This is a genomic window from Burkholderia ubonensis (assembly GCF_001718695.1).
GTDB lineage: Bacteria > Pseudomonadota > Gammaproteobacteria > Burkholderiales > Burkholderiaceae > Burkholderia > Burkholderia ubonensis_B.
The window spans coordinates 227,297-284,027 of sequence record NZ_CP013422.1; the positions used below are offsets into that span (position 1 = coordinate 227,297).

53 protein-coding genes and 2 pseudogenes (2 of these 55 cut by a window edge) are annotated in these 56,731 nt (G+C 65.1%); 44 read left to right on the forward strand and 11 right to left on the reverse strand.

Annotated features, from left to right (window positions below):
• From WJ35_RS21015 to WJ35_RS21065, 12 genes and pseudogenes are all read left to right on the forward strand, one after another.
• Positions 1-1,343, forward strand: partial view of a hemagglutinin repeat-containing protein gene (locus WJ35_RS21015; RefSeq protein ID WP_230459745.1) — the 3' end only. The gene continues 9,166 nt to the left of window position 1, outside the view; the window shows 1,343 of its 10,509 coding nt (coding positions 9,167-10,509); the start codon falls outside the window, past its left edge; the stop codon is at positions 1,341-1,343.
• Positions 1,340-1,588: a hypothetical protein gene (locus tag WJ35_RS31485; protein ID WP_059623052.1), complete on the forward strand. Its 249-nt coding sequence runs from the start codon at positions 1,340-1,342 to the stop codon at positions 1,586-1,588. The genes WJ35_RS21015 and WJ35_RS31485 overlap by 4 nt, the downstream gene beginning before the upstream one ends.
• A gap of 224 nt (positions 1,589-1,812) precedes the next feature.
• The gene (locus WJ35_RS21020) at positions 1,813-4,071 is read left to right on the forward strand and encodes a toprim domain-containing protein (RefSeq protein WP_196773732.1); all 2,259 of its coding nucleotides are present in this window, start codon (positions 1,813-1,815) and stop codon (positions 4,069-4,071) included.
• 228 nt (positions 4,072-4,299) lie between these two features.
• Positions 4,300-6,183 (forward strand): annotated as a pseudogene (locus tag WJ35_RS31490) (DUF6883 domain-containing protein); the annotation flags it as partial.
• A 5-nt stretch (positions 6,184-6,188) separates the two neighbouring features.
• The gene (locus tag WJ35_RS21030) at positions 6,189-6,401 is read left to right on the forward strand and encodes a hypothetical protein (RefSeq protein WP_224020121.1); all 213 of its coding nucleotides are present in this window, start codon (positions 6,189-6,191) and stop codon (positions 6,399-6,401) included.
• Positions 6,402-7,464: 1,063 nt separating this feature from the next.
• Positions 7,465-7,863 carry a hypothetical protein gene (locus WJ35_RS21035; RefSeq protein WP_034194866.1) on the forward strand — a complete coding sequence of 133 codons (399 nt, stop codon included), beginning with the start codon at positions 7,465-7,467 and terminating at the stop codon, positions 7,861-7,863.
• A 560-nt stretch (positions 7,864-8,423) separates the two neighbouring features.
• Positions 8,424-8,693, forward strand: coding sequence for a hypothetical protein (locus WJ35_RS21040; protein ID WP_011881335.1), 270 nt, complete (start codon positions 8,424-8,426; stop codon positions 8,691-8,693).
• A 425-nt stretch (positions 8,694-9,118) separates the two neighbouring features.
• Positions 9,119-10,873 carry a ShlB/FhaC/HecB family hemolysin secretion/activation protein gene (locus WJ35_RS21045; protein WP_069239917.1) on the forward strand — a complete coding sequence of 585 codons (1,755 nt, stop codon included), beginning with the start codon at positions 9,119-9,121 and terminating at the stop codon, positions 10,871-10,873.
• A 273-nt stretch (positions 10,874-11,146) separates the two neighbouring features.
• A complete protein-coding gene (locus tag WJ35_RS21050) occupies positions 11,147-11,731 on the forward strand; it encodes a hypothetical protein (RefSeq protein WP_059890522.1) in 585 nt (194 codons plus the stop codon).
• A 531-nt stretch (positions 11,732-12,262) separates the two neighbouring features.
• Complete coding sequence (locus tag WJ35_RS21055; protein WP_124259906.1) at positions 12,263-13,378, forward strand: hypothetical protein; 1,116 nt, start codon at positions 12,263-12,265, stop codon at positions 13,376-13,378.
• Positions 13,379-13,531: 153 nt separating this feature from the next.
• The gene (locus WJ35_RS21060) at positions 13,532-13,996 is read left to right on the forward strand and encodes a DUF2846 domain-containing protein (protein ID WP_014724421.1); all 465 of its coding nucleotides are present in this window, start codon (positions 13,532-13,534) and stop codon (positions 13,994-13,996) included.
• A gap of 70 nt (positions 13,997-14,066) precedes the next feature.
• Entirely contained in the window at positions 14,067-14,303 is a 237-nt protein-coding gene (locus WJ35_RS21065) for a hypothetical protein (protein WP_034194870.1), read from the forward strand.
• Positions 14,304-14,412: 109 nt separating this feature from the next.
• On the opposite strand, the gene WJ35_RS21070 is transcribed toward WJ35_RS21065, so the two are convergent.
• The gene (locus WJ35_RS21070; protein WP_069239918.1) at positions 14,413-16,041 is read right to left on the reverse strand and encodes an NADP-dependent glyceraldehyde-3-phosphate dehydrogenase; all 1,629 of its coding nucleotides are present in this window, start codon (positions 16,039-16,041) and stop codon (positions 14,413-14,415) included.
• Positions 16,042-16,504: 463 nt separating this feature from the next.
• Positions 16,505-17,449 carry a LysR family transcriptional regulator gene (locus WJ35_RS21075; protein WP_069239919.1) on the reverse strand — a complete coding sequence of 315 codons (945 nt, stop codon included), beginning with the start codon at positions 17,447-17,449 and terminating at the stop codon, positions 16,505-16,507.
• Positions 17,450-17,673: 224 nt separating this feature from the next.
• Between WJ35_RS21075 and WJ35_RS21080 the strand changes: the two genes are divergently transcribed.
• Positions 17,674-18,708, forward strand: coding sequence for a DUF1338 domain-containing protein (locus WJ35_RS21080; protein WP_069239920.1), 1,035 nt, complete (start codon positions 17,674-17,676; stop codon positions 18,706-18,708).
• A gap of 226 nt (positions 18,709-18,934) precedes the next feature.
• Here the strand turns inward: WJ35_RS21080 and WJ35_RS21085 are convergent, their stop codons facing one another.
• The 3 genes from WJ35_RS21085 to WJ35_RS31865 form a co-directional block, all read right to left on the reverse strand.
• A complete protein-coding gene (locus tag WJ35_RS21085) occupies positions 18,935-19,132 on the reverse strand; it encodes a CsbD family protein (protein ID WP_014724426.1) in 198 nt (65 codons plus the stop codon).
• A 53-nt stretch (positions 19,133-19,185) separates the two neighbouring features.
• Complete coding sequence (locus tag WJ35_RS21090) at positions 19,186-19,536, reverse strand: BON domain-containing protein (RefSeq protein WP_041494066.1); 351 nt, start codon at positions 19,534-19,536, stop codon at positions 19,186-19,188.
• Between the two features lie 101 nt (positions 19,537-19,637).
• Entirely contained in the window at positions 19,638-19,802 is a 165-nt protein-coding gene (locus tag WJ35_RS31865) for a hypothetical protein (RefSeq protein WP_006484627.1), read from the reverse strand.
• 389 nt (positions 19,803-20,191) lie between these two features.
• Here WJ35_RS31865 and WJ35_RS21095 point away from each other — a divergent pair, with 389 nt between their 5' ends.
• From WJ35_RS21095 to WJ35_RS21110, 4 genes are all read left to right on the forward strand, one after another.
• Positions 20,192-21,712, forward strand: coding sequence for a helix-turn-helix transcriptional regulator (locus WJ35_RS21095; protein WP_014724427.1), 1,521 nt, complete (start codon positions 20,192-20,194; stop codon positions 21,710-21,712).
• A gap of 153 nt (positions 21,713-21,865) precedes the next feature.
• A complete protein-coding gene (locus WJ35_RS21100; protein ID WP_059739703.1) occupies positions 21,866-22,069 on the forward strand; it encodes a CsbD family protein in 204 nt (67 codons plus the stop codon).
• A 311-nt stretch (positions 22,070-22,380) separates the two neighbouring features.
• On the forward strand, positions 22,381-23,532 hold the full coding sequence (locus WJ35_RS21105) for a branched-chain amino acid ABC transporter substrate-binding protein (protein ID WP_069239921.1): 1,152 nt from the start codon (positions 22,381-22,383) through the stop codon (positions 23,530-23,532).
• A 118-nt stretch (positions 23,533-23,650) separates the two neighbouring features.
• A complete protein-coding gene (locus WJ35_RS21110; protein ID WP_069239922.1) occupies positions 23,651-24,823 on the forward strand; it encodes an NAD(P)/FAD-dependent oxidoreductase in 1,173 nt (390 codons plus the stop codon).
• Positions 24,824-24,952: 129 nt separating this feature from the next.
• Here the strand turns inward: WJ35_RS21110 and WJ35_RS21115 are convergent, their stop codons facing one another.
• The 4 genes from WJ35_RS21115 to WJ35_RS31495 all read right to left on the reverse strand — a co-directional run bounded on the left by WJ35_RS21115 (position 24,953) and on the right by WJ35_RS31495 (position 28,124).
• Positions 24,953-25,525, reverse strand: coding sequence for a PAS and helix-turn-helix domain-containing protein (locus WJ35_RS21115; protein WP_034194877.1), 573 nt, complete (start codon positions 25,523-25,525; stop codon positions 24,953-24,955).
• A gap of 88 nt (positions 25,526-25,613) precedes the next feature.
• Entirely contained in the window at positions 25,614-26,960 is a 1,347-nt protein-coding gene (locus tag WJ35_RS21120; RefSeq protein ID WP_034194878.1) for an MFS transporter, read from the reverse strand.
• A 194-nt stretch (positions 26,961-27,154) separates the two neighbouring features.
• Positions 27,155-27,898 (reverse strand): helix-turn-helix transcriptional regulator, encoded by a 744-nt coding sequence (locus tag WJ35_RS21125; protein WP_224022544.1) that lies wholly within the window; start codon positions 27,896-27,898, stop codon positions 27,155-27,157.
• 7 nt (positions 27,899-27,905) lie between these two features.
• Positions 27,906-28,124 (reverse strand): hypothetical protein, encoded by a 219-nt coding sequence (locus tag WJ35_RS31495; protein ID WP_124259904.1) that lies wholly within the window; start codon positions 28,122-28,124, stop codon positions 27,906-27,908.
• A gap of 171 nt (positions 28,125-28,295) precedes the next feature.
• Between WJ35_RS31495 and WJ35_RS21130 the strand changes: the two genes are divergently transcribed.
• From WJ35_RS21130 to WJ35_RS21250, 25 genes and pseudogenes are all read left to right on the forward strand, one after another.
• A complete protein-coding gene (locus WJ35_RS21130) occupies positions 28,296-28,679 on the forward strand; it encodes a DUF4902 domain-containing protein (protein WP_034194879.1) in 384 nt (127 codons plus the stop codon).
• 394 nt (positions 28,680-29,073) lie between these two features.
• Positions 29,074-29,733 carry an acyl-homoserine-lactone synthase gene (locus WJ35_RS21135; RefSeq protein WP_011881339.1) on the forward strand — a complete coding sequence of 220 codons (660 nt, stop codon included), beginning with the start codon at positions 29,074-29,076 and terminating at the stop codon, positions 29,731-29,733.
• A gap of 155 nt (positions 29,734-29,888) precedes the next feature.
• Positions 29,889-31,181: a beta-ketoacyl-ACP synthase II gene (gene fabF, locus WJ35_RS21140; RefSeq protein WP_011881340.1), complete on the forward strand. Its 1,293-nt coding sequence runs from the start codon at positions 29,889-29,891 to the stop codon at positions 31,179-31,181.
• A 172-nt stretch (positions 31,182-31,353) separates the two neighbouring features.
• Complete coding sequence (locus tag WJ35_RS21145; protein ID WP_059739699.1) at positions 31,354-32,739, forward strand: NAD(P)/FAD-dependent oxidoreductase; 1,386 nt, start codon at positions 31,354-31,356, stop codon at positions 32,737-32,739.
• Between the two features lie 108 nt (positions 32,740-32,847).
• Entirely contained in the window at positions 32,848-33,930 is a 1,083-nt protein-coding gene (locus WJ35_RS21150; protein WP_011881342.1) for a fatty acid desaturase family protein, read from the forward strand.
• 80 nt (positions 33,931-34,010) lie between these two features.
• Positions 34,011-35,015 carry an aromatic ring-hydroxylating dioxygenase subunit alpha gene (locus WJ35_RS21155; RefSeq protein WP_045578272.1) on the forward strand — a complete coding sequence of 335 codons (1,005 nt, stop codon included), beginning with the start codon at positions 34,011-34,013 and terminating at the stop codon, positions 35,013-35,015.
• Complete coding sequence (locus tag WJ35_RS21160) at positions 35,012-35,929, forward strand: hypothetical protein (RefSeq protein WP_069239923.1); 918 nt, start codon at positions 35,012-35,014, stop codon at positions 35,927-35,929. Before WJ35_RS21155 ends, WJ35_RS21160 begins: the two co-directional genes overlap by 4 nt.
• Positions 35,930-35,933: 4 nt before the next feature.
• Positions 35,934-37,352 carry an MFS transporter gene (locus WJ35_RS21165; protein ID WP_046425884.1) on the forward strand — a complete coding sequence of 473 codons (1,419 nt, stop codon included), beginning with the start codon at positions 35,934-35,936 and terminating at the stop codon, positions 37,350-37,352.
• Between the two features lie 78 nt (positions 37,353-37,430).
• Complete coding sequence (locus tag WJ35_RS21170; RefSeq protein ID WP_230459746.1) at positions 37,431-39,230, forward strand: fatty acyl-AMP ligase; 1,800 nt, start codon at positions 37,431-37,433, stop codon at positions 39,228-39,230.
• A 60-nt stretch (positions 39,231-39,290) separates the two neighbouring features.
• The gene (locus WJ35_RS21175) at positions 39,291-40,250 is read left to right on the forward strand and encodes an acyl-CoA desaturase (RefSeq protein WP_034194882.1); all 960 of its coding nucleotides are present in this window, start codon (positions 39,291-39,293) and stop codon (positions 40,248-40,250) included.
• Between the two features lie 25 nt (positions 40,251-40,275).
• The gene (locus WJ35_RS21180) at positions 40,276-41,259 is read left to right on the forward strand and encodes an acyl-CoA desaturase (RefSeq protein ID WP_069239924.1); all 984 of its coding nucleotides are present in this window, start codon (positions 40,276-40,278) and stop codon (positions 41,257-41,259) included.
• 55 nt (positions 41,260-41,314) lie between these two features.
• A complete protein-coding gene (locus WJ35_RS21185; RefSeq protein WP_011881349.1) occupies positions 41,315-41,635 on the forward strand; it encodes an acyl carrier protein in 321 nt (106 codons plus the stop codon).
• 13 nt (positions 41,636-41,648) lie between these two features.
• Entirely contained in the window at positions 41,649-42,746 is a 1,098-nt protein-coding gene (locus WJ35_RS21190) for a fatty acid desaturase (RefSeq protein ID WP_011881350.1), read from the forward strand.
• Positions 42,746-43,669: an alpha/beta hydrolase gene (locus WJ35_RS21195; protein WP_011881351.1), complete on the forward strand. Its 924-nt coding sequence runs from the start codon at positions 42,746-42,748 to the stop codon at positions 43,667-43,669. Before WJ35_RS21190 ends, WJ35_RS21195 begins: the two co-directional genes overlap by 1 nt.
• Entirely contained in the window at positions 43,666-43,851 is a 186-nt protein-coding gene (locus tag WJ35_RS21200) for a rubredoxin (RefSeq protein WP_011881352.1), read from the forward strand. Before WJ35_RS21195 ends, WJ35_RS21200 begins: the two co-directional genes overlap by 4 nt.
• A 169-nt stretch (positions 43,852-44,020) precedes the next feature.
• Positions 44,021-45,205 (forward strand): thiolase family protein, encoded by a 1,185-nt coding sequence (locus WJ35_RS21205; protein WP_011881353.1) that lies wholly within the window; start codon positions 44,021-44,023, stop codon positions 45,203-45,205.
• 60 nt (positions 45,206-45,265) lie between these two features.
• Positions 45,266-45,454 (forward strand): hypothetical protein, encoded by a 189-nt coding sequence (locus tag WJ35_RS21210; RefSeq protein WP_014724447.1) that lies wholly within the window; start codon positions 45,266-45,268, stop codon positions 45,452-45,454.
• Between the two features lie 371 nt (positions 45,455-45,825).
• Entirely contained in the window at positions 45,826-47,025 is a 1,200-nt protein-coding gene (locus WJ35_RS21215; protein ID WP_060235629.1) for a PLP-dependent aminotransferase family protein, read from the forward strand.
• Between the two features lie 10 nt (positions 47,026-47,035).
• A complete protein-coding gene (locus WJ35_RS21220; RefSeq protein WP_069224512.1) occupies positions 47,036-47,221 on the forward strand; it encodes a hypothetical protein in 186 nt (61 codons plus the stop codon).
• A 90-nt stretch (positions 47,222-47,311) separates the two neighbouring features.
• Positions 47,312-47,908, forward strand: a complete 597-nt coding sequence (locus tag WJ35_RS21225; RefSeq protein WP_069239925.1) for a pyridoxamine 5'-phosphate oxidase family protein — start codon at positions 47,312-47,314, stop codon at positions 47,906-47,908.
• A gap of 180 nt (positions 47,909-48,088) precedes the next feature.
• Positions 48,089-49,366 carry an epoxide hydrolase family protein gene (locus WJ35_RS21230; protein WP_069239926.1) on the forward strand — a complete coding sequence of 426 codons (1,278 nt, stop codon included), beginning with the start codon at positions 48,089-48,091 and terminating at the stop codon, positions 49,364-49,366.
• A 227-nt stretch (positions 49,367-49,593) separates the two neighbouring features.
• Positions 49,594-50,639 (forward strand): annotated as a pseudogene (locus tag WJ35_RS21235) (alpha/beta fold hydrolase).
• The gene (locus WJ35_RS21240) at positions 50,639-51,175 is read left to right on the forward strand and encodes a cytochrome P460 family protein (protein WP_060235619.1); all 537 of its coding nucleotides are present in this window, start codon (positions 50,639-50,641) and stop codon (positions 51,173-51,175) included. Before WJ35_RS21235 ends, WJ35_RS21240 begins: the two are co-directional and overlap by 1 nt.
• A gap of 255 nt (positions 51,176-51,430) precedes the next feature.
• Positions 51,431-51,769, forward strand: coding sequence for a DUF4148 domain-containing protein (locus tag WJ35_RS21245; RefSeq protein ID WP_060235618.1), 339 nt, complete (start codon positions 51,431-51,433; stop codon positions 51,767-51,769).
• Between the two features lie 23 nt (positions 51,770-51,792).
• Complete coding sequence (locus WJ35_RS21250) at positions 51,793-52,584, forward strand: alpha/beta fold hydrolase (protein WP_069239927.1); 792 nt, start codon at positions 51,793-51,795, stop codon at positions 52,582-52,584.
• 43 nt (positions 52,585-52,627) lie between these two features.
• On the opposite strand, the gene WJ35_RS21255 is transcribed toward WJ35_RS21250, so the two are convergent.
• Entirely contained in the window at positions 52,628-53,242 is a 615-nt protein-coding gene (locus WJ35_RS21255) for a LysE family transporter (protein ID WP_059890507.1), read from the reverse strand.
• 208 nt (positions 53,243-53,450) lie between these two features.
• Here WJ35_RS21255 and WJ35_RS21260 point away from each other — a divergent pair, with 208 nt between their 5' ends.
• Positions 53,451-54,599: a porin gene (locus WJ35_RS21260; protein WP_069239928.1), complete on the forward strand. Its 1,149-nt coding sequence runs from the start codon at positions 53,451-53,453 to the stop codon at positions 54,597-54,599.
• Between the two features lie 150 nt (positions 54,600-54,749).
• Here WJ35_RS21260 and WJ35_RS21265 read toward each other — a convergent pair whose 3' ends face one another.
• Entirely contained in the window at positions 54,750-55,769 is a 1,020-nt protein-coding gene (locus WJ35_RS21265) for a zinc-dependent alcohol dehydrogenase family protein (protein ID WP_069239929.1), read from the reverse strand.
• 126 nt (positions 55,770-55,895) lie between these two features.
• Here WJ35_RS21265 and WJ35_RS21270 point away from each other — a divergent pair, with 126 nt between their 5' ends.
• On the forward strand, positions 55,896-56,731 hold the 5' portion of the coding sequence (locus WJ35_RS21270; RefSeq protein WP_069239930.1) for a LysR family transcriptional regulator. 118 nt of this gene lie beyond the right edge of the window; only the first 836 of its 954 coding nucleotides appear in the window; its start codon is at positions 55,896-55,898; its stop codon lies off the right edge, out of view.

A 56,731-nucleotide genomic window follows, 5' to 3' on the forward strand; every position in this document is an offset into this window, starting at 1 on the left:
CGGTCGGACAGGTCGGCATGCAGGTGGTCGGTGACGTGGCGGATGCGCTTCAAAACCGCGCGAAGGCCAACGCACGCGATGCTCAGCAACGACTGGATCAAGCAAATGCGATTCACGATGACGCGGCGGCTCAGCAAGCTCAGGCAGATTTGACTGCCGCGAATGCACAGGTGGCGATGTGGGGGCCAGATGGGGCTGCGCGCATCGCTTCGCATGCAGGAGTTGCTGGAATCGGTGCAGCGATGGGCGGGGGCAATGTGGCGGGCGCAATCGGCGGCACGGTGGCGGGTGACATGGTGGGCAATGCTGCGAGTGGCGCGCTGGGTGATACGCTTGGTGGCACGGTGCTGGGGAACGTCGCATCGGGATTGGCTGGTGCGGCGGTAGGTGGCGCGATCGGCGGGGCGGCTGGCGCACTGAGTGGTGCGAATGGTGCGTTGAGCGCCGATCTCTATAACCGGCAGTTGCATCCGAATGAAAAGCAGAAGCTGGCGCAGTTGCAAAAGGGACAACCGAAAGACGAACAGGACCGACTCGCCGATGCGGCGTGCTATCTGGTGCAGTGTGCGGCGCAGTTGTCGAGCAACGACCCGGCGTATGCGGCAGCGTTGGCGTCGCAACAGCGTGGTGCCGGCTATATAAGCGAACAGCAGGACCTGAAGGCGACAGGATTGTTCGTGTATAGTCTGTCTGATGTGCTGAACGATCCGCTTAACGCGATGGGCGACTGGGCCCTCCAGCAGGCGAAGTCGGCAGGGCGCGGAGCAGCGAATCTCGGTAATGCGCTGCTGAAGAAGATCGCGCAAAATGGTCCGCAGGGCCCATATGTCAATCCGGACGATCTGAACGGGCCGAGCGGCGGGGGTAACGGGACGCCCCCCACTGCGACGGCTGTTGTTACGCCGATTCCATGTCCGGCGGGCCCAGGTGCTTGCGGCATGGCGATAACGCCAGTGGTAACGCCGGGGGCACCTACAATGTCTGCGGGCGGGGGCGATGGACAGCCGTCCGTGAACGACAGCACCGGCGATCTTGCAAGTGCAGCAAACCAACCATTCAAGGATGGGCAAGCAATAACAAATGCTGGTCGCTCCGTTACCAAACATCCCGAATACTTCGGTTTCGACTCTACACAAGATCTCAGACAGGTTTACCGAAGTGACGCGCAATTGAATGAATTGGCTGCGAATGCGGTACAAGATATCCTGCAAAATGGCACAAAGACCACCGGCGCAGGTGGAAGGTATCCGAATGGATGGGTTACATACACACTTCCTGACGGTCGGGCGGCTAGCTGGACAACATCGGGTGAGTTCATCGGATTTAGAGGGTTGCAGAAATGAGCTATGGTTTGATCTTTGAAAAAGTTGGCGACATCAATAGCTTGTATCCGTACATCTGTGTCTATATGCAGGGTGAAAGCAATCCCTTTATGGAAGTAGGTGTTACCGAAGAAAAGCAGCTTGCATTCACCTTTTATGTGAATGATAAGAACGTTGCGTTATCTGTTGAACAGTGGGATGAGATCGCAAAGCGTGGTCGTGAATTCTTGCCTAGGGCAATAGCTGACGAAGACGCATCTATGTAAACACAAAGGCAAACTTGGGCGCGCGCCGGGTTCGTGCTTTATGGCTTCGCGATCGCGCTGATGATCCTATTGAGGGCAAAGCGATTTTGAATGTTCAAAATTCCTGCCCTACGGCAGGATAGGCGTACGCCGGTTATTGCCCGGACAGCGAGCAGTACAATGGGGTATGCGAACTCGACGCTGACGTACCGGCTGCCTAAAAGCACACTGTGGCGGGCCGTGCGGTGCGCGAGCAGTTGCAGCGGCTGGGGGTGATGCGGGCGACGGGCTACGAGCAGATGGGCGGGTGCGTGGTGGTGCCGGTGCTGGGCGAGGAGGAAGAAGGCGACGATCGCGGCCGGGTGTGGCAGATGTACGGGTGGCGCACGGCGGACGCGAAGATGGGCCGCGATGGGGTGCGACACCTGTACCTGGGCGTACCGCTGCGTGGGGTGTGGAACGTGTCGGCGCTGATGGCGGATCGCGAGATTATCGTGTGCGAATCGCTGATCGATGCGATGACGTTCTGGTGCGCGGGCTATCGCAATGTGATCGCGGCGTACGGCGTGAACGGCTTTACGGACGACCACTGGGCCGCACTGAAGCGGTACGGTACGCGGCGGGTGCTGATCGCATATGACCGCGACGATGCGGGCGATGCGGCAGCGGCCACGCTTGCGACGGAACTGCTGGAAACCGGCATCGAGTGTTTCCGGGTGCTGTTCCCGAAGGGGATGGATGCGAACGAGTATGCGCGCAAGGTGCAGCCTGCGCAAAAGGGCCTGGGGCTGCTGCTGCAACAGTCCGAATGGCTGGGCAAGGGGAAGCGGTCCGGCGTGAGCACGGCGGTCATGGGGGCGCCGCACCTGTCGGCTAGAAAGGAAGCGTCTTCTGGTGCGCAGACCTCGCCGGTTCTGGCAACGCCTGCCGTTGCGCCCACGCCCGAACATCCCGAACCTGCTTCCTCTTTAGCCGCGATGGCCGCACCGGATAAACCGCTGTTGCCTGAATTGCCGCGCGCGTTGCCACCTGTGCCGGCCACTGCGCCGGCGACGGAGCCTGAACCGGTCGAGGCCGAAGGCGCGGCGGGCGAACTGCTGCTGACGTTTGGCGAACGGCACTGGCGGCTGCGGGGCTGGCAGAAGAATCTCGGCCCCGAGCAGATGCGGGTGAATGCGCAGGTGCGCAACGAAAACGGGTATCACATTGATACGCTGGATGTGTACAGCGCGAAGCAGCGTGCGGCGTATATCAAGGTGGCGTCAATCGAACTGGGTTGCCAGGAAGAGACGGTCAAGCGGGGTCTTGGGCGGGTGTTGCTGAAGCTGGAGGCGTTGCAGGATGCGGCGATTCAGGCGGCGCTCGCGCCGAAGGACGCCGCGCCGGTGCTCGATGATGAAGCGCAGCGCGCGGCGCTCGAGCTGCTGAAGTCGCCGGAGCTGGTTGAGCGCATCGTGGCCGACATGGACCGCTGCGGGATCGTCGGGGAGTCGGCGAACCTGCTGGCGGGCTATCTCGCGGCGGTGTCGCGCAAGCTCGATGCGCCGCTGGCGATCCTGATCCAGTCGACCAGCGCGGCGGGCAAGACGTCGCTGATGGACGCGGTGCTGAACCTGATGCCCGACGAGGAGCGCATCCAGTACAGCGCGATGACGGGGCAAAGCCTGTTCTATCTGGGCGAGACGGATTTGCAGCACAAGATTCTGGCGATCGCGGAAGAGGAAGGGGTGCGGCAGGCGGCGTATGCATTGAAGCTGTTGCAGTCCGATGGCGAACTGACGATTGCCTCGACGGGCAAGGACGAAGCGACCGGCAACCTGGTGACGAAGCAGTACCGGGTGAAGGGTCCGGTGATGCTGATGCTGACGACGACGGCGATCGACGTCGATGAAGAGCTGCTGAACCGGTGTCTGGTGCTGACGATCAACGAGACGCGCGAGCAGACGCGGGCGATTCACGTGCGCCAGCGGGCGGCGCAGACGCTTGAAGGGCTGCTGGCCGCAACGGATCGCGAGGCGGTCACGGCGCTGCACCGCAACGCGCAGCGGCTATTGAAACCGGTGCACGTGGTCAATCCGTTCGCCCACCTGCTGACGTTCCTGGACGACAAGACGAGAACGCGTCGTGACCACGTGAAATACCTGACGCTGATCCGCTCGATTGCACTGCTGCACCAGCACCAGCGCGAAGTGAAGCGGGTTGAGCATCGCGGCCAGACGCTCGACTACATTGAGGTGACGCGCGACGATATTGCGCTGGCCAACCGCATCGCGCACGACGTACTGGGGCGCACGCTCGATGAACTGCCGCCGCAGACGCGGCGGCTGCTGACGTTGCTGTCCGACTGGGTGATGGCGCAGTGCGCGGCCCGCGACGAGACGCGTGAGGCGTTCCGGTTCACGCGGCGCGAGGTGCGCGCGGCGAGGCTACGACTCCGTCTCTGGGTACCACCGACAGTATTGCGGGCGGCGTACCTAGCCGAGTACAGTCGCGAATCAACGTGACCAACGACGGCATGGATCACATAGGTGATCGACACCTCGACCCTACGGTGAATGCGAGCCAGTTTTCGATTAATGAAAGCGACCTTAAAACGTTGTTGCAAAGCCCGGCCACGGTTTCTACACCAGTGAGCCGAACCATTCAGAGCGGTGGGGACATCAACTACGTCCGGGAGGTTAATGCTGGACAAGTGATCGGGCCAGCAGAACATCAACGCGAACTACCAGTCGGTGAACCAGCAAAGCGGGATCTATGCAGGCACGGGCGGGTACGACGTGAATGTCGGAAACCATACGCAGCTTGACGGCGGTGTGATCGCGAGCACGGCGACGCCGGACAAGAACAGTTTGTCGACCCAGACGCTGGGCTTCACGAATCTGGAAAATCACGCGAGCTATTCGGGCGATACGGTCGGCTTCAGTGCGAGTGGCGGTTTTGGTTGGAGCGGGCCGGGCGGAGCCATGTTGAAGACACCGGTCACCTCGATCGCGAACAAGTTGCCTGGGCCGCAGAACTCGCAAGGTTTGGGACCGAGCGGATTCTCGGCGGCGGGCACGAGCAGCGACGCGTCGGGGACGACGTATGCGGCGGTGAGTCCGGGCGCGATCACGGTGCGGGGCGACGCGGGTACCGGGCACGACAGCACCGTCGGTTTGAGCCGCGACACGGCGAATGCGAATGGTGCGGTACAGAACACGTTCAATGCGCAGAACGTGCAGAACGACATTGCGGTTCAGCAGTCGGTCGGACAGGTCGGCATGCAGGTGGTCGGTGACGTGGCGGATGCGCTTCAAAACCGCGCGAAGGCCAACGCACGCGATGCTCAGCAACGACTGGATCAAGCAAATGCGATTCACGATGACGCGGCGGCTCAGCAAGCTCAGGCAGATTTGACTGCCGCGAATGCACAGGTGGCGATGTGGGGGCCAGATGGGGCTGCGCGCATCGCTTCGCATGCAGGAGTTGCTGGAATCGGTGCAGCGATGGGCGGGGGCAATGTGGCGGGCGCAATCGGCGGCACGGTGGCGGGTGACATGGTGGGCAATGCTGCGAGTGGCGCGCTGGGTGATACGCTTGGTGGCACGGTGCTGGGGAACGTCGCATCGGGATTGGCTGGTGCGGCGGTAGGTGGCGCGATCGGCGGGGCGGCTGGCGCACTGAGTGGTGCGAATGGTGCGTTGAGCGCCGATCTCTATAACCGGCAGTTGCATCCGAATGAAAAGCAGAAGCTGGCGCAGTTGCAAAAGGGACAACCGAAAGACGAACAGGACCGACTCGCCGATGCGGCGTGCTATCTGGTGCAGTGTGCGGCGCAGTTGTCGAGCAACGACCCGGCGTATGCGGCAGCGTTGGCGTCGCAACAGCGTGGTGCCGGCTATATAAGCGAACAGCAGGACCTGAAGGCGACAGGATTGTTCGTGTATAGCCTGTCTGATGAGCTGAACGATCCGCTTAACGCGATGGGCGACTGGGCCCTCCAGCAGGCGAAGTCGGCAGGGCGCGGAGCCACGAATCTCGGTAATGCGTTGCTGAAGAAGATCGCGCAAAATGGTCCGCAGGGCCCATATGTCAATCCGGACGATCTGAACGGGCCGAGCGGCGGGGGTAACGGGACGCCCCCGACTGCGACGGCTGTTGTTACGCCGATTCCATGTCCGGCGGGCCCCGGTGCTTGCGGCATGGCGGTAACGCCAGTGGTAACGCCGGGGGCGCCTACAATGTCCGCGGGCGGGAGCGATGATTCGAGCGGCGGCGGTTCGGCTTCGTCGTCAGGGCCTCAGGCCACGAACAACGTTGGTTTCGATACGTCAAACCTCGAAAGCAAGTTGAGCGGTTATTTGCTGGACCCGGCGCATCCACAGAACCAAACTAAGGCTAATTGGTTTAGTCAAGCATTGGGCTTCGACCAGAGGAACTGGCAGGATTTGGCAAGTCAACTATATTTTGACCCCGCCACTGCTGTTCCGACGAAGACCACGCAGTACGGACAAACCTACGAACAGGTTATTCCAATCACCGGGGCGAATGGAAAGACTATTGACACGTCGTTTGTCTTCATGAAGGACAACTCCGGTACAGTTCGATTGGTAACAGGTATCCCAGCAAAAAAATGAACGCGATGAAAGAGAACGACACCTTTGCATTGTCGAAATCGTTGGAAGCAACCGTGATCGGGGAGCATCGAACCGTAGTGCTGCCAGCTGGAACATTGGTCACAGTGGTGTTGGTATTCGGTGACCCAGCAGCGCCGGTCGCATATGAAGTAGAGGCGTTCTTGGCAGCGGACGATGCGTACGCGCTTGCGACCGTGGAGGCTAGCGACGTAGGCTAATTCTTTGCCACATGGACAACAGTGACGTCCGAAGGTACGGCCAACGCTGCAACCCTTCAAGATTTGGAGGGCAACTCCTGAATGAGAACTTAGCCAATATTGCTGCTCAGGACCCTAGGCTCGCAGCTGCGGTGAATGGTAGCGGCACAAACAACATCAACGATTCTATTGGTATCGGGACGACGGCTGAGGCTAACCGACTTGGGAAAATTTGGGTTGGTGACGAGGCAACCATGATGAGCGACGGCTCGTACGTCGTTGTGAACAAAGAATGGCGCGGTGGTGCAGGTCTCTAACCGGAACAATCCGAATTGGAAGGCGCCATGGGCAAAGTGAGCGTAGTAAACATAGACGATCTGTTGAGCCGAAGCGGACTGCGGCCGACCGCACGTTCCGCTGGTGTTTCATTGTTCGATTCTCCAGATAGTATGCGGCTGTTGGAGCTATGCGAACGTTTGGGAATCGGGGTGCTAGGTATCGAGGGGTTCACGTTGTCGAATGACGATTTGTTCCCCGAGATGGACTATATAGGGGACTTCTCAGTGCTTTTAGGCCGCGACGATTTCGAGGTTGAGTCGGTCAAGGCGGCCCGGAGGTTTGTGCAGTTGGCAATGGAAGTCCCTCATCTGCTGTTCGAATACGTGCTAGCAAACCGTGATACTTCAGCGGCAGCAGCGGGATACCCATATGAGCAGCGACGCCCCGAACGCTGGGAAGTCTCTGATAGTTGGAACTGCGGCCACCGCCTTAACACCACTTGGACTTCCGCTGGATACGCTTGGAAGCGGTATCGGCGCGAAGATCGCTGTCGGAACCTACAACGGGCTTGTAAGCGCGACGGGAGCGTTCGCAGGGGCAGGAATGGTCAATCCATCGAGCGATCCATCCGCTTCCGCAGCGACTTCGGCAACCGCGTATGGCGTTGGCACCGCAGCGCAAATTTGGCTTCCCGGACACGCGGGGAATATTGCAAACCACGCTGTCCAAATTCTCTCGGGGCCAGCGCAAACGAAGGTCCAGAACAGCCTGAACAATCCGAGTTCCTCAAAATGAGATCGCTCTCATGAATCGCTTGCTAGTTTTCCCGTTCGAACTGATCAATCAAGGCGGGCTAAGCGCGGTTGTCGGGTGCTTATTTTTCGCCATTGGATTATTGCTAATTTTCATCGTTTTCAAAATATCACTTGGCTTACTTAACTTCAGTGTCATGAGTTCGACAACAAAGAAGGGCCGGATAACACGGAAATTCGTCGTGCCGGAACACACCGAGCAGCAAGGTCGGTTGTTGGTCAAAGTGCCTGCTAGAAATATGCTGGAGGTGGACGTGGAGGGTGAATTGTTTGTGATTGGGCCGCCAGATTGGAAATACGAAAGAGTAAGCGAAGGTGATGAAGTTGAGGTTCTGTTGCGCATCGGTCGCCTAACCCGAGCTGAAGTACTCGACGACATCGGGCCGTTCTAACACCGCCGCTGAACGGGGCGTTCCGGCGGGGCGCTAGACAGGAGTGCCGGCGGTTGCAAAAGGGGACACTCGATAACGGTATTGCCCCCGCTTTTCTGGATCCAAGCAGTCGGTTCGGCCCAGCATTCTACGTTGCGGAACAGCCTGTAACATCGTTGGATCAGAATGCGGTAAAAGTGTTGGACGCGATCTGATTTTTGTATTGTGCGAAGCTGATTCTATGGTAAAAGATCGAGCCTATTTCGCTGGAATTGGCCGCGAGTGTATCTAAAGGCATTGCGAATGGGCAGGGCGTGAAAATCGTGACACGCAAATTACCGCGGGCTCCGATTTGTTCGGATTGTTCCGAATGCCGTCATTGATCTTACGCGAAGTCAATTCGAACAGAATCTCGTGGATAATGGATTGGCCGCGACGCCAAAGGGTGGTGCGAACGATGTAACCGTCTACCCAAACGGGAACATTCAGTATACGGTCCGGAACAACGCCAGTTCGGCTGGTGCTGGATTCAATCGCCATTGGTGCTGCCGCGCGGGCGGAAACGCCGTAGGGAAAAATCAATGAAGATCAGATTCATCGAAGATGGAAATCTTACTTCGTGGGTGCGTCTCCTCCTTATCCTTACGGGAATCGGTTTCGCTGCAATCGCAATTGGGTTTGACCTTCCCGTTGTGTGGGCCCGCATTCTCCTGCTTGTTGGATTCGCAATCGCGCTTGTTGGGGGTATGACGAGTCGCGCAAAGATTCTGCACATCAAACCCTTCGGCAACAGTTACAAGAGGGCGCGCAGAAGCTACGAAGTGAAGGGCGATGAGCAGGACAAGTCCTGAAAGCAGCAGATCGTTGCTATACAGTCGGCAGCCTCACCAGAGCGGATACGATTGTGCGGTGAGATACGCGAAAACGGTTTTGAAGGAGCTGAGTATTGGCAAACGGGGGCCGAAGGCCGAATTGTCGCAGGGGACCTGCGTAAGTCGGATCATCGGACGGAAAGCACGATTATGAAATTAGCAGCATCGTGGGTTATCAGGATCTGAACTGCGATGGTTTCAAGAACGACCCTCAATATGCGAATCACGATAAGAATAGCCAGTACATCAAGCCGAATCGAGACGCGTACAACGCGGGACAGCAGCAGTTTGGAACCGGGCGACGGATACAGAATTGCGTAACGAGAATCTCGCGTATGAGCTGACCGGAAAGGCGGTTATTGCGAGGCTAGCAGGCCACTGGCAGAATCAGGGATTAAATTAAAATGAAGATAGCTAAACGGTTGACGGCCCTCCCAATCACGGCCTTGGTGTCGCTCGCGGTACATGCACAGCAGGCCCCCACGCCTGCTGACCAAGCGGCTGCCGCGAAGGCGAACGCCGAACAGGATCGGCAGGCGCAGCAGCAATGGGAAGCACAGCAGCGCGCCGTAACCGTGCGTGCGCCTTCCGTGCGTTCGGAAGTGCCGAAGGTCGAAGCATATCCGGCGCTTCCAACCGAAACACCGTGTTTCCGCATCGACCGCTTCACACTTGACGTTCCTGCCTCGTTGCCTGATGCGGCGAAGGCCCAAGGGGCATCAGCCTTGCCGATGGATCGATTTTCCTTCGCCCGCGAATGGTTGGAGCACTATGCCGGCCAGTGCGTCGGCAAGCAAGGTATCGATGTGCTGGTCAAAGGTCTATCGCAAGCCATCCTGGCGCGCGGCTACGTGACGACACGCGTGCTCATCCCCGAGCAAGACCTATCGACCGGCACGCTCAAACTCTCGCTGATTCCCGGCGTGATCCGCCATGTGCGCTTCACCGACGAAAAGCTCCGCGGTACCTGGAAAACCGCCTTCCCGACGCGTGACGGCGAACTGCTGAACCTGCGCGACCTGGAACAGGGCCTCGAGCAGATGAAGCGCGTGACGAGCCAGGACGTGTCGATGCAGATTGTGCCGGCCGACGTGCCCGGCGAGAGCGACGTCGTGCTCGATGTGAAGCGCGGCAAGCCCTGGACGGTTGTTGCATCGATCGACAACTCGGGTACCCGCGCGACCGGCAAGGTGCAAGGCAACCTGTCGCTCGGCATCGACAATCCGCTCGGGCTGAACGACATTTTCAACATCGGCGTAAGCCAAGACCTTGAATTCGGAGACAAGCGCCTCGGCTCGCACGGTTGGAACGGTTTCTATTCGATCCCGTGGGGCTACTGGACCGCGACGCTGTCCGCGTACACGAACACCTACTACCAGCAGATCGCCGGCGTGAACCAAACATTCGTGGCAAGCGGCAATTCAAAGACGGTCGATTTCAAGCTGGCCCGAGTGCTTGCGCGCAGCCAGAATGATGTGTTCGGTGCGTACGCTCGCCTGTCGCGTCGTTTCGGACAAAGCTTTATCGAAGACACCGAGATTTCGCAGCAGCGCCGCAACAACACGATGATCGAACTCGGCCTGACCGATCGGCACTATTTCGGCGGCGCGCAGTTCGACGGCTCGACCGCCTATCGGCAGGGCATCGGCGGTTTCGGCGCGCAGGATGACATGCTCGCAGCTGGCCCAACGTATCGGTTCAAGATGGCCGTGCTCGACGCGAACCTGTCGGTGCCGTTCGCGATTGCGCAGCAGCCGTTCCGCTACGTCACAACGTTCCACGGCCAGTACACCGGCAACACGCTGTACTACATCGACGACATGACCATCGGAAGCCGCTACACCGTGCGCGGCTTCGACGGCGAAACGATGCTGGCCGCGGCGCGCGGCTTCTACTGGCGCAACGAATTGCAGATGCCGATCGGGCAGACGGGGCAAGCAGTTTACGCCGGCATTGACTACGGCCGCGTATGGGGGCCGCAGCCGGTCGCGCTCGTCGGCACGCAGCTCGCCGGCGCGGTGATCGGCGTGAAGGGCAGCGTCGCGACACGCTTCGGTGCCTACGGCTACGACCTGTTCGCCGGCACGCCGATCTATAAACCCTCGGGCTTTCCCACTGCGCGCGTCACGTTTGGATTCCAGCTGACTTCGCAGTTTTGAGCGGGCAGCCCTTGCAGGTCACAGTCGAGCGTATGCACGTACTTTGCGTCGAATCGAGAATTACCGTGAAGCAAGAGCGACACACGGTATTTGATTGACGTTTCGCCGCTGATTGGTTGCGTCTGCGCGCTCATTTTGAGCCTGGGCGCCTTGCGTGGCATCAACATCGCCACGCGCTTTTTATGCGTGAATCACGCTGTGCGAGTTAGGGAAAATCGGACAGGTGAAGTGTAGGTGTTGTATTTAGAACTGTTTAACAATTGCGGAGAGGCGATGAATAACAAGTCAGAATTGATTGGTCTTATGAGCACCGTGGTCGTGCTTGCTGCATGTGGTGGCGGTGGCGACGGTGGCGGCAGCGCGGCGTCGGGAAATTCGGCCGGCTCGACGTCGCAAACTACGACAACGACGACCGCGGCGTTTTCCTGCCCGGCGACCTACAAGAAACTCAGTTTGTCGAACAACAGCGTCATCGCGAACGCCAACCTCAACCTGACGACCGATGACGGCATTGCGACGCTGACGGTCAAGACACCTGCGAGTGGCCAGACCGGAGACCTGACCATCTGTCTGGGCAAGCCTGATCCGGCGCCGGCCGGCGTAACCGCAAACTACATCTACGAGGTGAAATCTTCGGGCGATCTCCACGCGATGGCATCGTCGACACTGACGCTGAATTTCACGACCAATACCGTTCCGAATCCGAATCCGCCGGTTGTCGAGTTCGCCGACGTGTCCGGCTCGACCGTAGTCTATAAGCAGCTGACCCAGGGCGCATCGTACGCGACTGCACCGAACTACAGTCTGAGCGCGAATGCGCAGGATTCCGGTTTGTACGTCGTTCGACTGACGAAGTGACAACACGTTTCTGATGACCTGACGGTCGAGGTATTGGCTTGCGTGGTGGCGCTCCGCCATCACGCAAGTTTGAAAATCGCCAACGCAACTCGGACATCAACCGAGGTGCCGCTTGTCGTCGCAAATCGCGTGATGAGGATATTGGCGAACTTTGATACGATTCGACTCGCACATTGGGTGAATCGAAATTCAGACATAAATCACCAAACCAAACTCATGCGAACGACCAAAACAACCTTGACGCGATCCGTTTGCGCGGCATTAGCGTCAATTCTCTTGATCACGGGGTGTGCGACCAAGCACGCAGCATCACGCAGGACCGCGGTGCAGGAAGGCAGAAATACTTCTATACCGACGAACCTCGCCGTTGACGCTCCGAAGGATGGTGCAAGAATCGTCTTTACGACGAGCGGCATGCCCATGGCGGTGGGCTTTTCGACAAGCACGTCGGATCAGGCATGCACCGGATTCCAATCGGTCGGAGCCGTCTTCGATAGCGGGCGGGGAGCACTACTGCCGTCGATTGCGAGCTTGACCGAGAAGCTCAACAAGGCTGTCCTCAGAACCGAGACGTCGCGCGCAGTAAACGTGAAGCCCGGCGTACAAATCCAGGTCAAGGGTCTCTACGGCGACGATATGGACCGCCGTTCGGATTCGTGCGGACCGTTCGTCACCGCTTTGGTGCCGGAAAAGGGGCACGTGTATCACGTCAATTTTGCGTTCGATGGCACGCAGAGCTGTTCGCAGAGCATGACGGATATTACGGTCCGCGACCATCCGGTTTCCGTGGGGCGTCCGCTTCATTGCTCACTGCGAGATCTCAGAGCTTCGATGGGCGGTAATCCGCTCCGGGCGAAGCACGAGCAGGCGCTTGCGGCTGCACGGATACACGAGGCGGCTGCAAATTCGGCATTCGACAAGGCGTTGGCGTTGCAGGACGAGGCCGCCGCGCTCGATTCCCTCGGCGAATCCGACGCAGCACTTGCGCGAATCAACGAGGCGTTGCAATTGGCCGATCCCGCCAAAAGCAAGGATTTGATCGCCACGAAAGCCGGCATATTGTTCTCGCTGAACGATCCGCAGCAGGCGCTCTCGATTCTGGCTCCGGAAATGGAAAAGACGCGCGAGTTCGCGGCGCGCAACCCACAACTTGCACGCGTCGGTGTACTGGGTACCTATACCGAAGGATTCGTCACGGCCACTTTCGCGCGTATTCAGTTGCAGCAATGGAAGGCGGCAATCGATACATTGGCCGATGCCGAGGCTCCGCTGGAAGGGCCGAGCTTCTATGCGTACCGTGCGCTGGTCTACCGCTACATCATGGCTCGTGCCCACGATCCCGCGTTGGCGAATCCGCGGCTCGAACGGGACGCGACTTACTACGCCGCGAACGACAAGAACCAATACGGAGTCTTGTTGCGCATATGGCAGGGCGAGGACGCGCTGAAGGCGCTTTCGATCGTCAATGCCGGGTTGTCCGGCGAGGAGCGGCAGGAGGCGGAAGCCGAAGAGCAGTTCTATCTCGGCGCTTATGCGAAGTTCGTCAAAGGCGATGCCGACGCCGCGCGCAGCAGGCTGCGTATCCTCGATGGGATTGCGCCTTACGGCAGTATCGAATGGGTGTACGGCAAACGCGTCCTTCAATAAGGCGCGGTGGACGTAAAGACGGCTTTAAAAAGATGTCGTGCATAATGCGTCGCAAACGCCAACAGGCACTGAGCGGTAGCCGGCATACGCATGGATCGACCAGCGCATAAAAATGATTCGGGGTTAGCTGTTAAAAAACGAGGACCATTAAAAATGAAATTGAAGAAATTGTTCGCGATCGGCGTTTCACTGTCGATTCTGGCCGGTTGTGCGTCGGTACCGATGGGGGATCCGCAGCGCGATGCCGAGCTGAAGACCTTCAACGCTCCGCACGATAAGGCCGCGATTTACGTGTATCGAAACGAGAGCATGGGCGGGGCCGTCAAGATGCCGGTGACGCTCGACGGGAAGATTCTCGGCACGACGGGCGCGAGGACTTACCTGTATAGCGAGGTCGACCCCGGTCACCATCAATTGGTGTCGATGGCTGAAAACGACTCGACGCTGGACGTGGATACGGTCGCAGGGAAGATTTATTACGTATGGCAGGAGGTCAAGATGGGCGTCATGTACGCCCGCAACAAGCTCCAACTCGTCGACGACGTCACCGGACAAACCGGCGTGAAAGAATCGAAGCTGACGGTTCTGAAGTCCGATCAGCCTGATACTGCCAAGTGACCGCGTATTGCTGCTAGTGCTTGCAACCACGCCCGCGCAAGCGGGCGTTCTTCACTGGAGAAGACGTGCGATGACGCATTCACTGGGATCGATTCTGATCATTGTCGGCTTGGCGTCGATCATTCTTTCGCAGATCGGAATCGGGATTCATGTTTTTCTCACCAACCCTGTCAAGGGAATCGTGGGAATGTTCGTGCCGTTCTATCTGTGGGCGTACGCGCGGCGCGAGCGTGCGGGGCGCGTGTTGATTCAATGTTGGTACGCGGGGCTTGCCGCGCTGACTACGGGCGTCGTGCTGGCTTCGTAGACCGGCAACCCTGGCAGGCGTACTCCAGCGCCCGACGGGCATCTCGCGGTAGCGCTCGCGCCGCGCACGTCCCACGCGCGAGCGCCCGCCGCACCACTCCAACCGCGCTTCAGAAAATGAACCCGGTGTTCACGAACTTCGAATGGTGATCCGACACGATCGCGTCGAGCAGCCGCTTGCTGCCGTCGGTCTGCTTCGCGGCGACCATCGAGCGGATCGAGAACGCGCGCAGCGCATCGGTCACCGACAGCGTGCCTTCCGCCGAATCCTTGCGCCCGGCGAACGGGAACACGTCCGGGCCGCGCTGGCACTGGCAGTTGATGTTCACGCGGCACACCTGGTTCACGAGCGGATCGACGAGCGCGCCGATCTGCGCCGGGTCCGCGCCGAAGATGCTGACCTGCTGCCCGTGGTCCGACGTCGTCACGTAGTCGAGCGCGGTCTCGACGTCGTCGAACGGCGCAACCGGAATGATCGGCCCGAACTGCTCCTCGCGATACAGCTTCATCCCTTCCGACACCGGATACACGACGGCCGGATAGAACAGCGTCTTGCTGAACACGCCGCCCGATGCATTCACGACCTGCGCGCCTTTCGCCTTCGCGTCGTCGATCGCGTCGGTCATGTACGCGGTGCGGTGCATGCCCGGCAGCGGCGTGATGCCGACGCCTTTCTCCCACGGCATGCCGATCTTCATCTGCTCGAGCGCCGCGGTGAAGCGCTTCAGGAATTCGTCGACGATCGAGCGATGCACGAGCAGCATCTTCAGCGCCGTGCAACGCTGCCCGTTGAACGACAGCGCGCCGAGCAGGCATTCCTTGACCGTCAGGTCGAGGTCCGCATCGGGCAGCACGATCGCCGCGTTCTTCGCGTCGAGCCCGAGAATCGCGCGCAGCCGGTGCGACTTCGGGTGCTGCTTCTTCAGGTGATCGGCGACCTTGCTCGACCCGATCAGCGCGAGCACGTTGATCTTGCCCGACGCGAGCATGTGCGGCACGACTACCGCGCCCGGCGCGTAGATCGTGTTGATCACGCCCTTCGGGAACGCGTCGCGGAACGCTTCGAGCAGCGGTTCGAACAGCAGCGTGCCGTACTGGGGCGGCTTGAACACGACGGTGTTGCCCATCAGCAGCGCGGGGATCAGCGTCGCGAACGTTTCGTTCAGCGGATAGTTGTACGGCCCCATGCACAGCACGACGCCGAGCGGCGTGCGGCGGATCTGGCCGATCGTGCCTTCGGCGATCACGAAGCGCGAGTTCGCGTTGTCGAGCTCTTTCAGCGCATCGATCGTCTGCAGCATGTAGGTGACGGTGCGGTCGAACTCCTTCTGCGAATCGGCGAGGCTCTTGCCGATCTCCCACATGATCAGGTTCACGACCAGCTCGCGCTGCGCGACCATCCGCTTGATGAAGTCCTGCATGCACGCGATGCGCTGCTCGACCTTCATCGTCGGCCATTCGCCGCGGCCGGCGTCGTACGCGCGCACCGCGGCGTCGAGCGCCGCGTCGCTTTCCGGCTCGCCCATCACCGGGTAGCTGCCGATGTCGAGCTGCTCGACGCTGCCGTCCGGCTGCCGAACGCACACGGGCGACAGCACCGTTTTGGTTGCGCCGTCCCACGCGCGCAGTTCGCCGTCGACCAACGATACGCGCTGATGGATCGGCGCGGCGAGACGGAACTCGGCGGGAATGTCCTGATGAGCGGGGAACAGCTGCTGCAGGGCGGCGGAATCAGGCATGACGGTCTCGCTTGACAGGTGTCCGGAAGGACGGGAGCGATGCGCAATCCTGGGCCGAATGGAGGCGATCCTGAACCGCCATCATGACGCGCGCACGACGAGGCGTCATGCAGATCGACCACCGAAACGCGGATTGGAACCAGTTCCATTAAAAGCGAATGCCGCGCCGATTGCAACCAGTGCAGAACGCAGGCGTCTCGAGCGTAAGCGCTTTGTAGGAATGTTTCGGAATCCGCGGAATTGCGCGTTCGCCTCATGCGCAAACGTTTCACTTCGACCGCTTTGGGCGGATAATGGCCCGACGCGACGAAGCAAAAATGCCCGGAACCTGAGAGAAAACACAAGAAGAAGTCAACGAGCGAAGCAAGGTCCGTCGCGTTGCCGAAGCAAGATCGGCTGCCCGGAGCGCCGGGGTGGGGTTGCCCGCCCGGCGCGCACCGGGTCCTGCCGCGCCACGGCGCCGTCACGCCACGTCTTCGTCATCCTCCGCGTCGCCGAGCGCGTCGCGCCCCGGCGCCGCATACGCGCTCGCCTGCTCCAGCAGCCATGCCCTGAACAGCTCCAGCGGCTTGCTGTGGCTGAACTCTGTCGGGTAGACGAGGTAGTACGCGGAATCCTCGGCCGTCGCCGCGTCGATCGGCATGATGAGGCCGAGCTGCTGCAGCTGCCCTTCGACGAAGAACTTCGGCACGAGCGCGATGCCGAGCCCGGCCGCCGCGGCGCTGATCAGCATCGTATGCAGCTCGTAGCGCACGCCGTGCATCGTGCGGGTGTCCTCGACGCCGAGTGTCTCGAACCATTGCGCCCACGCGCCCGGGCGCGTCGTCGAGTGCAGCAGCGGGTACGCGAGCAGGTCCTGCGCGTGCTTCACCGGCCCGTCGAGCAGCGCCGGCGAGCAGATCGGCACGACTTCCTCGCCGAACAGGTAATCGGCCGACGTGCCGGGCCAGGTCGGCTTGCCGTAATGGATCGCCGCCTCGAAGTGGGTGTCCTCGAACGAGAACAGGTCGGTGCGGCTGCCCATGTTCACGCGCACGTCGGGCGTGCGGTCGTAGAAGCTCTTGATGCGCGGGATCAGCCAGTGCGACGCGAACGTCGGCAGCACTGCAAGCTCCAGATAGCCGCCGCCGCTGCCGTGCGCGATGATCGACAGCGTGTCGCGGTCGAGCGTCTCGAGCGCGCGGCGCACCTGGGTGCCGTACAGCTTGCCCGCGCGGGTCAGCACCACGCGCTGCTTCACGCGCGCGAACAGCCGCACGCCGAGGCTCGCTTCGAGCGTCGCGATCTGCCGCGACACCGCGCTTTCGGTCAGGAACAGCTCCTTCGCCGCGTGCGTGAAGCTCTCGTGGCGCGCGGCGGCCTCGAAGGCCACGAGCGCGCCCATGTTCGGAATCTTGAATTTGCGCATGAGGGTCGTTTCGTCTGACGAACGGGCCGGCATCGCACCGGGCGGGACGCCGGGCAATTGCCGCCGATTGTTCCAAAAACTCATTACGTGTCAATTTAATCTCGCTTTACGCCCGCCTGCAACCATTTGAATAATGCATCCCACGCAAGGCCGGGCGTCCATCGGGCGGCTGGCCGACGAGTCGCCGGCACCGTTGCCGGCCGGTCCCCCCGAAGAGAAACCAGATGCGCAATCCGAATATCGAGAGCTTGCTGACGAAGCTGCTGGGACAGGCGAAAACCGACGCCCTGTTCGCGACCCTGAACATGCCGGCCATCCTCGAGGAATGGGAAGACGGCGTCGTGACGCGCGCGGAAATCGCGCAGGCGATGAACATGGCGCTGTTCGAGGGGCTGCTCGAACGCTCGCCGAACGGCCGCGCATACACGGCCGACGCGATCGGCAACGGCGGCTCGGTGTATTTCGATCACGGCGCGCTGCGCACGGTGCGCTGGCCGCACACCGGCGCGCTGCCGCCGGGCGAGGCCGCATTCACGCGCATCCTGCGTCCGCTCGGCTTCCGCCTGAACGGCCGCTATCCGCTCGACAAGCTCGGCATGACGGGGCGCGCATACGCGCACGAGGATGCGCCCGACGAGATCGCGCAGTTCTTCGTCAGCGAGTTGCATCCGGAGCGCTTCTCGAAGGAATTCCAGCAGGCGGTGACGAACGTCGTGAGCTCGTCGCGCGATCCGCTGAGCCCGGCCGCCGTCGCGCTGCTGTGGGAGATCGAGCGTGAAGGCTGGCTGCCGCTCGACGCCGCGCACGCGCTGCTGCCGGAGATCGTCGGCGCGTTTGCGCGCCAGCACGACGTGCCGCGCGAGCTCGACTACGACACGCTGCTGCTCGAATCGGCGGAAATGGCGTGGATCGCGACCGAAGGCAATGCGTTCAACCATGCGACCGACCGTGTCGCCGACGTGTTCCGGCTGTCCGACGACGAGAAGGCGAAGGGCCGGCCGATGAAGCCGGAAGTCGAGCGCTCGCGTTCGGGCCGCGTGTTCCAGACCGCGTATCGCGCGGACGTCGTCGAGCGCGAGTTCAGGACGCGCGACGGCGGGCTGGTCAAGCGCAGCGTGCCCGGCTCGTTCTACGAATTCATCACGCGCAAGCGCACGTTCGACCAGGCGCAGCGCCGCTGGGTGACCGACCTGCGCTTCGATGCCGGCAACGCGCAGGGCATCTTCAAGATGACCGCGAACGCCGCGAAGCAGGCATAAGCGCGCTACTCATCGAAGAACGGGCCGGCGGCTGAGGACAGCCGCCGGCCCGTTGGCGTTGAATGGACTGCGCAATCGGTCAGAACAGGTGCATGACGAGGTAGAACAGCACCAGCACGCCCAGCGGCACGCCGAGCAGCCATGCAATCAGGTACTTGCCCATGTCGTTGTCCTCCACGTGGCCGCGACGCGCAGCGCGTCGCGGCGGGGTATGACGACCGGTTCGTTACAGCCCGCTATCGAAGTCCTTCAGTTGTCGCTCGGCTTCGTCGCGGGCGATCCCGTAACGCTCCTGGATCTTGCCGACCAGATAGTCGCGGTTGCCTTCGGCGACGGCCAGGTCGTCATCGGTCAGCTTGCCCCACTTCGCCTTGACCTTGCCAGTGAGTTGCTTCCATTGGCCCTTGATCTTGTCTTCGTTCATCATTTGCTCCTCGAGTTAGGGGAAAAAAGTGCGGCGCTCGGGCGCGCAACGGTTCACGCCTTCGGTTTCAGTCCCGCCGCGTCGACGTGCTTCACGCCCTTGATCGAACGCGTGACGGCGACGGCCTTCTTCACTGCGGTGCGGGTCGGCAGTACGCCGGTCAGCGTGACGACGCCGTCGACAGTCTTCACGCTGATGTCGGTGCTCTTCACACCGTCGGTGGCGGCGAGTTCGCTCTTCACCTTGGTGGTGATCCACGTGTCGGTCACCGGCTGATTCGACTCGCTGGTCATGCTGCTGTCGGTCGACGACGCCTGGGTCTGGGCATGCGTGAGCGGCGCAGCGCAGAGCAGGAAGGACGCGCTGATCGCGAGGACGGTCGAGAGATGCGAGGTCTTGTTCATCGATGTTCTCCTTCGATCTTATGGTTGAAAAAATGCTGCGGTCGTACGGTCGTACGGTCGTACGGTCGTACGGCCGATCGGGATCGCGCGACGGCTCGCCGTCAACGTGCGATCGGCGTGTCGTAGCCGGGCTCGCGCGGCGGCATGTCCGGCCGCGGCACGTCGGGCGGCAACGGCACCGGCGGGTCGGTGCCCGGCGCCGGTTCGGGCGGATTGTCCGGGGCCGGTTCGGGCCGCGTCGGATCGGGTGTCTGATGCAGCTTCATCAGGATGTCCTCCTCTGCGGTATTGCTGGGCAGCGCGGGAGCGCCGATGTGTTACCAGCGTACCGACGAGAACGCACGCGCACATCGCGCAAATTCACCGGATGCGCTAGTGCGTTTGCATGGGGACGGAACGGCGGGGCAGGAACGACGCGTGCTTCGTACCCTGCGCAAGTGCCCGCTGCACGCGGCGCAGCGCGGCTGCGCGCGTGGCGTGCACGCGCACGCGCACGCAGCGGCGGCGCGGCGCGAATGTACTATTGCGCGGGGTGCATCGGCGCACGTCGAGCGTAGCGACGGCGCCGGCTCCTCGCGGCATCCACCGGCCCGGCGCATGCCCGTGCGGGCGCGACGCGGCCGGCAACCATGCAGACCACGTGGACCATCATTCAATGGACGAACGAGTGAACGAACAGGCGCTCAAGTCGCATACCGATCGGCGCCAACTACATCAGATCATCGCGGGGCTCACCGAGGGCGTGATCCTCATCGAACCGGACCAGCGCATCGTGTGGGCGAACGAGGCCGCGCTCGCGATGCACGGCGTGACCGAGCTCGCCGAGCTGGGCGCGGACGTCACCGAGTATCGCGCGCGCTTCCGGCTGCGCTACCGGAACAATCGTCCGGTGCGTCACGGCCACTATCCGATGGACCGCGTGATCGCGGGCGAGCAGTTCAGCGACGTGACCGTCGAAGTCGAATCGGCCGCCGACGCGAACGTGAGCTGGGTCCACCGGATCCGCAGCCTCGTGTTGACGAATGCGGCCGGCGAGCCCGATTGCCTCGCGCTCGTGTTGCACGACGCAACCGAATGGGCGAGCGCCGAGGACCGCTTCGAGCGCACCTTCAACACGAACCCCGCGCCGGCCGCGATCTGCCGGCTCGACGATCTGCGCTATGTGAAGGTCAATCAGGGCTTTCTCGACATGACGGGCTACGCCCGCGACGAAGTGCTCGGCCGCTCCGTCTATGAAGTGGACGTGCTCGAACAGGCCGAGCGGCGCGAACTGGCGATCGAGCGGCTCGCCGAGCGCGCGACCATTCCGCAGATGGAGGCCGTGGTCAAACGCGCGGACGGCAGCCCGAATGCGGTCGTCGTTGCCGGGCAGCCGATCGACATGAACGGCGAAGCATGCATGCTGTTCACCTTCATGGACCTCGAGCCGCGCCGGCAGGCCGAGCTTGCGCTGCGGCAGAGCGAGGAGCGCTTCGCGAAGGCGTTCCGGATGGCGCCGGTGGCTACCGCGATCGTCACGGCCGACGGCTTCGTGCTGCTCGACGTGAACGACGCCTTCGTCGCGATGACCGGCCATCCGCGCGACGACCTGCTCGGCAAGTCCGCCGACGAAATTGGCCTGTGGGCCGAGCGCGGCGCGCGCGAGCAGCTCGACGGCCAGCTCGCGCGCGACGGCGGCGTGCGCAACGCGGACGTGCAGATCCGCACGCGCGAAGGCGACCTGCGCGATTGCGTGGTGTCGGCCGACCCGGTCGCGATTCACGGCCAGGACTGCGTGCTGATCGCGCTGCTCGACATCAGCGACCGCAAGCGCACCGAGATGGAGCTCGTCTATGCGATCGAGACGGCGATGCAGGATGCGTCGTGGTTCAGCCGCACACTGATCGAGAAGCTCGCGAACGTGCGGCGCGCGAATGCGCCGGACGCGGGGCCGCAGCTGTCGGATCTCACCGCGCGCGAGCGCGACGTGTTCGATCTGCTGTGTCAGGGCCTCGCCGACAAGGAGATCGCCGGCCGCCTCGGCCTCGCGCCGAACACGGTCCGCAATCACGTCGCGACGATCTACGCGAAACTCGACGTGCACAGCCGCGGCGAGGCCATCGTATGGGCGCGCGAGCGCGGCGTCGTCGGCGCGGCCGATCCGAACGTCGCGCGCACCGACAAGGGCGGCGACTGACGCCGTCCCGTATGCGATCGGTGCGAATGCACCAGCCACGATGATGCATCCGCATCTGCCGCGCATTGCGCGCGGCTGCGATCCTGTCCCCTCGGCGGCACGGCGCGCTGGCCGTGCGGCCGACTCTCCCTCAACTCATCGCAGGAGACGACCATGGATAGAAATCGCATCGAAGGCAAGCTCAAACAGGTGAAGGGTTCGGTCAAGGAAGCGCTCGGCAAGGTGACCGGCGACCGCGAGACGGAAGCGGAGGGCGTCGCCGAACAGCAGGCCGGGAAGCTCCAGGAGCAAGCCGGCGAGGCGGCCGACGCGGTGCGCAGGCATACGGGCATCGATACGCATATCGACCGGCAATGAGCGCTGCGCCGGCGGCAGCGTCGCGGCGCGCCTCATCGCCCCCCGGCCGGTGATGATTCTTCCACGGCATCACCGCGCGCCGCGGCTTGCCACCGTACCGGCGCGCGTTCGACCCGACGTACTTCGTTGCCGGCCCGTCCATGCGCGGGCCGGCGCGTCGTCGGCCATACCGTCGGGTGATGACAATTCCTCACAACATAGTTCCGATAATTCGTTTGCTGCGCGGGTATTGGCTACCCACAATCGGCTCACCTGTTGCGCGCGCGATAGCCGCGCACCGTGCCCCGACCCATAAAAGAAAGGATTCGCCGATGACGTTCCGCACTCGCTCGCTTTCCGGCATGGCGCTGGCCGCCGCGCTTCTCGCGTTCCAGACCGGCGCGGCTCACGCGCAGGAAGCGGTCGTCAAGGTCGGCGTCGCCGGTCCGCTGACGGGCGGCGGCGCCGCGTACGGCAAGGACATCGAGAACGGCGTGCGCATGGCGGTCGACGAGGCGAACGCGGCGCGCCCGACGATCGGCGGCAAGCCGGTGAAGTTCGTCGTCGCGTCGCAGGACGACCAGAGCGATCCGCGCGCCGGCGTGCAGGCCGCGCAGCAGTTGACCGACGCGCAGGTCGCGGTCGTGATCGGCCACTTCAATTCGGGCACGACGCTGCCCGCGTCGAAGATCTACGCGAAGGCGGGCATTCCGATGATCACGCCGTCCGCGACCAATCCGGAGATCACGCGCGCGGGCCTCGGCACCATGTATCGCGTGATCGCGACCGACACGCAGAACGCCGGCAACGCGGGCGCGTATGCGGCGAGCGTCACGAAGGCGAAGCGCATCGCGATCCTCGACGATCGCACCGCGTTCGGCCAGGGCGAAGCAGACGAGTTCGAGAAGGCGGTGAAGGCGAACGGCGGCACGATCGTCACCCGCGAGTTCACCAACGACAAGGCGGTCGACTTCAGCGCGCAGCTCACGAAGATCAAGAGCGTCAACGCCGATCTCGTGTTCTTCGGCGGCCTCGACGCGCAGGCGGCGATGCTCGTCAAGCGGATGCGCCAGCTCGGCATCAAGGCGCAGTTCCTTGCCGGCGGCGGCGTGATGAACGCCAACTTCATCCGGCTCGCCGGCGGCGCGGCGGAAGGCGCATCGGTGTGGGAGTACGGCCAGCCGCTGGCGCGCCTCGAGAAGGGCAAGACCTTCGAGACGAAGTTCCGGCAGAAGTACGGCGTCGACATGCTCGCGTATGCGCCGTTCGCGTATGACGCGACGTGGATCGCGATCAAGGCGATGGAGAAGGCGAATTCGACGAAGCCCGCGGATTTCAACGGCGCGCTGAAGCGCACCAGCTACGACGGCATCACTGGCACGATCGCGTTCACGGACACCGGCGACCTGAAGAACCCGAGCTCGACGCTGTACGAAGTGAAGAACGCCGCGTGGCAGCCGGTGACGACGAAGTCGGCGAATTGAGCGGACGGGCCGGGGGCGCGCGCGACGCTTTCGCGCCGGTTCCGTCCATGCTGAAATACCGCAAGCAGTCCGGCGCGCACCGCGCGCCGTGCCAATCATCCGCAATCTGGAGTCAGTCGTGAGTTCTCAAGTCGTAATCGTCGGCGGCGGCGTCATCGGCAGCTCGATCGCCTACTTCCTGCGCGCATCCGATCCGACGGTAGCCGTGACCGTGATCGAGCGCGATCCGACCTATGCGAGATCGTCGTCGGCGCTGTCGGCCGCGTCGATCCGCCAGCAGTTCTCGACGCCGCTGTCGATCGAGATGTCGCTGTACGGCATCGAATTCCTGCGCACCCTCGGCGAGCGGCTCGAAGTCGACGGCCACCGGCCGTCGATCGACCTGCACGAGGGCGGCTACCTGTTTCTCGCGACGCCGGCCGGCGACGCGACGCTGCGCGAGAACCATGCGCTGCAGACGCGTCTCGGCGCGGACATCCGCCTGATGGATCGCGACGCGCTGAAGGCCACGTTTGCGTGGCTGAACGTCGACGATCTCGCGTCGGGCGCGTATGGCGTCAGCGGCGAAGGCTGGTTCGACGGCTACGGGCTCGTGCAGGCGCTGCGCAAGAAGGCGCAGGCGCTCGGCGCGCGGTATGTGGCGGCTGAAGTCGAGCCGGTCGTGCGGGATGGTCGCAAGGTCACGCATGTCGTGACGGGTGACGGTGAACGTTACGCGTGCGACACGCTGGTCAACGCGGCCGGCGCGTGGTCGCGCCCGCTGTCCGCGATGATGGGCATCGACATTCCGGTCTACGCGCGGCGGCGCAGCATCTTCAACGTGTCGTCGCCGGCGAAGCTGGCGGCGTGCCCGCTGCTGATCGATCCGACCGGCGTGTATTTCCGGCCGGAGGGCAAGACCTATATCTGCGGCACGTCGCCGAGCCCGGACAAGGACCCGGACGACCTGCCGCTCGACGAAGTCGATCACGACCTGTTCGACGAAGTGATCTGGCCGACGCTCGCGCATCGCGTGCCGGAATTCGAGGCGCTGCGCGTCGAGCACTGCTGGTCCGGCTATTACGAGTACAACGTGTTCGATCACAACGCGATCATCGGCTATCACCCGGATCTCGATAACTGCGTGTTCGCGAATGGGTACAGCGGGCACGGGCTGCAGCAAGGGCCCGCGACGGGGCGCGGCGTCAGCGAGCTGATCCTCGGCGGGCGCTATGCGACGCTCGACCTGTCGCCGCTCGGGTGGGAGCGGGTGCTCGAGAACCGGCCGATCGTCGAAAAGAACGTCGTGTAGTGCGGCGCGCCCGCCTGGCGTGGTCCGGGCGGGGTTCTCCTCGGATCTCGATCTGATTGGCCCGGCGTTGTCGGGCTTTTTTTCGTCCGCGGCGGCCGTGCAGCGCGCAGTGGGGACCGGGCGGGACGCTCAAGCCAGCAAGCACGCAATCAGGTCATGCGTCGTGCGCACCTCATACTTCCTCAACAAACTCGCACGATGAATATCGACGGTGCGCGGGCTGATGCTCAACTCCTTGCCGATTTCCTTGCTCGTCAGGCCATGCACCAGCAGCGCGGCGACGTCGCGCTCGCGATCGGTCAGCGTGCCGGTGACATCGGGATGCTTGGAGTTTTCCGACAGATCGGTGAAGGTCCACACGGCCAGCTCGAACGGCCGCTTCGGGTTGTATCCGAAGCCGCGGACGGTGACCCAGAAATGACTGCCGTCGACCCGCCGCATGATGCGATCGTCGCTGAAGCCGGCATGCTTCGCGAGCAGCGGCGCAAGGCGGCGGCCGGTCGTCGCGAAGTCCTTCTGTTGCGGATAGAGCTTCGCGAACGACTGGTCGATGATGTCGTCGCGGGTCGCCCTGAACAGTTGCAGCGCCTTCTCGTTGCACTCGACCATGATCCGCTCTTTCGCCACGATCGCCGCGACGGGCAGGTGCCTGAAGAGATCTTCGTAGTCGAGGCTGGGCATCGTGTCGGTCATGGTCGGCATCCCGTCGCTCGGCCCGAACGACGTTCGAACCGGGCGAGCGGTGACAAGGGCGGAATCGTGAAGACCGTTCATGATATCCGCCCGCCGCTCACACGGCGCCTTCGACGCTGCGCTCCGCGTTGCGGGCCGCTCGGCCCGTCGCCGGGCCGGCGTCCTCGAGCGCCGTCTTCGACGTTTCCGGCAGCGCCAGCCCGCCGATCATCGCGAAGATCGCCACGGCGATCAGGTAGTACGCGGGCGACAGGTTGGTGCCGGTCGCGGAGATCAGCCACGTCGCGACGAGCGGCGCGGTGCCGCCGAAGATCGTGTATGCGAGGTTGTAGGTGATCGCGGAGGCCGTATAGCGGGTCTTCGTCGCGAACACTTCGGACATCAGCGGTGCCGTCACCACGCCGGAGAACACCGCGCCGATCGCCAGCAGAGCGACGCCGAGCAGCGATTGCGACAACACGCCCGACCCGCCGAGCGAGAACGCCGGATACACCGACACGATGATGAACAGGCCGGTGGTCGCGATCGTCGCGCGGCGGCCGACGAGGTCGGAGAAGAAGCCGGCGACCGGACACAGTGCCGCGGCGAAGAACAGCGCAAGCACCGTCACGAGCAGCGACGTGCCGCGCGACAGGTGGCCGGCGACCTGGAGGTAGGTCGAGAAGTACGTCGTGAACGTATAGAACGACAGCGCGGTGACCGACACGAACGCACCGAGCTTCAGGATGTTCCACGATTGCGAGCGCAGCGTTTCCATCAGCGGCGCATGCGCGACGTCGTGCTTGCCCTCGAGCGCCTGGAACGCAGGCGTTTCGTTCAGGTTCACGCGCAGATAGACGCCGATCAGCCCGACCGGCGCCGCGATGAGGAACGGCACGCGCCAGCCCCAGTCGATCATCGCCTGCGACGACAGCGACGATTCGAGCAGATACGCGACCACGGCCGCGCACGCGAACGACGAGAACGTCGAGACCGGCACGAAGCTGCCGAAGAACGCGCGGCGGCGGCGCGGCGCGTGTTCCATCACGTACGCGCACGCACCCGCATATTCGCCGCCGGCCGAAAAGCCCTGCACGCAGCGAATGATCGTGAGCAGCAGCGGCGCCCAGTAGCCGATGCTCGCGTAAGTGGGCAGCAGGCCGATCAGCGTCGTCGACCCGGCCATCATCAGGATCGTCAGCGCGAGCGTGCGCTTGCGGCCGATCCGGTCGCCGATCACGCCGAACACCAGGCCGCCGAGCGGACGGAACGCGAACGCCACCGCAAACACGGCGAACGTCTTCAGCAGCCCGATCGTCGGATCGCCGCTCGGGAAAAACTCGCGCGTCAGGATCGTCGCGAGGAAGCCGTAGGCGGCGAAATCGAACCATTCGACGAAATTGCCGATCGACGCTGCGGCGATCACACGCCGTAGCGTGCGGGTATCGACGTCCTGGGTGGTCATGGTCGTGTCCTCTCTAGGTGTGGCGCTTGGGTTCGCGCCGAAAACCATGGTAGGGACGCCAATTACCTAGGTCGATAGGTGTCAATTACCTAGGTAATCGAGGGCGGCTGCGAATGTCCGCCCGGACGGTTGCGTGACCTTGAGCCATTAGGCCGGTGTGCCGAACGCCGGCCGAGGCTCGATGAATCGAATCGTCAGAACAAAAGCCCTAGCATGGTGGCCTTGACCGCGGCTTCGGTCTTGTTGGCCGCGTTCAGCTTGCGCATCGCATTGACGAGGTGGAATTTGACGGTGCGGTCGTCGACATGCATGATCTTGCCGATCTCCGCGTAGGTTTTCCCCGCAGCGGACCATTGCAGCGCCTCGCGCTCGCGTACGGTCAGCTCGACGGTGTATTCGGGCACGAGCCGCTGGAGCAGATGCATGCTCATCGCATAGTTGGCCGTGTTGGCGAGCCATGACATCTGGTATCCCTTTTCCGCGAGCTCGCGTTCCTCGATCGGTTCGCCGGACCGGACCATCGTGATGAGCCCGATCGCGCCGGTGCGGCTGACGGACGGCATGCACCAGCCGTGCCGCAGGCCGTGCTGGCCCGCCTCCTCCCAAAACTGGACGCACTGCGTCTGGCTGTCGGCGCGCCAGATCAGCGGGCTCATCCGGCTCAACCCGTGCCGGACCGTCGGGTCCACGGCGAAATAGTTCTGGCTCACATAGCGTTCGACCCACGTCTGCGGATAGTTGGACTGCAGCATGAACTGCGGCTTGCTGATCGGCAACGGTATGCGCAGACCGAATGAACAGTGGTCGAATCCGAGCGCCCGCACATCCGCCGAAAACTCCAGAAACACGTCGGCCTCGGATTTTGCGGTGGCGAATCCATTCAGATACTTTTCTCTCCAAGCCTGCATATCATTACCTTTTCGGTCAATCTTACCCATGAGGCAGCTATATCGTGTAGTCGACACATCGGTCGATTCTTATTAAACGATATTCCAGGGTGGGGTTGAATTTTCCGGGTATCAGGCAGAAAGCATGGCGCCGGTGATATTTTTTGCTTGACGACGGATTTCGCGGAGCATCCGCACTGACGATGAGACGCTCGAAACGCTCAATTTCACGCAGGCGTGCCCCCTTTTCACGGGCTGATAATGCGATGTCATTCATCAGACGATCTGCAATAATCCTGAATCACATGCGCGCGATCGAACCGGCTATCAAGAATCACAACGCGGGCGCGCTACGAGCGTTGCAATAGCCCTCGTCTGGCCGACCACCGTGAATCTTGCCGGCCTATTCGGAAGCGATTTTAACAGGTGTCACGTCGAGATAACCGATATGCAAAAAAAATGGAACGATGGATACATACGATTGACTTTGCCCGCATTTTACGCGTTGCGTTTCCGGCAGCATATGTGTCAGCCCGATTCGGAACTGCTGCATGATCTTTGGGGCGAGGGGATCAGCGCCGTCAATGCCGGCTACTACGAGCTGGTCTGCACCGACACGCAGCCGAGCGCGAGCGTCGGCTGCGCGTGGTACGTGGCGGTGGGCCAGCCCGACGTGCAGGTCGGGCGAGGCGACGTCAGCAGCAACGTAATGCTTCTCGATACAGACGGCGACGATTATGGCGCGCAATACAGCCGGGCATTAATCCAGAACTGGCTATGCTCGGGGGCGCGGCAACGCGCACTTGAATCGGCCGTCGTCGCCGATCACTGATTTTTTGTTCGATCCCGATGATTATTTCATCAAAAAGCCACGGGTTTATCCGTTGAACCGCGCGTGCCGTGAAACGGAAATCTCGGGTCCGAGTTTCCAGAGCGGCGCGGCGCCGATTCGATCGCGACCGCAATCATCGATCCCGTGATGCGGCGCCCGAGATACCCGGCCCCCAATTTCCGATCCCACGCTCTGCTTCGGCGCTCCGTTTCGCTGATTTTCGAACGATCGTCCGTTAATCCTGAATTCGCTATCCCGGCGCCGCGTTTCGTCGTAATCGGCGCGCGATCCATCGCGTCTGCGACGTACGACCTGTCCATTCGGGCAGCTATTTTGACGCTGCAATTTCGGGTTCAATCGCGTCAACAATTCTGAGATGAGAGAGGGCATTCAGATGCTGACGTTATTGTCGGGAAGAAGCGCTGATTTGAATCGCGAAACGATGTATCAACTCGCAAAGTATCGGCATAAGGTCTTCATACAAGAACTCGGATGGACTTTGCCTACCGATAATGGCATCGAATTCGACAATTTCGATCACGCGGATACCCTTTACGTCATCGCCCGCGATCGCAACGGCGAAATCGTCGGTTGCGGCCGCTTGCTGCCGACAGACGAGCCTTATTTGCTCGGCGACGTGTTCCCGACCTTGATGGGCGACGCCGCGCTTCCCCATGCCCCCGACGTGTGGGAACTGTCCCGCTTCGCGATGAGCATGCCGCGCGGCGAGTCGTTGACCGCCGAAGAGTCGTGGCAAAACACGCGAGCCATGATGTCCGAAATCGTTCGCGTCGCGCACGCCCATGGCGCCAATCGCCTCATTGCGTTCTCCGTGCTCGGCAACGAACGGCTCCTGAAGCGCATGGGTGTCAATGTGCACCGCGCCGCACCGCCCCAGATGATCGAAGGCAAGCCGACCTTGCCGTTCTGGATCGAGATCGACGAACAGACGCGTGCGGCGCTGAACCTCGACGGGCTGGAGCGCGTCGGCGGCGTGCCGCCCAAGACGTTGCGCAGGCCGGATGCGTCGCGCGCGCTCGAGCAATCGGTATGAGCGGGCGATGCGCGCCGTGAAGGTTCGCGTGCGCCGCCGCCCGGCGGCGCGGCCCGGCGCGGCGCGCGCAATACGGTATTTCAACAGGTGTGCCTGAAGATGAACGGCTTTAACGATGTGGCTCGGCTAGTCCCGGTCAGCGAGAGGAATGTGAGATGACGCTTCGAGTGGTGGTAACCGGTATTGGCATTGTGTCTCCACTGGGTTGTGGGAAGGAATTGGTGTGGCAGCGCCTGATCGGCGGGGGCTCCGGGCTTCGCCGCCTCGGCGACGATATCGCCGGTGAGCTGTCCGCCAAGGTCGGCGGGACCGTCCAGGACGTGGCCGAAGATCCGGAAGGCGGCTTCGATCCCGAGCGCTCGGTGCCGCACAAGGAACTGCGGAAGATGGACCGCTTCATCCAGATGGCGATGGTCGCCGCGGACGAGGCGCTCGCCGAAGCAGGATGGGCGCCGGAAGCGGAGCAGCAGCGCGAGCGGACCGCTACCGTCGTGGCCTCGGGCATCGGCGGATTTCCCGGCCTGGCGGAGGCGGTGAGAATCGGCGAGACGCGCGGCGTGCGGCGCTTGTCGCCGTTCACCATTCCGTTCTTCCTGTCCAACCTGGCAGCCGGCCAGATTTCGATCAAGCACCGGTTCCGCGGGCCGCTCGGCTGTCCCGTGACGGCCTGTGCCGCGAGTGTGCAGGCGATCGGCGATGCGATGCGCATGATCAGGACCGGTGAGGCCGATGTCGTCCTCGCCGGCGGCGCAGAAGCGGCATTCGACAAGGTCAGCCTCGGGGGCTTCGCGGCGGCTCGCGCGCTGTCGACCGGTTTCAGCGAGGAGCCGGTGCGGGCGTCGCGTCCGTTCGATCGCGATCGTGACGGATTCGTCATGGGCGAGGGCGCCGCCATGGTGGTGGTCGAGTCGCTGGATCATGCCCTGGCGCGCGGCGCCCGGCCGATCGCGGAAATCATCGGCTACGGCACCACGGCCGACGCTTATCACATGACCGCCGGACCCGACGACGGATCCGGCGCGATGCGGGCGATGAAGCTGGCCCTGCGGATGGGCGACGTCGCTCCGGAGCAGGTCGACTACGTCAACGCCCATGCGACGTCGACGCCGGTCGGCGACGCCGGCGAGATCGAGGCGCTGAAGACGGTGTTCGGTGTGGGCGCCGGCCCGGCGATTTCGTCGACCAAGTCGGCAACCGGACATCTGCTCGGAGCGGCGGGCGCCATCGAAGCGGCGTTTTCCATTCTGGCGCTGCGCGATGGCGTGCTGCCCGGCACGCTGAATCTTGAGCACCCCGACCCGGCAGCCGACGGGCTGGATCTGATCGGGCCTGCCGCGCGGCACGTGCCGGTCGAGATCGCGCTGTCCAACGGGTTCGGGTTCGGAGGCGTGAACGCGTCGGTGCTGTTCAGGCGATATCCGTCGGATCGGTCCGCCGAGGCGCATTGAGCGATGGGCACGCGGGTCCCGCAGTACCGCTGATTTCGTCAGTACGTCAAACCGTAATCATTCGGCGCTGCGCCGCCGTTCGCCGGCTCTCCATCTGACCGATGGCGCCGGCGACGGCGAGGTTGCGTCCCGTGCAATTCGGACTCCGGTCGTTATCCAAAGGGAATTTTCCGTGCTAGACACCCTCATCATAGGCGCCCGCTGTGCGGGCGCCACGCTCGCGATTCATCTGGCGCGCGCCGGCAAGCGCGTGCTGGCGATCGATGCGAACCATCTGCCGAGCGATCAACCGTTGTCCACCCACTGGATTTCTCCCTACGGCATGGCGTTGCTGGACGAGCTCGAGCTCGGCGACAAGGTGCGCCGCTTCGCGCCCCCGGTGCCCAGCATGATGTACGGAAACGACGACGTGACGGGCCGCGTCGAGTACCCGGTCGGCGGGCGCTGCTCGTGCCCGCGCCGCATGGATCTCGATGCCCTGTTGCTGGAGGAGGCCCGCGCGTCGGGGGCCGAGGTGCGGGCCCGGACCCGGCTGGTCGGCCTGTTGCGCGACGGCGAGCGCGTGACGGGCGCCGTGGTCGAACATGACGGCGTGCGCGAGGAGATCCGCGCGCGGATCGTGGTGGGCGCGGACGGCCCGCACTCGACGACGGCCGAGCTGGTCGGCGCGGAGGAGTACCACGGCTATGACTGCCCGCGCGCGATGTACTGGGCGTACTGGCCGCGTCCCGACTGGTTCGACACGGATCCGCGCTATCTGGGCGGGGCGATGAACTGCACGTTCGGCGACGACATCGTCTTCGTGTTTCCGACCAACCGCGATCTTCTGCTGATCGGGGTGGCGTTCCCGAAAACGCAGTTGCCGCAGTGGAAGGGCCGCGCGCTCGAGAAGCTGACCGAAACGCTGAAGGGCAACCGCCATACGGCGCCGCTGATTACCGGTGAGCCGGTGAGCAAGGTGCTCGGCGCATTGAAGCTGCGCTTCTTCTTCCGTCAGGCTGCCGGACCCGGCTGGGCATTGGTGGGCGACGCGGGCCTGTTCATGGATCCGTCCCCCGGATTCGGCATCACCGACGCACTTCGCGATGCGCGCGCACTCGGCCAGGCCATCGTCGAGGACGACGACCGCGCGCTGGAATGCTACTGGCGCCAGCGCGACGCGACGTCGATCGACCTGTTCGAATACTCGCGCGGCCGCGGCGCACTCGGCCACAACAATCCGCTCAGCCGGATCCTGTTCGGCAAGCTGACGGCCGACCCGGTGCTGCAGGCGCGCTTGCTGGCTTCGCAGAATCGCCGATGTTCGCCGTTTGCGGTGTTCGATCCCAGCGATATCAGGAAATGGGCGGACGAGGCCATTGCCGGCGGCGAAACCGGCGTCATTCAGCCGCTGATCGACATGTCGACGCGAGGCGAGACGATCCGCGCCGAGATGGCGTTGCGCCAGCGTCTCGCCGACGAGGCGCACGCGAGGTGGGCGCAGGCATGCGAGTCGGACGATCTCGCGCCGGTGACCGCCGGTGGCGATCGCGACGTTTGCGCGAGAGCGTCGATATGAGCGCACGGAACGACGGCGCGTGGTCGTTTCGATCACGCGTATGCAAGCCGTGGCGGGGCAGTTCTGCCTGTCACCGGTCCCATGTCGACTAAGCCGAGGAGCCATTCCATGACCATCGAAGCCACGTTGGACGGCAATGCTGCATTTTCGCGGCTCAAGCTGCCGCGACACTTCCACCAGATCAGCTCCGTCGCGACGATCCTCTATGTGGCGCACGCGCTCGCATTCTTCCTGATTCCGGCCGCGGTGGCGTTCGCCGTCGTCGATATCCCGGCGTCGGCGCCGGCCCGTGTGGCGATGGCGCTCGTCCTCGGCGTGATCGCGGGCCACGGCATGCACCTGCTGACCTTCGTCGGCCACGAGGGCATGCACACCAACCTGCATCGCAACAAGTACGTGAGCGCCGCGCTGGCGCTCATCTGCTCGTCGCTGGTGCCGGGCTTCCTGATCGTGGGTTTCAGCATGACTCACTGGAAGCACCATCGCTACACCGGTCAGGACATCGACCCCGATGTCCAGATCTATTCGCAGTACCGCACCTTCTGGTCGCGCTTCTTTCTCGCGCGCTCCCGGGGCGTACGGATCTATACGAAGAACGCCGTACGCATGGCCGCTGGCCTTCCGTGGCCGGAGAACACGCGGCTGCCGTTCAGCGAGCGCGAAATGCGCTGGATCTCGCGGATCAACATTGCACTGAACCTGGGTGCGGTGACGGCCTACGGATTCATCTGGCATCGGTCGTTGTGGCTGGGCTTCACGGTCATGCTGATTCCGTATATCGGCGTCTACGTGTTCAGCACCATCCGCGCGTACATCGAGCACACGGATACCGTGCCGGGGCGTTATCGCGACAGCCGCAGCTATACGTCGCCGATCTACACCGCGCTGTTCTTCGGCAGCAACTTCCATCTCGAACACCATCAGTATCCGGCTGTGCCGTGCTACCGGCTGCCGGCGCTCCACAAGTATCTGATGTCGCAGGGGCTGCTCGCCGCGGCACGCGCGCCGGTCGAGCCGTCCTTCTTCGGCGCGCTTCGGTATACGACGGGCCGTTTCCAGTATCCCTGCGTCAATCTGCAGTCGTCGACCGACGAATTCCTCGAGCGGATGGCGCAGGGGCATCTCGACCGCGAGGCGGCATCGATGGACGCGCCGGACGCCGATGCGTTGATCGCCGTCATGCGCAAGTAGCAACGATCCGCAAGCCGCACACCGACCCGCACGCGGGTCGGGTGTGCCGCCACGTCGCCCATGTAGCAAAGAGAGGAATCATGTTTATCGAGAATGCGTGGTATGCAGCAGCACTCTCCGCGGAAGTCCAGCGCGAGCCCTTTGCCCGGACGATCCTGAACCATAAGGTCGTCATGTATCGAACCCTGGCGGACCAGGTCGTCGCGCTCGAGGATCGATGCCCGCACCGACAGGTTCCGTTGTCCCGCGGGCGCGTGGTCGGCGACGAACTCCAGTGCTGGTACCACGGGCTCAGGTACGACTGTTCCGGCGCGTGCGTCGGCATTCCGAGTCAGAGCACGATCCCGAAGGGCGCGCGCGTGCGCGCGTTCCCCGCCGTCGAGAAATACGGCTTCATCTGGCTGTGGACCGGCGACCCCGACCAGGCCGACGAGGCGGCGATTCCGAACCATTGGGTCTGCTCGGCGCCCGAGCTCGCCGGAACGATGAGCTATTGCACGATCGCGTGCAGCTACCTGTTCGGGATCGACAACATCCTCGATATTTCGCACGCCGCGTTCGTGCACGCGAAGACGCTCGGCTCGCTCGACATCGTCGAGACGCCGCCGGAAATCGTGATCGGCGAGGACGAAGTCCGCGTGCGCCGCTACTTGCGCCGCGAGAAGACGCCGCCGCTCTATACCCATATCCTGAAGCTCGACTACATCGATCGCTTCCAGGAAGTGCTCTACTGGCCCATCGGCAACACGCGGGTCGAAACGCGAGCGCACGCCTGCGACGATGCCAGCGGCCGGATCTTCCACGTCTATACGACGACGATCTTCACGCCCGCCACGGACACCACGACCCACGTATTCGTGGGCATGCACCGTGACTTCGACGTCGACAACGAGCGGTTTACCGAATTCACCGCGAAGGAGGTGTTCGCGACCGTGATGGAGGACAAGGACGTCGCGGAGAGCCTGCAGGCGAACTGGAGCCCCACGGCGCCGATGATCGACATCCAGCTCGACCGGCCGGCATTCGCCGCACGACGGATCCTGGAGCGAATGGGTGCGCGCGCATCCATTCGAGCGACGGTATGACGGCCGCGGCAACGGCGCGCCTGCCGGGCGCACCCGAACAAACGACGATGACGGCAGAGGCGGGCGCGACGATGAACGAGCCGGAACGGACGCTCTATGTGGGCGAGTTGCTGCAGGAACTCGGGATGTCGGCGCCGGACGAGGTCGCCTTGCATCATCCGATGATGTTCGGCGAAATCCTCGGTCGCGAGCGGGTCGAGCAACTCGCGGCGGCCGCCGCGGGCGTCTTTGCCGCGATCGAGCCGCAACACGCGTGGCGTGGCGCGGACATCGGCGGGCGCGAATGGCACGGCCGCTTCGAGGACCGCCAGATTCGCGGCGTGACGGTGGCGCGCAGATCCGGCACGCGCATCGAGGTCGACATTTTCCTCGGCTCGTTTCCGGCGCCGGTCCGGCGCGCGCTGTATGACGCGAGCCGGGATCTGGTCGACGTCGATGCGTGGGTATTGCCCGCCGAGGTCAACACCGCGTTGCCGCCGATTCCCGACGACGAAGTGCTGGATGCCAAGCTGCCGTTCGGCATCACCGACGAGATGTTTCTGACCAGCCCGGTGGCCTGCAAGCCGATACGCGGGCGCGCCGATGTCGAGCGCGTGTGCGGCCATTCGATCGCGGTCTATGGCGGGCGCGCGAGCGGGCCGCGTCTGTCGGCAGGTGCGATGACGCTGAGCCTGTGGACCGGCGAGGTCGGCGGGCTGCCGTTGGAAGTAGCCAACGTCATCTGCTGGGAAGACGAGCGCAACGTCAGGAGCATGGCAATGGCGATGCGCCCGTGGCCGGTCGTCGCGCTGTTCCAGGCGCGGATGCGGGCACGGACGCTGCCGTTTCTCGACCCGTCGTATTTCGAAGCGGACGCCGAACCCGAATCCGCATCGGGCGACGGCGTGACGCGCGCCCAGCTTCGCGAGGTATAAGGCCATGAGCGCACCCAGCGTGCCCGCTTCGCAGGCGCAGCCGAATTCGATTTCGCCGTGGCCGGTTTTCTGGATCGCGAGCGTCGCGGTGTTTCTGGTTTCGATCGACGTCACCGTGCTCTACGCGGCGTTTCCCGCGTTGCGACGGGCGTTTCCCGGCGCTGATTCGGGCGGCCTGTCGTGGGTGCTGAACGCCTACACGCTGGTGTTCGCCGCGTTGCTCGTGCCGGCCGGCCGCCTGGCCGACCTGTGCGGGCGCAAGCGGATGTTCCTGCTCGGGCTCGCGATGTTCGTCGGCGGATCGTTCGGCTGCGGGATCGCCTCGCGCATCGAGATGCTGTGGATGATGCGCGCGGTGCAGGGCGCGGGCGCGGCGCTGTTGCTGCCTGCCTCGCTGTCGATCCTGCTGGCGGCGTTCCCCGTCACCAAACGGGCGATCGCCGTGAGCCTGTGGGGCGCGGTCAGCGGCGTGGCCGGCGCATTGGGGCCGAGCGTCGGCTCGTTCCTGGTCGATCGCTTCGGCTGGCCGTGGGCGTTCTTTCTCAATCTGCCGCTCGGCGCGCTCGCGCTCTGGCAAGGATGGCGCGTGCTCGACGAGTCGCGTGACCCCGAGCGGGGCGCGCCGCTCGATCTGGTCGGCGTCGTCCTGCTGATCGTCGGCGTCGGCGCGATCGCGTTCGGGCTGGTGCAATCGGAAGCGCTTGGCTGGGCGTCGCCGAAGGTGGCGCTCGCGATCGCGGGCGGGCTCGCGATACTGGCCGCGTTCGTCGCGTGGGCGCGCACGGCCCGTGCGCCTGCGATCGATCTGTCGCTGTTCCAGGATCGCACTTACCGCTACATCAATCTGGCGTCGCTGTGCTTCGCGATCGGCTTCGCGATGATGTTCTTCCAGACGTTTCTGTTCACCACGGGCGTCTGGTCGTACTCGCTGACGCGCGCCGGGCTGGCCGGCACCCCAGGGCCGCTGCTCGTCGTGCCGACGGCGATCGTCTGCGGCCGGTTCGCGGCGCGCGCGGGGCACCGGCTTCTGCTGGTGACGGGAAGCCTGATCTCCATGGCGGCAAGCCTGTGGTTCGCGCTGGTGCCCGGCGTCACGCCCGACTATCTGCATGCCTGGCTGCCGGGCGCGCTGCTGACCGGGCTGGGCGTCGGGATGGTCATGCCTTCATTGTCGGCTGCCGCGGTTGCGCATCTGCCGCCCGCGCGGTTCGGCGTCGGCTCGGCCGTGAATCAGGCGATACGCCAGATGGGATCGGTGTTCGGCGTGGCGCTGACGGTCGCCATCACCGGCAATGCGATCACGCGGCTCGCCGAATTCCACACGCTCTGTTACCTGCAGATCGCGCTCGCGCTGGCGACGGCGATCCTGTGCGCGCCGGTGGATACGCGACCGCGCGTGCTCGCCTCCGCGGCGGCGCGTTGAGGGCGGCGCCGCGTTCGGCCCGGCGCCGGGCATGACGATTTGATCGAAACAATACGAAACCGATTATCCGAGGGTCTCATGATGGCCGGTAGCATTCCTCCCTCCGCTCTGCTGGCGGAGCGCACGACCTCGTCGCTGCTCCATGTGCTTCGCGAGCGTGCCGAGCACACGCCGGAGCGCGTCGCGTTCCATTTTCTGCGCGACGGCGAGGACGACGTCGCGAGCTGGTCCTACGGCCAGTTCGCCGCCGCTGCGGCCCACGTGCGCGATCTGCTCGTGCAGCACGCGCTGCACGAACGCCGCGTATTGCTGGTGCTGGAACCAGGTCTCGGTTACGTCGCGGCGCTGTTCGGAATCCTGCTGGCGGGCGCCACCGCGGTGCCTTCGTTTCCGCCGGCCGGCTCCCGCGCCGTGGCGCGTTTCGCGTCGATCTGCCGCGACGCCCGTCCCGACGTGGTGATCGCCGGCAAGCAGCATCGCTCGCTGCAACAGGAGCTCGACCGGCTGCACGACGGCGCGCGCGTCGCGCCGGCGTTGCTGACGATCGACGAGCATGCTTTCGACGCCATCGACGCATCGGCGCACGACTTCGGGCGCGTGCTGGAGCAGGGCCTCGATCTGGAGCGGCCGGCGCTGCTGCAGTACACGTCGGGATCGACGGGCGAGCCGAAGGGCGTCGTCGTCACGCACCGGAATCTCGTCAGCAACTGCGCGGTGATCGCCGAGCGGCTCGGCGCCGATCCGGAGCGCGTCGGCTGCACGTGGCTGCCGCCGTATCACGACATGGGCCTGATGGGCGCGCTGCTGCTCGCGGTGTTCAGCGGCTTTCCGCTCGTGATCCTGTCGCCGCAGCATTTCGTTCAGCGTCCGTATCGCTGGCTCAAGGCGATCAGCGACTACCGCGTGACCACCAGCGTCGCGCCGAATTTCGCGTTCGACCTATGCGTCGACCACATCAGCGACGAAGAAGCCGCCACGCTCGATCTCGGCTCGCTGCAGCACGTGTTCTGCGGCGCGGAGCCGGTGAGCCACGCGACGCTCGAGCGCTTCGCCGCGCGCTTCGGCCGGCATGGCTTCGAGCGCCGCGCCGTGGTGCCGTGCTACGGAATGGCGGAGGCGACGCTCTACGTGTCCGGCAAGCCCGGCCGTTCGCCGATCACGCTGATCGACGTCGACAAGGAGGCGCTCGCCCGCGGCCAGTGCGTGCCGCACGACGCGCAATCCGACCTGCTCGGGTGCACGACGCTGGTGGGCTGCGGGCCCGTGGCGGCCGGCCATCGGCTGCTGATCGTCGATCCTGCGACGAAGCGCGTGCTGCCGGAGCGCAGCATCGGCGAAATCTGGTTCAGCGGTCCGAACGTCGCTGCCGGCTATCTCGGCCGCGCGGACAGCGACGACGTGTTCGCGGCGGCGCTCTGCGACGAACGCGGCGACGCCGATTCGGCGCGCTACCTCCGCACCGGCGATCTCGGCTTTCTGAACCACGGCGAGCTGTTCGTCACGGGCCGGATCAAGGACGTCGTGATCGTCGCCGGGCGCAACCTCTATCCGACCGACATCGAAGGATCGGTGCAGGCCGCGCACGATGCGATCCGAACCAACGGCGTGGTGGCGTTTTCGATCGACGGCGGCCCGCGGGAGTCGCTCGTCATCGTTGCGGAGCTCAAGCGCTCGCGCCGTCTGAGCCCCGAGCAAATGGGCGAAGTGCGAGCGGCGATCACGCTGGCGGTCACGCGCGATCACGGCGTGGCGCCGGCGGTCGTGCACCTGGGGCCGATGGGCGCGATTCCGCTCACGACCAGCGGCAAGGTGCGCAGGCAAGCGTGCAAGCAGGCGTTCCAGCAAGGCAGCCTGAGCACGCTCGAGGCCCGCGCCTGAGCCGTTCGCCGCTTCCGCATTCCCGATTTCCATTGTCGCTGTCTTTCTTCGGAGCCAGTCATGGCTGAAGCAGATCTCTCGTCGTCGCGAACACCCGCGACCGCCCGTGCGGCCGACGCCGACACCGACTCGCGCGCGCGCCGGCTCGCTTATCTGACCGTCGGCGTTCCCGCGCTCGGTTTCGTGCTCGCGATTGCCTACACGTGGACATACGGCGTGCGCGCCACCGACTTCATCCTGCTCGCGGTGATGTATTTCTCGACCGCGATCGGCGTCGAAACCGGCATGCACCGTTACTTCTCACACCGTGCGTTCAAGGGACGGCCGATCGTCACCGTGATGCTCGGCGTATTCGGCAGCATGGCCGCCCAGGGGCCGATCCTGTTCTGGGCCGCGACGCACCGCATGCACCACGCGTTCACCGATCAGGACGGCGATCCTCATTCGCCGCTGCCGCGCGCGAACCGCCACGGCCAACCGAGCCGGCTCGCGGGCCTTTGGCACGGTCACGTGGGCTGGCTGTTCAGCGTGCGCCGCGAGAACTGGAGCGCGTATGCCGCGGACCTGCTGCGCGACCGCCTGATCGTCAATCTCAATCTGCGCTATGGGTGGTGGGTGCTGCTCGGCCTAGCGCTGCCCGCGCTGGCGGGCGCGTTGCTCGCGCCGGCCGGGCAGGCCTTGACCGGCGCCGTCGGCGGTTTCCTGTGGGGCGGGCTCGCACGGATCTTCCTGCTCGATCAGTCGACCTGGGCCGTCAATTCGCTGTGCCACACCATCGGCACCCGCCCGCACGCGACGCGCGACCACAGCCGCAATCTGGGCCTGCTCGCGATCGTCTCGGTGGGCGGCGCGTGGCACAACAACCATCACGCACAGCCGGCCTTCGCCAACAACGATCACGCGTTCTGGCAGCTCGATCCTTCCGCCTGGGTCATCCGCTTGCTCGACGCGCTGGGGCTCGTCACGGAGGTGCGCTATGCGCCCAAGCGCCGCGCGACGGCTCCTTCAATTTCGCCGTAATCCTGTTTAGCGTCTGGAGATTCCTATGAATTCGTCGATTCAGGTTGCACCCGGCGTGACTGCCGCAGGCGGGCTGTCGGCCGCCGACGGGCAGATCCCCGGTGTTTCGCCGCTGCTGGGCAGCGGGGCGCGCGTCAAACGCCTGACCGCCCTGGCCGTGATGCTGGTGCCGCTGGCCGGCTTCGCGCTGGCGGTACGCCAGCTCGTGCTGGGCGAGTTCGCCGCCACCGATCTCGTGCTGTTCGCGGTGTTCTATTTTCTGCACATGGGCGGGATCACGATGGGCTTCCATCGGTATCTCGCGCACAAGACGTTCCGCACGTCGAAGTGGTTCGAAGGGCTGCTGCTGATCTGCGGGTCGATGGCCGCGCAAGGACCGATCATGTTCTGGGTGACGACGCACCGCCGACATCACCTGTACAGCGATCAGCAAGGCGATCCGCATTCGCCGAATCTGGCCGGCAAGGGCCTGTTCGCGAAGCTGCGCGGCCTCTGGTATGCGCACATGCCGTGGATGCTGGCCCCCGACGTCTCGGGCTGGACCTTCTTCGCGCCCGACGTGCTGCGCGATCGCCGCCTGTTCTTCTATCACCGCACCTACGCCTGGTGGATCGTGCTCGGCCTCGTGCTGCCGGCCGCGATCGGCGGCGCCGTCGCCGGCTCGTGGCTCGGCGCATGGAACGGCCTGCTGTTCGGCGGATTGGCGCGCATCTTCGTGGCCAACCAGGCCGCGTGGTGCGTGGGGTCCGTGTGCCACATGTTCGGCGGCCGGCCGTTCAAGACCGGGGACAACAGCGCGAACAACTGGACGGTCGCCGTATTCACGTTCGGCGAAGGCCTGCAGAACAACCACCACGCATTCCCCGCGTCATACCGCCATTCGGTGAAGTGGTACGAGCCGGATCTGAGCGCCTGGGTGCTGTGGACGCTCGGCAAGCTCGGCGTCGTGCGCGATCTGCGTCAGCCGACGCCGGCGGCGATCCGCAAGCTCGCCAAGCAGCCGTATTGAAGCTAGTTGCCGTCGTCATTCAGTTCATCTCCCTCGTACGGAAGGATTAATCATCATGTCTCAAGCTGGAATCCTGGGCGGCCTGTTCGGCCGCAAGAAGGCGGTGGCCGCCGATGTCGGGCCGCTGACCGAAGCGTCGATCCGCAACTGGTTGATCGACCGGCTCGCCAAGCAGCTGAAGCTCGAGCGCGCCGCGATCGATCCCGCCAAGCGCTTCGACGAGTACGGGCTCGATTCGATCGTCGCCGTGCAGGTGTCGGGCGATCTGGAGAAGGTGGTCGAGCAGCGGCTGTCCCCGGCGCTGCTGTTCGAACACAACAGCATCGACGAGCTGGCGCGCCACCTGTCGACCGAGCTCGGTCTGCAAGCGGCGTAAGCGGGAGATCGACATGGCGAAAACCTATACGGTCCCCAGCGCGCCGCCGGCGCGTTTCGACGAATTCATGCAGAAGTCGAAGTCGCTCGAGGGCGTGCGGCTGACCGATGCGATTCCGAAATCCCTCTACGAGCCGCGCGTATGGCGCGGCATTCTCGGCTTCGTGGTGAGCTATGCGGCGTATATCGGCGCGCTCGTCGGCATCGCTTACGCGCCGCACTGGTTGTTCTACGTTCCGCTGTGGCTGCTGGCCGGCCTGGGCGGCTGGGGGCTGCATTGCATCGCGCACGATTGCGGGCACAACTCGTTTTCGCGCGTCCGATGGTTCAACCTGGCGATCGGGCACCTGTCGCTTCTGCCGCTGCTGTATCCGTTCCACGCGTGGCGCCACACGCACAACCTGCACCACGCGAATACCAACAACCTCGAGCTCGATACCGACTGGCGGCCGATTCCCGCGCCGCTTTACGATCGCATGCCGCTGTTGAAGCGGCTCGAGTACGCCGGCACCCGCAAGTGGCTGTTCTGGGCCGGCACGGTGAGCTACTGGAAGGAATCGGGCTTCCGTCCGGGCTTCTATCCGAAGCGCGAGATGCGGCGCGACGTGAAACGCTCGATCGCGTTCGTCCTGTTCGCGTCCGCGCTCTATTTCCCGGCGCTCATCTACTTCACCGGCATCACCGGCCTGTTCCTGTACTTCGTCGTGCCCTGGTTGATGATTCATGCGTGGTTCAGCGCCACGACGCTGATGCATCACACGTCGGACGAGATCCCGTTCCTGCCGTCGCAGCACTGGACGCCGAACGCCAGCCGCTTGCTGGTGACGACCGACTACCGGTATCCGAAGTGGCTGCACTTCATGACGCACAACATCTCGGTGCATACGGCGCACCACGTCGCGCCGATCGTGCCGTTCTACAACCTGCCGAAGGCGCAGGCGGCGCTCAAGCAGGCGTTTCCGGGAATGATCCGCGAAAAGGATTTCTCCTTCGGCGATCTGTGGCACGTGATCGGTCACTGCCATTTCTACGACACCGAGTCGGGTTACTACCGCAGCCTGTCCCGGGAGGCCGTGCCGGTCGGCGCGCGTGCGGCGGCGGAGGGCCGGTGATGGCGGCAGCGAACCCTACCGACGTCTCGCCGCTCGCGCGGCGCAAGGCCCGGAAGCCGTCGTGGCGCGTTCGGCTCGGCCGTCGTGCGCTGCGCGTGCTGACGACCTTCGCGCCGCACGCCGCGGGGCGCCGGGCGGCCGACACGTTCGGCTTCACGCGCGGCTACGGGCTGCCCGTCAGCGACCGCGTGCCGCTCGGTGCGAAGGAGGCGTCCATCGACGGCAACGCGGACATCGACCGCGCCTATCACTGGGAGGGCGGCGCATCGCGCGTGCTGCTCGTGCATGGCTGGGGCACCGACAGCAGCAGCATGCTGAGCTTCGTGAAGCCGATGCAGTCGCTCGGCTTCTCGGTGGCCGCGTTCGACGCGCCCGCGCATGGCCGTTCGCCGGGCAAGCATACGACGATGACGCAGTTCACCCGCGCGACGGGTGCGGTGCTGGATGCGATCGAAGGCGCGCAGGTGGTGATTGCGCATTCGCTCGGCTCGATCGCGGCCGTCTCGGCGCTGGCCGAGCGCTCGCGCCGCGCGTCGTTGCGCTGCCTCGTGCTGATCGCCCCCACCAGCGGCCTGACCGAGGTGCTGGAGCGCTGGGCCAGCCGCGACATGGCATTTCCGCGCCCGGTGGTCGAGCGCATCTATGCGGAGCTGCAGCTGCGCAACGGCGTGCCGGTCAGTCACTGGGATCTGCTCGCGCGCGGCGCGTCGCTCGACGTCCCGGTATTGGTGGTGCACGACCCGGCCGATTCGGTGGTGCCGTACTGCGAGGCGCAGCGCGTCGTGGCCGGGCTGCCGGACGCGACGCTGTGGCCGGCGCCGGGCGCCGGGCACGGCCGCATCCTGTCGGATGCGAGGGTACGCGAGCAGGTGCGCGAATTCGTGACGCGACAGACGTCGAACCTGGGAGAGATGGCGAGATGAGCACGACGGCGGTAGAGATGCGCACGCTGATGTGTCTGGTGTGCGGCTGGATTTATTCGGAACGGCACGGTGCGCCGGAAGACGGCATTGCACCGGGCACGCGCTGGGAAGACATTCCGGCCAAATGGAAGTGTCCCGAGTGCGGCGTCGGCAAGGAGGACTTCGAAATGGTCTCGATCTGACGCGATGGCGGGGCGCGCGTCGCCCCGCCACCGGTGCGTGCGTCGGCACACGAGAACGCTTTGCGAACGTGCCGGGCATGCGAATGCATGCGTTCCTTTCCCGCAAGCGCCGCGTCGAGTTGCGGCGGCATCCGTCCCGCATGAAGCGGGCTTTGAATGGAGTGTTGAAATGGTTGCTCGACAGGTAGTGATCTGCAGTCCCGTCCGGACGCCAATCGGCGCGTTCGGCGGCACGTTGAAGGACGTTGCGGCGACGGCGCTCGGCGCGGCCGCGTTGCGCGAAGCGGTGCGTCGCAGCGAGATCGATCCGGCGGAGCTGGCGTCGGTCGTGATGGGCAACGTCGTGCAGGCCGGCAACAAGATGAATCCCGCGCGTCAGGCGGCCGTCGCGGGCGGCATTCCCGTGACCGTGCCCGCGCTGACGGTCAATCGCGTGTGCGGCTCCGGTGCGCAGGCCATCGCGAATGCGGCGCAGGACATCTGGCTCGGCTTCGGCGAGGTTGCGGCGGCAGGCGGAATGGAGAACATGGACGGCGCGCCGTATCTGCTCGGCGGCGGCCGTTGGGGCTATCGGATGGGCAATGCCGAGATCGCCGACAGCATGCTCGTGGATGGCCTCGTCGATGCGTTCTCCAACCTGCATTCGGGATGGCACACGGAAGACCTCGTCGCGATGAAGGGGATCACGCGCGAGCAGCAGGACCGCTGGGCGGAACGTTCGCAACGGCGCTTCGCCGACGCGCAGGCGCGTGGGGCATTCGACGCCGAACTGGTGGCGGTCGAGGTCGCGGGGCGCAAGCAGACCGTCCGATTCGAGCGCGACGAGCAGCCGCGCCCGGACACGAACTTCGAGTCGCTTGCGAGGCTGAAGCCCGCATTTCGCGCTGACGGCACCATCACCGCCGGCAATGCGCCCGGCCTGAACAGCGGTGCGGCGGCGATGATCGTGGCCGAGCGGCGTTATGCCGAGACGCGCGGCATCGAGCCGATCGCCACGCTCGTCTCGTACGGCGTGGGGGCGGTCGAGCCGGGCCTGTTCGGACTCGGGCCGGTGCCGGCAGTGAAGATGGCGCTCGCGCGTGCCGGGTGGTCGATGAACGACGTCGAGCGGTTCGAGATCAACGAGGCCTTTGCCGCCGTGCCGATCGCGGTCGCGCGCGAGCTCGGCATCGACGAAGAGCGGATCAACGTCGAAGGCGGCGCGATCGCGCACGGTCACGCGATCGGCGCGACCGGTGCCGTCCTGACCACCCGTCTTGCACATTCGATGCGCCGCGACGGCATCAAGCGCGGCATCGTGACCTTGTGCATCGGCGGCGGCCAGGGCATCGCTCTCGCGCTCGAAGCCGTCTGACGGCAGCCCGGCCGCGACGACGGCCGGCAGCGTCCGGACCATCAGGATCACGGAGAAGACATGGACGAGCGTTCAGCACTGGAAGACCTGAGTGCCCTTGCCGCGACCGGGCATACGACGGCGCATGCCGAGCTTGCGCGCAAATGGTTGGCCCATTTCGGGGCCGACCGCGTGCAGGACCTCGACCTCGGCATGCTCGAGGCGATTGCCTGCTATGTCCGCGACGGCATAGCGCCGCCGCACGGATAGCGCACGCTTGCCGGCGGCCGGGGCACGGCGCGCCTTGCCGATGCTGCGTCGTGGTGCGTACCGCTGACGATGCGGCGAGCTCGCGCCGTGGCCCGGCCGGCCGTGGCGTCGCCGGTGGCAGCTTGCCCGACGGCCGGCCGCACACGTCCGTCAGAGCGGCCGGGCCTTGCTTCGCAACGCCGCAAGGCGCGCGTTCCCCGCGCGCCAATTGATGACCAAACCGCAAGACATAGTGCATAGATATCGTTTGCGGCGGCTTTAACGGCTGCCGACAATCGTGGCTTGAATTCCCCGCGGCGTGCGCCACGCGCGCCGCGGCGCGCGGCCCCGGCGGCTATCCCGGCCGTCGCCGCCATCCAGCTCACGACGACATGTACGCGTTCACCACCCCGTTCCAGCACCCCGCCGGCTCGCCGATCCGCGAGCTGTTCAAGTATCTCGGCGAGCCCGGGATGATTTCCTTCGCGGGCGGCTACCCGGCCAGCGACCTGTTCGACGTCGACGGCCTGAACGCGGCCGCCGCGCGCGCCTACGCGCAGCCGACCCGCTGCCTGCAATACGGCCCGACCGACGGCCTCGCCGAGCTGAAGCACGAGCTCCTCGCGCTGATGTCGCGCCGCGGCGTTGCCTGCACGCCCGCCGAACTGGTCGTCACGACCGGTTCACAGCAGGGCCTCGACCTGCTGCTGCGCGTGATGGTCGCGCCGGGCGACGTCGTGCTGACCGAGCAGCCGGCCTACCCGGCAACGCTGCAGGCGCTGCGCCTGCAGCAGGCGCGCGTCGTCACGATCCCGGTCGACGGCGACGGCCTCGACGTCGACCGCCTCGACGCGCTGCTGGCATCGGGCACGATCGCGCAGCCGAAGCTGCTGTACACGGTGCCGACCTTCGCGAACCCGACCGGCGCGACGCTCGCGCGCGAGCGCCGCCTGAAGCTGCTGCGCCTCGCGGTGCGGCACGGCTTCCTGATCGTCGAGGACGACCCGTACGCCGACCTGCGCTTCGCGGGCGAAGCACTGCCGTCGATGCTGGCGCTCGCCGGCGAAGTGGACGGCGCGCGCGACTGGATCGTGCATTTCGCGAGCCTGTCGAAGATCGTCGCGCCGGGCCTGCGGGTCGGCTGGACGATCGCGCCCGCCGAGATCGCGCGACGCTGCGTGATCGCGAAACAAACGGTCGATCTGTGCAGCGCGCCGTGGACGCAGGCGATCGCCGCCGAGTATCTCGCCGACGGCGCGCTCGAACGTCATCTGCCGCGCATCACGGATGCCTACAAGCGCAAATGCGCGGCGATGTGCGATGCGCTGCGCGACGGCCTCGGCGATGCGATCGAATTCCATCGTCCGGAAGGCGGGATGTTCGTGTGGGCGCGGATCGGCGCGGTGTCGTCGGCGCAGCTGCTGCAGCACGCGATCGCGAACAAGATCGTTTTCGTGCCCGGCAACGCGTTCTTCGCGGACAACGTCGACGACGCGTCGCTGCGCCTGTCGTACGCCGCGCCGGACGTCGACGCGATCCGGGAAGGCGTCGCGCGGCTCGCGCGCGCGTATGGCGCGGCGCTCGCCGCGTGAGGCGGCCTCGATGAGCATCGTCACCGACGGCGTCGGATCGACCGGCGCCGCGCCGGTCGTCGCCGCTATCGGGCCGGCCGCGCATCGGTCGTCGCAGATCGGCGCAGGGCCGCAGTACGTCGCGGACGTGCTCGGCCGCTTCGCCGCGGAGCCGGGCGACACGACCGCGGCGACCGTGGTGCGCGGCTACAACTGAGCCGCCCGGCGCACCGCGGCTCACGCGGGAAGCGCGCCGGCGGATCGGTTAAGCTGGCGCGATCGAATTCCTCAACCGCGCCGCGCCATCATGTCCGTTCCAGCTGCCGACTCGCTCGCGCACGTCTACGACCGTCTGTGGTCCTGCCTCGAATCCGGCGTCGGGCCGCAGCGCTCGCCGTTCACGATGCTGCAGGCCGCGACGCTCGGCCTCGACGGCGCGCCGAAAGTGCGCACGCTCGTGCTGCGTCAGGTGCGCCGCGCGGGCCACGTGCTGTCGTTCCACACCGATGCGCGCTCGGAGAAGGTCGCGGAGCTGCGTCGCGATCCGCGCATCGCGCTGATCGGCGTCGATCTCGACGCGCTCGTGCAGATTCGCGTGGAAGGCGTCGCCTCGATCTGCGCGGATGAAGCGCAGCGACGCGCGGTCTGGCAAGCGAGCCGTCCGCACACGCTGCTGCTGTACCGCGCGCCGCTGCCGCCCGGCACGCCGATCGACGCGCCCGGGCACGCGCATGTCGCGCCGGCTCCCAGCACGGCATCCGCCGCCGACGGCTACGCGAACTTCTGCGTGCTCGACGTCGCCGTGACGCGCATCGACTGGCTCGACCTCGCGCGCAGCGGCCATCGCCGTGCGCTGTTCGAGCTGCACGACGACGGCTACGACGGCCGCTGGGTCGCACCTTGACCGCACCTTGACCGCGCCGCGCGGCGCACGGCTACAAACGCATACGTACCGGACAAACTCGCGATACATCGGACCTTTCAAATGGGCGACGCCGCACGACCGCGTGCGCCCGCTCGACAGACGGCGCGCCGGCGCGCGCGGCATGTTCACTTTCCACTTCAAGAAAGGAGATGCCGAACGATGTCTTCCACACCTTTTTCCCCGCTGCGTCGCCATCTGCTGGCGTCCTCCATGGCAGCCGGCGTATCGGCGATGCTGCCCACCGCGCTGCACGCGGCCACGGGCAACACCGGCATACGGCCGTTTACCGCTCGCATTCCCGAGCGGGCGCTGACCGACCTGCGCCGCCGCATTGCCGCGACGCGCTGGCCGGGCCGCGAGACGGTAGCCGACGAATCGCAGGGCGTGCGGCTCGCGCGCATGCAGCAGCTTCTCCAGTACTGGGGCGCCGACTACGACTGGCGCAAGGGCGAAGCGCGCCTGAACGGCTTTCCGATGTTCATCACGGAAATCGACGGCCTCGACATTCACTTCATCCACGTCCGGTCGCGGCACGAGAACGCGATGCCGATGATCATGACGCACGGCTGGCCCGGCTCGATCTTCGAGCTGCTGAAGGCGATCGGCCCGCTGACCGATCCGACCGCGCACGGCGCGAGCGCCGACGATGCGTTTCACGTCGTCGTGCCGTCGCTGCCGGGCTTCGGCTTCTCGGGCCGGCCGACGAAGACGGGCTGGGGCTCGGACCACATCGCGCGCGCGTGGGGCGAACTGATGGCGCGTCTGGGCTATGCGCGCTTCGTGTCGCAGGGCGGCGATTGCGGGTCGGTGATTTCGCACCGGATGGCGATGCAGCGCGTGAAGGGGCTGGCCGGGATTCACGTGAACATGCCGGCCACGGTGCCGCCCGACATCGCGACGCTGCTCGCGACCGACGCGCCCGCGCCGGCCGGGCTGTCGGCGAAGGAAAAGGCCGCCTATGAAAAGCTCGCGACGTTCTACCGCGACAACTGCGGCTACTCGGCGATGATGGTGACGCGCCCGCAGACGGTCGGCTACGCGCTGGCCGATTCGCCCGCCGGGCAGGCTGCATGGATGTACGACAAGATCTCGCAGTGGACGTACAGCGGCGGCATTCCCGAGCGCTCGATTCCGCGCGACGAGATTCTCGACGACATCTCGCTGTACTGGCTGACCAACACGGCGACGTCCGCGGCGCAGATCTACTGGGAGGATCACTCGAACAACTTCAACGCGGTGGACATCGCGCTGCCGGCAGCCATCACCGTGTTTCCCGGCGAGATCTATCAGGCGCCGCGCAGCTGGGCCGAGCGCTGCTATCACAACCTGATCTATTTCAATGAGGTCGGCAAGGGCGGGCATTTCGCGGCATGGGAGGAGCCCGAGCTGTTTGCGCAGGAAGTGCGTGCCGGGTTCCGGCCGCTGCGCCGCGCGTAGGGGCGTGGTCTGAAGGACGAACGCGAGCCTGCGCAAACACGGCTCGCGTTCGTCCGCAGGTGCCGTTTTTCACAGGATTTTGAATCGCTGTATGTCGTATTCGAACGCAGATACGTTGAGATACAAAGCATCGGCCAGGTTCGGATATAAATCCGGTGAAGCGATTCCAGCGCGCCCGCCCAGTGCCGTGGGCCCTTTCCTCAGCTATCGACCATGGAGAACGAGTCATGCCTGAAACCGTGAACACCCGCCGCCGCCTGATCCTGGGCACGACGCTCGCGAGCCTTGCCGACCTGGGGCTCGGCAATCTCGCGCGCGCGCAATCGGCGCCCGATGCGTCGCCGACGCCGCGCGCGGCCGGCGGCGGCGCGTCGTTCGGCGCGATCCGCCAGATCGACGCGGGCGTGCTCAACGTCGGGTATGCGGACGTGGGACCGAAGCACGGCCCCGTCGTGTTCCTGCTGCACGGCTGGCCCTACGACATCCACAGCTACGCCGAAGTCGCGCCGCTGCTCGCGGCGGCCGGCTATCGCGTGATCGTCCCGTACCTGCGCGGCTACGGCTCGACGACGTTCCGCTCGGCCGACACGCCGCGCAACGGCCAGCAGGCGGTGACGGCCGTCGACATCGTCGCGCTGATGGACGCGCTGAAGATCGACCAGGCCGTGTTCGGCGGCTACGACTGGGGCGCGCGCACGGCCGACATCATCGCGGCGCTGTGGCCGCAGCGCGTGAAGGCGCTGGTGTCGGTGAGCGGCTACCTGATCGGCAGCCAGCAGGCGAACCAGAAGCCGCTGCCGCCGCAGGCCGAATTCCAGTGGTGGTACCAGTTCTATTTCTCGACCGAGCGCGGCGCGCTCGGCTACGCGCAGAACCGCGACGCGTTCAACAAGCTGATCTGGCAGCTCGCGTCGCCGAAATGGCAGTTCGACGACGCGACCTACGCGCGTTCGGTTCGGCAGCGTCGTTCCGGAATCCCGATCACGTGGCCGTCGTGATCCACAACTACCGCTGGCGTCTCGGGCTCGCGAAGGGCGATGCGCAATACGACGACATCGAGCGGCGTCTCGCGGCCGGGCCCGCGATCACGGTGCCGACGATCACGATGGAAGGCGACGCGAACGGCGCGCCGCATCCGGAACCGGCCGCATACGCGAAGAAGTTCACCGGCAGATACCAGCACCGCACGATCAGCGGCGGCATCGGCCACAACCTGCCGCAGGAGGCGCCGCAGGCGTTCGCCGATGCGATCCTGCAAGTGGAGCATCTGTGATGCGGGCGGGAACGGGTGTCATGCGTCGCGGCGTGGTTCGCGCATGCTTTGCGGGCGTGCTGCTGCTGGCCGCGCTGGGGGCGGACGGCCCGGCCGCGTTCGCGGAGCCGACGAAGCCGGCCGCGTCGCCGATCTACGGCGTGACGATTCCGCCCGGCTACCGGAAATGGGAATTGGTCGCGCCGGCCGAGGAGGCCGCGCCGCTCGACGAATTGCGCGTGGTGCTCGGCAATCCGGTCGCGATCCGCGCGCTCGAGCAGGCGACGCAGCCGTTTCCGGACGGCACGATCCTCGTCAAGCTGGCGTACAAGCGCAAGCAGTCGGACGAATTCCCGCCGGCGACGGTGCCGGGGCAGGCGACGACCGTTCAGGTGATGGTGAAGGACTCGCGCCGCTACGCGGCGACCGGTGGCTGGGGGTTCGGGCGCTTCATCAACGGCGTGCCGGCGGACATCGGCCAGCATCAGACCTGCTTCGCTTGTCATCAGGCGCGCGTGAAGAACCACGATTACGTGTTTACACGGCTCGCGCCGTGACGTGATGTCGCGCGAGCAAGGCGTGCCGCAATCGGCACGCCTTTTTTATTTTGCGCGGCGAATGCGGCGCGTGATTGTGTATCGCACTGTATCTGCGGCCGTCCTGGAAAAACTGGCATGCACTCGGCCCCGGTGACGGAAACATGCCGGATACGTTGGCGGGTTCTACTGTCGACATGCAGAAAACATTCGACATGCGACGTTGCATCGGATGCCGAATGATCGACCTGCCAACTTCCCTTCAGGAGAACGCTCATGAAAACCGCCCGAATCCTCGCTGCTGCCGCACTTGCCATCGCCCCTGCGCTGTCCTTCGCCGATGCCGGACACGGCCTCACGCGCGCCGACGTGCGCGCCGAACTGGTTCGGCTGGAGCAGGCCGGCTACAACCCGGCCCGCAGCGAACCGCACTACCCGGACGACGTTGCCGCCGCCACGCTGCGGGTCGCACAGTCCGACCAAAACGGCCCGTCGAAGTCCGACGGCGACAACGTCGCCGAAACGCCGTCGCCGGTCCGGCATCGCGACATGACGCAGGCGCGCGCCACGCATCCCGACGCCATCCCGTCCGATGACCTCTACGCGCATTCCTGATCAGAACAGAAAGGAGCATGACCATGGTTCGATTGATGAAACGGGTTCTCGTCTCCGCCGCGGTGCTCGGCGGACTGTTCGGCACAGTGGCGGCGCATGCCGCGCCGCAGGCCGACCTGAAAGGCACCAATGTCGTCCTCGTGCACGGCGCGTTCGCCGACGGCTCGAGCTGGAACCGGGTGATTCCGCTGCTCGAGGCGCGCGGCCTGCACGTCGTGTCCGTGCAGAACCCGCTGAGCTCGCTCGCCGACGATGCGGCCGCGGCCAGGCGCGTGATCGACCAGCAGCAGGGGCCGGTCGTGCTGGTCGGCCATTCGTGGGCCGGCGTCGTGATCAGCGAAGCGGGCAACGACGACAAGGTGAAGTCGCTCGTCTACGTCGCGGCGTTCGCGCCCGACAGCGGCCAGTCGATCGCCGACGTCACGCAGGGGCTGCCGCCGCCGTCGTGGGCGGGCGAGCTGCGCAAGGACGCGGCAGGCTTCACAAGGCTGTCGGACAAGGCCATTGCGCAGGATTTCGCGCCCGATCTGCCGCCCGTGCAGCAGCGCATCGTCGCGGCGACGCAGGGGCCGTGGTTCGGCGGCTGCATCGCGGAGAAGGTCGCGCAGGCCGCGTGGCACGCGAAGCCGTCGTCCTACGTCGTCGCGACGCAGGACCGGATGATCGACCCGACGCTGCAGGAAACGATGGCGAAGCGCATCGGCGCGACGGTGACGCGCGTGAACGGCAGCCATGTCGCGATGCTCAGCCAGCCGAAGGCCGTGGCCGACGCGATCATCGCGGCCGCGGAGCGCGCGCAGCACGATGCACGATGAATGACGCGGCGCCGCGCGTGCCGCCGCGCGATCGTGCGGCCGCTCAGCGCCCGGCCAGCATCTTCCCGCCGACCCCCATCAGCAGCAGCCCGGCCGTCGTATCGAGCGCGGCCTTGCGCGCGACCAGCAGGCGGCGCACCGCCGGGTGCGACGCGAGCAGCGCCATCGCGCCGTACCAGGTGCCGGAGATCGCGATCGACAGCGCGACGACCGCGCCGTCGAACCATGCCGACGCCTGGGCCGGGACCATCAACGCGAAGATGCTGCCGTAGAACGCGACGGCCTTCGGGTTCGTCATGCTGACCACATAGCCTTTTCTCGCGGCCTGCCAGCCGCCCGCCGTTGCGGGCGCGGCGGGCGCTGCCGGCTGGCCGGCGGCTAGCACCATTTTCAGACCGAGCCAGATCAGATAGAGGGCGCCCGCGAGCCGCAGCGCCGTGTGCACCCATGCAACGTGGGTCACGAGCAGGCTCAGGCCGCCGATCGCGATCGCGGCCCAGCTGCCGGATGCGGCGGCGAGGCCCAGCGCGGTCATCACGCCGGCGCGGCGCCGGGCGAGCGCGGTCGACGTGACGACGACGAAGTTCGGGCCCGGGCTGGCGACACTCAGCAGCAGGACGCCGGCGAGCGGCAGCAGGGCGGTGGCGGCGGTCGACATGGGATGGGCGGCGAATCGGAGCGGGCTTTCATCTTACAGAATGCCGCCCGACGATCTGCGCGATTGTTGACGAAGTTGGAAAGGTCCAATCCAGAAACAGCAATAGGTGTCGCGTATATGACCGATTATTCTCCGGGTCGCAGTTCCGGCCACGCGCGCAAATGCTGTCGGAGTGCTTACAAAATTAATTTGCTCAGGGAGGCCTTTCATGAGACGTATCGTCGTTCCCGCCGGTATCGGCGCGATTTTCGCTATTGCAGCACCTTCCGCGTTCGCGCAGCGTTCCGTCACGTTGTATGGCCTCGTCGACACGGCCATTCGTTATCAAACGAACGCCGGCCCGGACGGCCGGGACCTGATCGGGATGACGGTCGGCCCGGAAACGCACAGCCGGTGGGGCCTGCGCGGCAGCGAAGACCTCGGCGGCGGGCTGTCGGCGATCTTCCGCCTCGAAAACGGCTTCGAACTCGGCGACGGGAAACTGCACGCGGCGAACACGCTGTTCAGCCGGCAGGCTTATGTCGGGCTGTCGAGCAGCCGCTACGGCACGCTGACCTTCGGCAACCAGTACGCGCCGCTGTACGACACGATGGGCGACACCTTCGACCCGATGACCGTCGGCGACTACTGGCAGGACAGCTGGATGTACAACGGCATCGGCGGCTTCCTGACGGTGCCGAACTCCGTCAAGTACCAGTTTTCGTACAACGGCTTCAGCGTCGACGCGATCTACGGCTTCGGCAATCACGCCGGCGCAATGGGCCTCGACAGCACGTACGGCGTGGAACTGACCTATGCGCACGGGCCGGCGTCGATCAACGCGGGCTTCCACCAGACCTCGGTATCGTCGTTGAACGGCAGTGCGGTCAACGGCGCGAAGGTGAACTTCCTGCACGTGAGCGGCGCGTATCAGGTCACCCCGGCCGTGCGGCTGCTGGCCGGCTGGCTGCACGGCCAGGACAGGACCGGCACGACGGACTTCAACATGCAGCAAGCCGGCGCACCGACGCTGCGCGCGGGCAGCCCGAACCGCATCGACGATACCTTCTACGTCGGCGCGAACTGGCAAGCCTCCGCGCCGCTGCTGATCACGGTGGCCGGCTATTACGGCCATGCGCGCAACGCGGAGCGGCTCGACGGCACGCTCGGCGCCGGCATCAACTACTCCGCGACCGTGCTGGCCGAGTATGCGCTGTCGAAGCACACCGAGGTGTACGGCACGGTGGATGTCGCGCGCGGCAACGGCGCATTCGCCGCCGACTATCCGGGCGCAACCAGCCCGGCCACGGGCAGGGTCGACCAGATCGGCCGGACCAACAACGCCGGCGCGGCGATCGGCCTGCGCCAGATGTTCTGACGACGGCGTGCACGACGCATGAAACGAAACGCGGCGCCCGAGGGCGCCGCGTTTTGCTTTGGGCGTGGGCAGGGCCGGCGCGGCCGCGATCGCGCCGACCGCGACGATCGGACGGACGACGGTTGCCACGGCTGCCCGCACCGTCACGCCTTACGACGCGACGCGAATCACGACCTTCCCGAAGTGCTGCCCGGACTGCAGGTACGCATACGCGTCCGGCGTCTCGTCGAAGCCGAACACGCGATCGACGACCGGCTTGATCTTGCGCGCGTCGACGAGCCCGGCCACCGCATCGAGCATCGCGCGGCTGCCGACCATGATGCCCTGCAGCCGCCGGATGCCGCCGATCAGCGACAGCAGGCCGAGCTCGGGCCCTGCGAAGCTGCTGAGCCCGCCGATCACCGACACGACGCCGCCCATTTTCGTCGCGGCGACCGAGCGCGGCAGCGTGTCCCGCCCGCCGACCTCGACGACGATGTCCGCGCCCGTGCCGCCGGTGAGCCGCAGCACTTCGTGCTGCCATTCGGGCGTCGCGCGATAGTTGATCGTCGCGTCGGCGCCGAGCCGGCGCGCGCGTTCGAGCTTCGCGTCGCTCGACGACGTGATGATCGTGCGCAGGCCCGCCGCATGCGCGAGCTGCAGCGCGATGATCGACACGCCGCCCGTGCCGAGCAGCACGACGGTCGAGCCGGGCGCCGCGCCGCCGTCGGCGAACAGCGCGTTCCACGCGGTGATCCCCGCGCACGACAGCGTCGACGCTTCGTCGTAGTCGAGATGCGCGGGGATCGCGACCAGCGCGTTTTCGTCCGAGACGAAATACTCGGCGAGCACGCCGTCGAACTGCGCGCCGGGCGAGCCCGCGACCTTCGACGGCGTGGGCGGGCCGTCGATCCACGTCGGGAAGTAAGTGTTGATCACGCGATCGCCGGGCTTGAAGCGCGTGACGTCGCGGCCGGTCTCGACGACTTCGCCCGCGCCGTCGCCGACGGGGATCAGCGGTGCGTCGCCGATGCCGAGATAGTCGCCGCGCGCGAACATCAGGTCGCGAAAGTTCAGCGACGCCGAATGGATTTTCACGACGACGTCGGTCGGCCCGACGGCGCGCGCGGTCGCGTCGATGCGGCGTAGCCCGGCGATGCCGGCGCCGGGTTTCAGTTGCCATGCCTGCATGTCGACTCCTTTTTCGAGATAGTCGGGACTATCATAGTGTCGCGCACGGGGACGCATTGGCGAGAATTCGGCCGACGATTGTCGCCTGCAAGGACACAACCCGTCATCGCATCGGAGCGGAGCCGCATGGACGAACGACTGAGAGGCGTCGCGGAATTTGTCGACGTGGTGGAATCGGGCAGCTTCGCGGCGGCGGCGCTGCGGATCGGCGTGACGCGCTCGGCCGTCGCGAAGATCGTCGCGCGGCTCGAGCGGCGTCTCGGCGTGCGGCTCTTGCAGCGCACGACGCGCCGCCTGAGCCTGACCGACGAAGGGCTCGTGTACTACGAGCAATGCCGCCGCGTGCTGGCCGAGCTCGGCGAGACGGAGGCCGCGCTCGACGCGGGACGCCGCGAGCCGTCCGGGAGGCTGCGCATCAGCGCGCCGGTGCTGTTCGGCCGGCAGTGCGTCGCGCCGGTCATGCGGCGGCTGGTCGAGCGTCATCCGCGGCTCGAGGTCGAGATGTCGTTCAGCGATCGCATCGCGGATCTCGTCAACGACGGCTTCGACGTCGCGGTGCGCGTCGGCCCGCTCGTCGATACGACCGCGCTCGTCTGCCGCCCGCTCGGCATGCAGCAGATGGGCATCTGCGCGTCGCCTGCCTATCTGGCGCGACACGGCCGGCCAGCCGGGGTCGAGGATCTCGCGTCGCACGTCGGCATCGCGTACGCGCGCGGCGGGCAGCCGTCGCCGTGGCGCGTCATCGGCGCCGACGGCACGGTGCGGGAGCATCGCCCGGCCGGCCGCCTGCGGCTGGACGACCTGCAGGCGATCGCGGACGCCGCCGCGGCCGGCGCGGGGCTCGCGTGGCTGCCATGCTGGCTGATGGCGCCGTATCTGCGCGACGGCCGCCTCGCGCTCGTGATGGACAGCGACAGCGTGGGGAGCGCGGAAGTGTTCGCGGTGCGGCCGGCGTCGCGCCA

What these genes read in the sequence shown, in the direction of transcription:
- WJ35_RS21130 (WP_034194879.1), top strand. Translation starts at nt 28,296, where the DNA reads ATGCAAAAAAAATGGAACGATGGATACATACGATTGACTTTGCCCGCA.
- fabF (WP_011881340.1), top strand. Translation starts at nt 29,889, where the DNA reads ATGACGCTTCGAGTGGTGGTAACCGGTATTGGCATTGTGTCTCCACTG.
- WJ35_RS21240 (WP_060235619.1), top strand. Translation starts at nt 50,639, where the DNA reads ATGCGGGCGGGAACGGGTGTCATGCGTCGCGGCGTGGTTCGCGCATGC.
- WJ35_RS21175 (WP_034194882.1), top strand. Translation starts at nt 39,291, where the DNA reads ATGGCTGAAGCAGATCTCTCGTCGTCGCGAACACCCGCGACCGCCCGT.
- WJ35_RS21040 (WP_011881335.1), top strand. Translation starts at nt 8,424, where the DNA reads ATGAAGATCAGATTCATCGAAGATGGAAATCTTACTTCGTGGGTGCGT.
- WJ35_RS21180 (WP_069239924.1), top strand. Translation starts at nt 40,276, where the DNA reads ATGAATTCGTCGATTCAGGTTGCACCCGGCGTGACTGCCGCAGGCGGG.
- WJ35_RS31495 (WP_124259904.1), bottom strand. Translation starts at nt 28,124, where the DNA reads ATGAATGACATCGCATTATCAGCCCGTGAAAAGGGGGCACGCCTGCGT.
- WJ35_RS31485 (WP_059623052.1), top strand. Translation starts at nt 1,340, where the DNA reads ATGAGCTATGGTTTGATCTTTGAAAAAGTTGGCGACATCAATAGCTTG.
- WJ35_RS21220 (WP_069224512.1), top strand. Translation starts at nt 47,036, where the DNA reads ATGAGCATCGTCACCGACGGCGTCGGATCGACCGGCGCCGCGCCGGTC.
- WJ35_RS21105 (WP_069239921.1), top strand. Translation starts at nt 22,381, where the DNA reads ATGACGTTCCGCACTCGCTCGCTTTCCGGCATGGCGCTGGCCGCCGCG.
- WJ35_RS21265 (WP_069239929.1), bottom strand. Translation starts at nt 55,769, where the DNA reads ATGCAGGCATGGCAACTGAAACCCGGCGCCGGCATCGCCGGGCTACGC.
- WJ35_RS21230 (WP_069239926.1), top strand. Translation starts at nt 48,089, where the DNA reads ATGTCTTCCACACCTTTTTCCCCGCTGCGTCGCCATCTGCTGGCGTCC.
- WJ35_RS21050 (WP_059890522.1), top strand. Translation starts at nt 11,147, where the DNA reads ATGAATAACAAGTCAGAATTGATTGGTCTTATGAGCACCGTGGTCGTG.
- WJ35_RS21135 (WP_011881339.1), top strand. Translation starts at nt 29,074, where the DNA reads ATGCTGACGTTATTGTCGGGAAGAAGCGCTGATTTGAATCGCGAAACG.
- WJ35_RS21080 (WP_069239920.1), top strand. Translation starts at nt 17,674, where the DNA reads ATGCGCAATCCGAATATCGAGAGCTTGCTGACGAAGCTGCTGGGACAG.
- WJ35_RS21150 (WP_011881342.1), top strand. Translation starts at nt 32,848, where the DNA reads ATGACCATCGAAGCCACGTTGGACGGCAATGCTGCATTTTCGCGGCTC.
- WJ35_RS21090 (WP_041494066.1), bottom strand. Translation starts at nt 19,536, where the DNA reads ATGAACAAGACCTCGCATCTCTCGACCGTCCTCGCGATCAGCGCGTCC.
- WJ35_RS21255 (WP_059890507.1), bottom strand. Translation starts at nt 53,242, where the DNA reads ATGTCGACCGCCGCCACCGCCCTGCTGCCGCTCGCCGGCGTCCTGCTG.
- WJ35_RS21155 (WP_045578272.1), top strand. Translation starts at nt 34,011, where the DNA reads ATGTTTATCGAGAATGCGTGGTATGCAGCAGCACTCTCCGCGGAAGTC.
- WJ35_RS21100 (WP_059739703.1), top strand. Translation starts at nt 21,866, where the DNA reads ATGGATAGAAATCGCATCGAAGGCAAGCTCAAACAGGTGAAGGGTTCG.
- WJ35_RS21215 (WP_060235629.1), top strand. Translation starts at nt 45,826, where the DNA reads ATGTACGCGTTCACCACCCCGTTCCAGCACCCCGCCGGCTCGCCGATC.
- WJ35_RS21195 (WP_011881351.1), top strand. Translation starts at nt 42,746, where the DNA reads ATGGCGGCAGCGAACCCTACCGACGTCTCGCCGCTCGCGCGGCGCAAG.
- WJ35_RS21225 (WP_069239925.1), top strand. Translation starts at nt 47,312, where the DNA reads ATGTCCGTTCCAGCTGCCGACTCGCTCGCGCACGTCTACGACCGTCTG.
- WJ35_RS21075 (WP_069239919.1), bottom strand. Translation starts at nt 17,449, where the DNA reads ATGCGCAAATTCAAGATTCCGAACATGGGCGCGCTCGTGGCCTTCGAG.
- WJ35_RS21160 (WP_069239923.1), top strand. Translation starts at nt 35,012, where the DNA reads ATGACGGCCGCGGCAACGGCGCGCCTGCCGGGCGCACCCGAACAAACG.
- WJ35_RS21125 (WP_224022544.1), bottom strand. Translation starts at nt 27,898, where the DNA reads ATGGGTAAGATTGACCGAAAAGGTAATGATATGCAGGCTTGGAGAGAA.
- WJ35_RS21095 (WP_014724427.1), top strand. Translation starts at nt 20,192, where the DNA reads ATGGACGAACGAGTGAACGAACAGGCGCTCAAGTCGCATACCGATCGG.
- WJ35_RS21070 (WP_069239918.1), bottom strand. Translation starts at nt 16,041, where the DNA reads ATGCCTGATTCCGCCGCCCTGCAGCAGCTGTTCCCCGCTCATCAGGAC.
- WJ35_RS21165 (WP_046425884.1), top strand. Translation starts at nt 35,934, where the DNA reads ATGAGCGCACCCAGCGTGCCCGCTTCGCAGGCGCAGCCGAATTCGATT.
- WJ35_RS21200 (WP_011881352.1), top strand. Translation starts at nt 43,666, where the DNA reads ATGAGCACGACGGCGGTAGAGATGCGCACGCTGATGTGTCTGGTGTGC.
- WJ35_RS21035 (WP_034194866.1), top strand. Translation starts at nt 7,465, where the DNA reads ATGAATCGCTTGCTAGTTTTCCCGTTCGAACTGATCAATCAAGGCGGG.
- WJ35_RS21250 (WP_069239927.1), top strand. Translation starts at nt 51,793, where the DNA reads ATGGTTCGATTGATGAAACGGGTTCTCGTCTCCGCCGCGGTGCTCGGC.
- WJ35_RS21065 (WP_034194870.1), top strand. Translation starts at nt 14,067, where the DNA reads ATGACGCATTCACTGGGATCGATTCTGATCATTGTCGGCTTGGCGTCG.
- WJ35_RS21030 (WP_224020121.1), top strand. Translation starts at nt 6,189, where the DNA reads ATGAAAGAGAACGACACCTTTGCATTGTCGAAATCGTTGGAAGCAACC.
- WJ35_RS21085 (WP_014724426.1), bottom strand. Translation starts at nt 19,132, where the DNA reads ATGAACGAAGACAAGATCAAGGGCCAATGGAAGCAACTCACTGGCAAG.
- WJ35_RS21210 (WP_014724447.1), top strand. Translation starts at nt 45,266, where the DNA reads ATGGACGAGCGTTCAGCACTGGAAGACCTGAGTGCCCTTGCCGCGACC.
- WJ35_RS21245 (WP_060235618.1), top strand. Translation starts at nt 51,431, where the DNA reads ATGAAAACCGCCCGAATCCTCGCTGCTGCCGCACTTGCCATCGCCCCT.
- WJ35_RS21185 (WP_011881349.1), top strand. Translation starts at nt 41,315, where the DNA reads ATGTCTCAAGCTGGAATCCTGGGCGGCCTGTTCGGCCGCAAGAAGGCG.
- WJ35_RS21205 (WP_011881353.1), top strand. Translation starts at nt 44,021, where the DNA reads ATGGTTGCTCGACAGGTAGTGATCTGCAGTCCCGTCCGGACGCCAATC.
- WJ35_RS21260 (WP_069239928.1), top strand. Translation starts at nt 53,451, where the DNA reads ATGAGACGTATCGTCGTTCCCGCCGGTATCGGCGCGATTTTCGCTATT.
- WJ35_RS21045 (WP_069239917.1), top strand. Translation starts at nt 9,119, where the DNA reads ATGAAGATAGCTAAACGGTTGACGGCCCTCCCAATCACGGCCTTGGTG.
- WJ35_RS21120 (WP_034194878.1), bottom strand. Translation starts at nt 26,960, where the DNA reads ATGACCACCCAGGACGTCGATACCCGCACGCTACGGCGTGTGATCGCC.
- WJ35_RS21190 (WP_011881350.1), top strand. Translation starts at nt 41,649, where the DNA reads ATGGCGAAAACCTATACGGTCCCCAGCGCGCCGCCGGCGCGTTTCGAC.
- WJ35_RS31865 (WP_006484627.1), bottom strand. Translation starts at nt 19,802, where the DNA reads ATGAAGCTGCATCAGACACCCGATCCGACGCGGCCCGAACCGGCCCCG.
- WJ35_RS21170 (WP_230459746.1), top strand. Translation starts at nt 37,431, where the DNA reads ATGATGGCCGGTAGCATTCCTCCCTCCGCTCTGCTGGCGGAGCGCACG.
- WJ35_RS21060 (WP_014724421.1), top strand. Translation starts at nt 13,532, where the DNA reads ATGAAATTGAAGAAATTGTTCGCGATCGGCGTTTCACTGTCGATTCTG.
- WJ35_RS21115 (WP_034194877.1), bottom strand. Translation starts at nt 25,525, where the DNA reads ATGCCGACCATGACCGACACGATGCCCAGCCTCGACTACGAAGATCTC.